59 protein-coding genes and 1 pseudogene (1 of these 60 cut by a window edge) are annotated in these 57671 nt (G+C 65.7%); 30 read left to right on the forward strand and 30 right to left on the reverse strand.

The window, feature by feature from the left end:
• On the reverse strand, positions 1-112 hold the beginning of the coding sequence (locus tag R8G01_16795; protein MDW3215660.1) for a redoxin domain-containing protein. Its footprint begins 605 nt before the window's first position; 112 of the gene's 717 nt are visible here — the first part of the coding sequence; the start codon lies at positions 110-112; its stop codon lies beyond the left edge, outside the window.
• Between the two features lie 14 nt (positions 113-126).
• On the reverse strand, positions 127-1047 hold the full coding sequence (locus R8G01_16800) for a cytochrome c biogenesis protein CcdA (protein MDW3215661.1): 921 nt from the start codon (positions 1045-1047) through the stop codon (positions 127-129).
• A gap of 85 nt (positions 1048-1132) precedes the next feature.
• On the opposite strand from R8G01_16800, the gene R8G01_16805 reads away from it, so the two are divergent.
• The 9 genes from R8G01_16805 (at position 1133) to R8G01_16845 (ending at position 9730) form a co-directional block, all read left to right on the forward strand.
• On the forward strand, positions 1133-1861 hold the full coding sequence (locus R8G01_16805) for a cytochrome c biogenesis protein CcdA (GenBank protein MDW3215662.1): 729 nt from the start codon (positions 1133-1135) through the stop codon (positions 1859-1861).
• A 155-nt stretch (positions 1862-2016) separates the two neighbouring features.
• Positions 2017-2367: a metalloregulator ArsR/SmtB family transcription factor gene (locus tag R8G01_16810; protein ID MDW3215663.1), complete on the forward strand. Its 351-nt coding sequence runs from the start codon at positions 2017-2019 to the stop codon at positions 2365-2367.
• On the forward strand, positions 2364-3152 hold the full coding sequence (locus R8G01_16815) for a cation transporter (GenBank protein MDW3215664.1): 789 nt from the start codon (positions 2364-2366) through the stop codon (positions 3150-3152). Before R8G01_16810 ends, R8G01_16815 begins: the two co-directional genes overlap by 4 nt.
• Positions 3153-3198: 46 nt before the next feature.
• Positions 3199-4056 (forward strand): phosphatase PAP2 family protein, encoded by an 858-nt coding sequence (locus R8G01_16820; protein ID MDW3215665.1) that lies wholly within the window; start codon positions 3199-3201, stop codon positions 4054-4056.
• A gap of 334 nt (positions 4057-4390) precedes the next feature.
• On the forward strand, positions 4391-4951 hold the full coding sequence (locus R8G01_16825; GenBank protein MDW3215666.1) for a M23 family metallopeptidase: 561 nt from the start codon (positions 4391-4393) through the stop codon (positions 4949-4951).
• Positions 4952-4966: 15 nt separating this feature from the next.
• On the forward strand, positions 4967-6058 hold the full coding sequence (locus tag R8G01_16830; protein ID MDW3215667.1) for a hypothetical protein: 1092 nt from the start codon (positions 4967-4969) through the stop codon (positions 6056-6058).
• Positions 6059-6336: 278 nt separating this feature from the next.
• On the forward strand, positions 6337-8403 hold the full coding sequence (locus R8G01_16835) for a heme lyase CcmF/NrfE family subunit (protein MDW3215668.1): 2067 nt from the start codon (positions 6337-6339) through the stop codon (positions 8401-8403).
• Positions 8404-8441: 38 nt separating this feature from the next.
• Positions 8442-8876: a cytochrome c-type biogenesis protein gene (locus R8G01_16840; GenBank protein ID MDW3215669.1), complete on the forward strand. Its 435-nt coding sequence runs from the start codon at positions 8442-8444 to the stop codon at positions 8874-8876.
• Positions 8877-8881: 5 nt separating this feature from the next.
• A complete protein-coding gene (locus R8G01_16845; GenBank protein ID MDW3215670.1) occupies positions 8882-9730 on the forward strand; it encodes a tetratricopeptide repeat protein in 849 nt (282 codons plus the stop codon).
• A 29-nt stretch (positions 9731-9759) separates the two neighbouring features.
• Here R8G01_16845 and R8G01_16850 read toward each other — a convergent pair whose 3' ends face one another.
• Both R8G01_16850 and R8G01_16855 read right to left on the reverse strand, forming a co-directional pair.
• Positions 9760-10398, reverse strand: a complete 639-nt coding sequence (locus R8G01_16850; protein MDW3215671.1) for a TlpA disulfide reductase family protein — start codon at positions 10396-10398, stop codon at positions 9760-9762.
• A 38-nt stretch (positions 10399-10436) separates the two neighbouring features.
• Positions 10437-10637 carry a hypothetical protein gene (locus R8G01_16855; protein ID MDW3215672.1) on the reverse strand — a complete coding sequence of 67 codons (201 nt, stop codon included), beginning with the start codon at positions 10635-10637 and terminating at the stop codon, positions 10437-10439.
• 252 nt (positions 10638-10889) lie between these two features.
• Between R8G01_16855 and R8G01_16860 the strand changes: the two genes are divergently transcribed.
• On the forward strand, positions 10890-12392 hold the full coding sequence (locus R8G01_16860) for a vitamin K epoxide reductase family protein (GenBank protein ID MDW3215673.1): 1503 nt from the start codon (positions 10890-10892) through the stop codon (positions 12390-12392).
• A gap of 136 nt (positions 12393-12528) precedes the next feature.
• Here the strand turns inward: R8G01_16860 and R8G01_16865 are convergent, their stop codons facing one another.
• Both R8G01_16865 and R8G01_16870 read right to left on the reverse strand, forming a co-directional pair.
• Positions 12529-13575 (reverse strand): NAD(P)-dependent oxidoreductase, encoded by a 1047-nt coding sequence (locus R8G01_16865; GenBank protein ID MDW3215674.1) that lies wholly within the window; start codon positions 13573-13575, stop codon positions 12529-12531.
• A gap of 132 nt (positions 13576-13707) precedes the next feature.
• Entirely contained in the window at positions 13708-14025 is a 318-nt protein-coding gene (locus R8G01_16870) for a hypothetical protein (protein MDW3215675.1), read from the reverse strand.
• Between the two features lie 181 nt (positions 14026-14206).
• Between R8G01_16870 and lgt the strand changes: the two genes are divergently transcribed.
• The 5 genes from lgt to R8G01_16895 all read left to right on the forward strand — a co-directional run bounded on the left by lgt (position 14207) and on the right by R8G01_16895 (position 18185).
• Positions 14207-15055, forward strand: a complete 849-nt coding sequence (gene lgt / locus R8G01_16875) for a prolipoprotein diacylglyceryl transferase (protein ID MDW3215676.1) — start codon at positions 14207-14209, stop codon at positions 15053-15055.
• 11 nt (positions 15056-15066) lie between these two features.
• On the forward strand, positions 15067-15699 hold the full coding sequence (locus R8G01_16880; protein ID MDW3215677.1) for a class I SAM-dependent methyltransferase: 633 nt from the start codon (positions 15067-15069) through the stop codon (positions 15697-15699).
• Between the two features lie 85 nt (positions 15700-15784).
• On the forward strand, positions 15785-16255 hold the full coding sequence (locus tag R8G01_16885) for a BlaI/MecI/CopY family transcriptional regulator (GenBank protein ID MDW3215678.1): 471 nt from the start codon (positions 15785-15787) through the stop codon (positions 16253-16255).
• Complete coding sequence (locus R8G01_16890) at positions 16255-17196, forward strand: M56 family metallopeptidase (protein ID MDW3215679.1); 942 nt, start codon at positions 16255-16257, stop codon at positions 17194-17196. Before R8G01_16885 ends, R8G01_16890 begins: the two co-directional genes overlap by 1 nt.
• A 158-nt stretch (positions 17197-17354) precedes the next feature.
• Positions 17355-18185, forward strand: a complete 831-nt coding sequence (locus R8G01_16895) for a hypothetical protein (protein MDW3215680.1) — start codon at positions 17355-17357, stop codon at positions 18183-18185.
• A gap of 22 nt (positions 18186-18207) precedes the next feature.
• Here the strand turns inward: R8G01_16895 and R8G01_16900 are convergent, their stop codons facing one another.
• The 6 genes from R8G01_16900 to R8G01_16925 all read right to left on the reverse strand — a co-directional run bounded on the left by R8G01_16900 (position 18208) and on the right by R8G01_16925 (position 25353).
• Positions 18208-19677 (reverse strand): CopD family protein, encoded by a 1470-nt coding sequence (locus tag R8G01_16900; GenBank protein MDW3215681.1) that lies wholly within the window; start codon positions 19675-19677, stop codon positions 18208-18210.
• An 894-nt stretch (positions 19678-20571) separates the two neighbouring features.
• Positions 20572-21807: a cytochrome P450 gene (locus R8G01_16905; GenBank protein ID MDW3215682.1), complete on the reverse strand. Its 1236-nt coding sequence runs from the start codon at positions 21805-21807 to the stop codon at positions 20572-20574.
• Positions 21808-21904: 97 nt separating this feature from the next.
• A complete protein-coding gene (locus R8G01_16910) occupies positions 21905-22609 on the reverse strand; it encodes a hypothetical protein (protein MDW3215683.1) in 705 nt (234 codons plus the stop codon).
• Positions 22610-22613: 4 nt separating this feature from the next.
• Positions 22614-23084, reverse strand: a complete 471-nt coding sequence (locus R8G01_16915; protein MDW3215684.1) for a signal peptidase II — start codon at positions 23082-23084, stop codon at positions 22614-22616.
• Positions 23081-25015 (reverse strand): heavy metal translocating P-type ATPase, encoded by a 1935-nt coding sequence (locus R8G01_16920; protein ID MDW3215685.1) that lies wholly within the window; start codon positions 25013-25015, stop codon positions 23081-23083. Before R8G01_16920 ends, R8G01_16915 begins: the two co-directional genes overlap by 4 nt.
• Positions 25012-25353, reverse strand: coding sequence for a metalloregulator ArsR/SmtB family transcription factor (locus R8G01_16925; protein MDW3215686.1), 342 nt, complete (start codon positions 25351-25353; stop codon positions 25012-25014). The genes R8G01_16920 and R8G01_16925 overlap by 4 nt, the downstream gene beginning before the upstream one ends.
• Before the next feature lie 811 nt (positions 25354-26164).
• Here R8G01_16925 and R8G01_16930 point away from each other — a divergent pair.
• Entirely contained in the window at positions 26165-26689 is a 525-nt protein-coding gene (locus tag R8G01_16930) for a DUF305 domain-containing protein (GenBank protein MDW3215687.1), read from the forward strand.
• Between the two features lie 81 nt (positions 26690-26770).
• Here R8G01_16930 and R8G01_16935 read toward each other — a convergent pair whose 3' ends face one another.
• The 7 genes from R8G01_16935 to R8G01_16965 form a co-directional block, all read right to left on the reverse strand.
• A complete protein-coding gene (locus R8G01_16935; GenBank protein ID MDW3215688.1) occupies positions 26771-27223 on the reverse strand; it encodes a rhodanese-like domain-containing protein in 453 nt (150 codons plus the stop codon).
• Between the two features lie 60 nt (positions 27224-27283).
• Positions 27284-27838, reverse strand: coding sequence for a M23 family metallopeptidase (locus R8G01_16940; GenBank protein ID MDW3215689.1), 555 nt, complete (start codon positions 27836-27838; stop codon positions 27284-27286).
• A gap of 251 nt (positions 27839-28089) precedes the next feature.
• Entirely contained in the window at positions 28090-28785 is a 696-nt protein-coding gene (locus tag R8G01_16945) for an adenylate/guanylate cyclase domain-containing protein (GenBank protein ID MDW3215690.1), read from the reverse strand.
• A complete protein-coding gene (locus R8G01_16950; GenBank protein MDW3215691.1) occupies positions 28778-30613 on the reverse strand; it encodes a cation-translocating P-type ATPase in 1836 nt (611 codons plus the stop codon). The genes R8G01_16945 and R8G01_16950 overlap by 8 nt, the downstream gene beginning before the upstream one ends.
• A gap of 100 nt (positions 30614-30713) precedes the next feature.
• Complete coding sequence (locus R8G01_16955) at positions 30714-31109, reverse strand: metalloregulator ArsR/SmtB family transcription factor (protein MDW3215692.1); 396 nt, start codon at positions 31107-31109, stop codon at positions 30714-30716.
• A 92-nt stretch (positions 31110-31201) separates the two neighbouring features.
• Positions 31202-32869 (reverse strand): copper resistance protein CopC, encoded by a 1668-nt coding sequence (locus tag R8G01_16960; GenBank protein ID MDW3215693.1) that lies wholly within the window; start codon positions 32867-32869, stop codon positions 31202-31204.
• A 179-nt stretch (positions 32870-33048) separates the two neighbouring features.
• Positions 33049-33858 carry a DUF1775 domain-containing protein gene (locus R8G01_16965; GenBank protein MDW3215694.1) on the reverse strand — a complete coding sequence of 270 codons (810 nt, stop codon included), beginning with the start codon at positions 33856-33858 and terminating at the stop codon, positions 33049-33051.
• Between the two features lie 513 nt (positions 33859-34371).
• On the opposite strand from R8G01_16965, the gene R8G01_16970 reads away from it, so the two are divergent.
• Positions 34372-35016, forward strand: coding sequence for a DUF305 domain-containing protein (locus R8G01_16970; protein ID MDW3215695.1), 645 nt, complete (start codon positions 34372-34374; stop codon positions 35014-35016).
• Positions 35017-35089: 73 nt separating this feature from the next.
• On the opposite strand, the gene R8G01_16975 is transcribed toward R8G01_16970, so the two are convergent.
• The 4 genes from R8G01_16975 to R8G01_16990 form a co-directional block, all read right to left on the reverse strand.
• Positions 35090-35785 (reverse strand): ZIP family metal transporter, encoded by a 696-nt coding sequence (locus R8G01_16975; GenBank protein MDW3215696.1) that lies wholly within the window; start codon positions 35783-35785, stop codon positions 35090-35092.
• Between the two features lie 166 nt (positions 35786-35951).
• Positions 35952-36848, reverse strand: a complete 897-nt coding sequence (locus tag R8G01_16980) for a cytochrome c oxidase assembly protein (protein MDW3215697.1) — start codon at positions 36846-36848, stop codon at positions 35952-35954.
• Between the two features lie 395 nt (positions 36849-37243).
• Positions 37244-37858, reverse strand: a complete 615-nt coding sequence (locus R8G01_16985; protein MDW3215698.1) for a class I SAM-dependent methyltransferase — start codon at positions 37856-37858, stop codon at positions 37244-37246.
• A gap of 235 nt (positions 37859-38093) precedes the next feature.
• The gene (locus R8G01_16990) at positions 38094-38474 is read right to left on the reverse strand and encodes a DUF3703 domain-containing protein (GenBank protein ID MDW3215699.1); all 381 of its coding nucleotides are present in this window, start codon (positions 38472-38474) and stop codon (positions 38094-38096) included.
• A 692-nt stretch (positions 38475-39166) separates the two neighbouring features.
• On the opposite strand from R8G01_16990, the gene R8G01_16995 reads away from it, so the two are divergent.
• The 3 genes from R8G01_16995 to R8G01_17005 all read left to right on the forward strand — a co-directional run bounded on the left by R8G01_16995 (position 39167) and on the right by R8G01_17005 (position 41738).
• Positions 39167-39805, forward strand: a complete 639-nt coding sequence (locus R8G01_16995; protein ID MDW3215700.1) for a thioredoxin domain-containing protein — start codon at positions 39167-39169, stop codon at positions 39803-39805.
• Between the two features lie 49 nt (positions 39806-39854).
• Complete coding sequence (locus R8G01_17000) at positions 39855-40589, forward strand: vitamin K epoxide reductase family protein (protein MDW3215701.1); 735 nt, start codon at positions 39855-39857, stop codon at positions 40587-40589.
• 294 nt (positions 40590-40883) lie between these two features.
• Positions 40884-41738, forward strand: coding sequence for a hypothetical protein (locus R8G01_17005; protein MDW3215702.1), 855 nt, complete (start codon positions 40884-40886; stop codon positions 41736-41738).
• 208 nt (positions 41739-41946) lie between these two features.
• On the opposite strand, the gene R8G01_17010 is transcribed toward R8G01_17005, so the two are convergent.
• The 4 genes and pseudogenes from R8G01_17010 to R8G01_17025 form a co-directional block, all read right to left on the reverse strand.
• Positions 41947-42588, reverse strand: a complete 642-nt coding sequence (locus R8G01_17010) for an SCO family protein (GenBank protein ID MDW3215703.1) — start codon at positions 42586-42588, stop codon at positions 41947-41949.
• 61 nt (positions 42589-42649) lie between these two features.
• A complete protein-coding gene (locus R8G01_17015) occupies positions 42650-43498 on the reverse strand; it encodes a type II CAAX endopeptidase family protein (protein MDW3215704.1) in 849 nt (282 codons plus the stop codon).
• Positions 43495-43749, reverse strand: coding sequence for a hypothetical protein (locus tag R8G01_17020; GenBank protein ID MDW3215705.1), 255 nt, complete (start codon positions 43747-43749; stop codon positions 43495-43497). The genes R8G01_17015 and R8G01_17020 overlap by 4 nt, the downstream gene beginning before the upstream one ends.
• Positions 43750-43779: 30 nt before the next feature.
• A pseudogene (locus tag R8G01_17025) lies at positions 43780-44076 on the reverse strand (M23 family metallopeptidase).
• A 177-nt stretch (positions 44077-44253) separates the two neighbouring features.
• Between R8G01_17025 and R8G01_17030 the strand changes: the two are divergent.
• The 6 genes from R8G01_17030 (at position 44254) to R8G01_17055 (ending at position 49070) form a co-directional block, all read left to right on the forward strand.
• A complete protein-coding gene (locus R8G01_17030; protein ID MDW3215706.1) occupies positions 44254-45231 on the forward strand; it encodes a hypothetical protein in 978 nt (325 codons plus the stop codon).
• Positions 45228-45629: a cytochrome c gene (locus R8G01_17035; protein MDW3215707.1), complete on the forward strand. Its 402-nt coding sequence runs from the start codon at positions 45228-45230 to the stop codon at positions 45627-45629. Before R8G01_17030 ends, R8G01_17035 begins: the two co-directional genes overlap by 4 nt.
• Before the next feature lie 89 nt (positions 45630-45718).
• Positions 45719-46321, forward strand: coding sequence for an SCO family protein (locus tag R8G01_17040; GenBank protein ID MDW3215708.1), 603 nt, complete (start codon positions 45719-45721; stop codon positions 46319-46321).
• Positions 46318-46773: a copper chaperone PCu(A)C gene (locus R8G01_17045; GenBank protein MDW3215709.1), complete on the forward strand. Its 456-nt coding sequence runs from the start codon at positions 46318-46320 to the stop codon at positions 46771-46773. Before R8G01_17040 ends, R8G01_17045 begins: the two co-directional genes overlap by 4 nt.
• Before the next feature lie 55 nt (positions 46774-46828).
• A complete protein-coding gene (locus R8G01_17050; GenBank protein MDW3215710.1) occupies positions 46829-47686 on the forward strand; it encodes a cytochrome c oxidase assembly protein in 858 nt (285 codons plus the stop codon).
• Between the two features lie 208 nt (positions 47687-47894).
• Entirely contained in the window at positions 47895-49070 is a 1176-nt protein-coding gene (locus tag R8G01_17055) for an NlpC/P60 family protein (protein MDW3215711.1), read from the forward strand.
• A 164-nt stretch (positions 49071-49234) separates the two neighbouring features.
• On the opposite strand, the gene R8G01_17060 is transcribed toward R8G01_17055, so the two are convergent.
• Both R8G01_17060 and R8G01_17065 read right to left on the reverse strand, forming a co-directional pair.
• Positions 49235-51304: a heavy metal translocating P-type ATPase gene (locus tag R8G01_17060; GenBank protein ID MDW3215712.1), complete on the reverse strand. Its 2070-nt coding sequence runs from the start codon at positions 51302-51304 to the stop codon at positions 49235-49237.
• 594 nt (positions 51305-51898) lie between these two features.
• Entirely contained in the window at positions 51899-52261 is a 363-nt protein-coding gene (locus tag R8G01_17065) for a hypothetical protein (GenBank protein ID MDW3215713.1), read from the reverse strand.
• A gap of 794 nt (positions 52262-53055) precedes the next feature.
• On the opposite strand from R8G01_17065, the gene R8G01_17070 reads away from it, so the two are divergent.
• Both R8G01_17070 and R8G01_17075 read left to right on the forward strand, forming a co-directional pair.
• Positions 53056-53268 (forward strand): hypothetical protein, encoded by a 213-nt coding sequence (locus R8G01_17070; protein MDW3215714.1) that lies wholly within the window; start codon positions 53056-53058, stop codon positions 53266-53268.
• A 54-nt stretch (positions 53269-53322) separates the two neighbouring features.
• Entirely contained in the window at positions 53323-53604 is a 282-nt protein-coding gene (locus R8G01_17075) for a DUF411 domain-containing protein (protein MDW3215715.1), read from the forward strand.
• 138 nt (positions 53605-53742) lie between these two features.
• On the opposite strand, the gene ctaD is transcribed toward R8G01_17075, so the two are convergent.
• Positions 53743-55647 (reverse strand): cytochrome c oxidase subunit I, encoded by a 1905-nt coding sequence (ctaD, locus tag R8G01_17080; protein MDW3215716.1) that lies wholly within the window; start codon positions 55645-55647, stop codon positions 53743-53745.
• A 267-nt stretch (positions 55648-55914) separates the two neighbouring features.
• Here ctaD and R8G01_17085 point away from each other — a divergent pair, with 267 nt between their 5' ends.
• Both R8G01_17085 and R8G01_17090 read left to right on the forward strand, forming a co-directional pair.
• A complete protein-coding gene (locus R8G01_17085; protein MDW3215717.1) occupies positions 55915-56448 on the forward strand; it encodes a sigma-70 family RNA polymerase sigma factor in 534 nt (177 codons plus the stop codon).
• An 891-nt stretch (positions 56449-57339) separates the two neighbouring features.
• A complete protein-coding gene (locus tag R8G01_17090) occupies positions 57340-57666 on the forward strand; it encodes a hypothetical protein (GenBank protein ID MDW3215718.1) in 327 nt (108 codons plus the stop codon).
• Positions 57667-57671 lie beyond the last annotated feature (5 nt).

The following is a 57671-nucleotide window of genomic DNA, read 5'->3' on the forward strand; positions in this document are numbered from 1 at the left end:
GGGTCCACAGGCGCCGAGCGGCGCGGCGCCGCTCCGCCCCCTGAGTTTGGGCGCGGCCCGACGGTTGCGGGGCCGTCGAGGGTCGGTCGTTGGTCGAGGTGCGGGTACTCATGTATCTCTCCTTGTTCACGATCTCTGGTCGGCAGCCGATGGCTCGTCGGCCGTGTCGCCATCGATGCTCCGAGGTTGGGCGTCGTCGAGGGATTCGCGTACGGCGCGGCGGGCGAGGGAGACGATGGCTGCGAGAAGCACGGCCACCACGAACCAACCGGGGACGTTGTCGATCCACGACAGCGCGACGCTGGCGTAGTGCTGAAGACGGGCTCCCGTGCGCGCCTGCCATCCGCCTGGTGTCATCGTCGTCCCGGTGAACGCTAGCGCGATGACGAGCGCTCCCATGCCGAGCAGCAGGACTCCGCTGATCAGGGTGGTGACCTGCACGGACCGTCCGCGAGCCAACCAGCCGAGCGACACCGATCTCCCTCCCAACAAGGCGCCGTTGCCCCAATCGTAGCGCTCCCACAACAGCGCGATCACGAACAACGGCGCCACCATGCCGAACACATACCCCACCCCGATCGCCAGCGCTGCTGTGAACGTCGCAGTGGCGCCCGACAGTGCGACGACACCGGCCAGCACGGGTGCGCAACAGGCGCTGGCGACGCCCGAGAACGCGCCCAGCGCGAACACCGATCTGGGACCGCGATCGGTGCTGGCGCGCATGCCTGGCATCGGCAATGACGGCTTCCAGCCGACGATCATCGCCGCGCCCATCGCGAGCATCAGCGTCCCGCCCACGAGGAAGATCGGCGTGTGGTAGTCGATGACGAGCCGCGTCACCGCCGAGGCGCCGAATGCGATCGGGAGGATGACCGCCGCGACGCCCGCGGCGAACACGAAGGTCATCGCCACCAGCGCGCGACGTTGCCGGAAGGACGTGGCGAAGTAGGCGGGCAGCATCACCGAAATGCAGCACGGGGCGAACAACGCGACCATGCCGCCCAAGACGGCAGCGGCAATCGATGTTCCCGTCAGGATGTCACCCATGTGACACCCGTCGGGCGGAACGGCGCACGACTGCGAACTCTTGGCTGGGCATGCCCGCACGCTATCACCTACACTCCGTAGGTATATGGAGGTGTTGCTGCTACCGATCGCCGCCGTCGTGGCCGGCTTCATCTCGTTCAGTTCGCCGTGCTGCCTGCCTTTGATCCCCGGCTACTTGTCGTACATGTCGTCGCTGCCGGTTTCGGAGTTGGGTCGGCGTGAGGCGCGAGGCGTGGCGTTGCGCGCATCAGTGTTGTTCGTGGCGGGCTTCACGACGGTCTTCACTGCATTGGGGGTGTCGGCGGCGCTGGTCGGGTCGGTGCTGCTGCGTAACCTGCCGGTGATCGTGCGGGTGTCCGGCGTGATCATCATCGTGATGGGGTTGTCGATGCTCGGGATCTTCCGGATCCCGTTGTTGTATCGAGAGCGGCGACTCGATCTCGCCCGGATCCCGGCCGGCCCGAGATCTGCGTTCCCTTTGGGGATGGCGTTCGCGTTCGGATGGGCGCCGTGCATCGGGCCGGTGCTGGCGACGATCCTGGCGACCGCGGCGGCCAGCCAAACCGTGGCCTGGGGCGGGGCGCTGCTGATGCTCTATTCGCTGGGGCTCGGTCTCCCGTTCATCGCCCTCGCACTCGGCTTTCACCGGGCCCGAGGTTCGCTGAGCTGGTTGCGCCATTACGGGCGCACGATCGAGGCAATCGGAGGCGTGATGCTCGTCGTCGTCGGCATCATGTTCGTGACGGGTGTCTGGCGGGCCATCTTCATCCCGCTGCAACGCATGTTCGCCGAGTTCGGGTGGCCGCCCATCTGAAAAGGCGACATGACACCGTGGTGTCATACGACGGGCCCGTGCCATTGCAATGTTGCCGATCGTCGCGAAATGTGCACGCTCGGCGCAGACGTCGCACGTTTCGCGCGCGATCGCTCAAGAGCGTTACATCGCCCAGCACCGATATGATTCAGGCGGTGGAGTCACCACTAGAGCCTCCGTACACGATCGCCACCGCAACGAAGCTCTTCTGCAGCTTCGCCGATCAGACCCGCCTCGCCATCATCACTGTTCTTGCTGGCGGCGAGCAACGGGTCACCGACATCGTCGAAGCGCTCGGCGCGTCGCAGGCCAACATCTCCGGGCACCTCAAATGCCTCAAGGAGTGCGGCGTCGTCATCGACCGACGCAGCGGCCGTGAAGCCTTCTATCGAATCGCGCACCCCGAGGTAATCGACGTGCTGCGCTCAGCGGAACGGCTCCTCGAGATCACGGGCACCCGGATCGAGCTGTGTCCCAACTACCTGCCCCAATCGAGCGCGTCATGACCGTCAGCCGGTTCCATGTGCCGGCGATGGACTGTGCCGCCGAAGAGCAGCTCGTGCGCATGGCCCTCGCCGACATCGACCTGATCGACCAAATCGAGTTCGACGGTGACCGACGCGATGTGCTCGTCGCTCACCAGTCCAGCGCTGACGCCATCGGCGCCGCACTAGAACCGTTGGGACTCGGTGCTCGTCACGTCGACGACAACAGCGACATCGGAACCGCCGACCGGTCCGGACGAGAACGAAACGCGCTGATCATCGCGCTGGTCATCAACGCCGGGTTCTTCGTCGGCGAACTCACCGTCGGGCTGATCAGCCGCTCGATGGGGCTCATCGCCGATGCACTCGACATGGGCGCGGATGCCAGCGTCTACGCGCTCAGCCTCGCCGCGGTGGGCACCGCAGCCGCTCGCAAGAAGCGACTCGCGCGCATGAGCGGTTACCTCCAGCTCGGACTCGCCTCCGTCGGACTGATCGAGGTGATCCGTCGGTTCATCGTCGACACCGAACTCCCGGACCCCACCTCGATGATCGTGCTGTCCGCACTGGCCCTCGCCGGCAACATCGTCACGCTGGTCGTCCTGCACCGGGTCCGTTCGGGCGAGGTGCACCTGCAGGCGAGCTGGATCTTCACCGCCAACGACATCAAGGTCAACGCGCTCGTGATCGCCGCCGCGATCGGCGTCATCGTGTTCGACTCCGCCATCCCCGACCTCGTCGCCGGCGCGTTCATCTTCGGTGTCGTCGCGAACGGCGCCCGCCGCATCCTCGGCCTCAGCCGATGAACACGACGCCGCCTCCGACATCGATGAGTCGCTCGCGGGACCACGGATGATCCCGGTCGTCGTCCTCGTCGTCGGCGGCGTCGTCGCGTTTCTGCTGGCCGCCGGCCGCCGGATGATTGGAGCGAGCGAGCCGCTCGACACCGAACGACACGAGCGCTGGATCGTCCGTCACGCTCCCAGGTGGCTGCAACGAAGCATCGTCGGGCTCGACAACCGCGTGGTCGGAGGCGCGGTCGTGGGCGTCACGTTCGTGGCGATCTTCATGTGCGCGTTGGTCGTCGGCTGGATCTTCTCGACGATCGAAGACGAACGAGGTTTCGCCCGATGGGACATGTCGGCCGCGGAGTACGGCGCGGAGCAAGCCTCCGCGGCTTCGACCCGCGTCCTCGACGCGTTCACACAACTCGGCGGGACCGGGTACTTGTTGGCCGTGATGGCACTGCTCGGCGTCTACCACGGCGTCCGCCGCCGGGACTGGGGACCAGCGGCATACATGGCCGTCGTCGGAATAGGCGTCTCTGCACTGAACAATGGACTCAAGCTGCTGATCGACCGTGACCGACCCGACATCGCACAACTCAGCGGATATTCGAGTTCATCGTTCCCGTCCGGCCACACCGCCGCCGCGGCCGCATGCTGGGCCGCCATCGCACTCGTCGCGGCCAGAGATCGCTCGCGCACCACGCGCACCCTGTGGTCGTTCGCTGCCATCGCAATCGCCGTCGTCGTCGCCGCCACACGAGTGCTCCTCGGAGTGCACTGGGTGTCCGACGTGATCGCGGGCATCTTCGTCGGCTGGACCTGGTTCTTCGTGACAACCATCGTGTTCGGCGGACGCATCCTGCGCTTCGCCGAACCCGTCGACCGCATCGAACGCGACCAGGCCAAACAACACCGGCCGTGACCAAAGCGCGGGGCCGAGGCGCGGCGTCGTGGAGAGCAAGGTTCCGTCGGATGCCCTGGCGATGAGGACGTGCGACGAGCCATCGACCTGAGGGCGCTTGAGCGGAACGCCATCGCCATCCTCCATCGTCATGGCGGCCGCCTGACCCTGGCTCCGTGCGGCAGCGGCCGGGACTTTGGCGCTCGCCGTTCCAGCAATGCGAGCTTGGGGGCGTCATCGCTTCGCGGGCCGTCTCGAGCTTGCTCGGATGGAGATGTGGCCGAGGTCTCACGCTGCGCGCCACTTTTCGCCACCATTCCGTTGCGTGACCGCAACATAACCGTAACATTGTGGAATGTTGTCGCCCTGGAGACTCTCCGCCGCCACGCTCATCGCACTATGTGTTGCGTGGCTTGGTCCGCCGGTGGCGAGCGCACACGAACAGACAGTTCCTTCGCGACGCGACACCATCGCGTCCCTCAATGCGTGCCCGGTCGCCGGCTCGAGCACGTTCGACGACAGCTGGGGCGACGCTCGGTCTGCGGGACGACGACACGAAGGCGTGGACATGGAGGCCGATCACAACACACCAGTGGTCGCAGTACGCGATGGATCGGCAGAGTTCAAGCGCAGCAACCTCGGCGGCAATGCGATCTGGCTGACCACTGACGCTGGCGAACGGTTCTACTACGCGCATCTCGACGACTGGGAGGGCGACAGCCGTGAGGTTCGAGCCGGCGAGGTGATCGGCTACGTGGGACAGACCGGCAACGCTCGCGGCGACCACCTCCATTTCGAGACGCGGGCCGGACAGGATGCGATCAACCCGTTCCCGTTCGTCGAGCGGCTGTGTGGGCCAACGACCCCTCCTGCGCTGACGCTCCTCCCGATCGGTCCGCTGCTCCGCTGGGTATAGAACCGGAACCGGCGGGTGAAGGCCACCCGCACACGACCTGCCGTGATCTACATCGTCTGGATACCCGTCCTGCTCGCCTCCGTGTGGGCCGCCCATTGGGGCGCCGAGCACCTCGCGTCCCCGCTCGAGAAGCTCCGCTCGAAATGGGGGATCTCCGTCGCTGCCGGCGGCGCTCTGATCGGGCTCGCCGCCGCAAGCCCCGAAGTGGGTATCGCAACGACCTCAGCCCTTCGTGGCGTCTCCGACATCGGCCTCGGCAGCTCGATCGGGGCGAACGTGTTCGCCATCCCGATCATGGTGACGACGGCATTCATCGTCACCCGTCGGCGCAACCTCGGCAATGGCGACGGCGGCGAGGGAGATCAAGGCGAAGCGGGCAACGGCACCGGCCAAGAAGACAGCGAGGGCGGCGAGCACGCCAACCATGAGCGGCATGTGGCCGACCGTGTCCTGGTCATCGATCGTCAGGCCGTCACGGTGCAGGCTCTGCCCTACCTCGGTTTGGTCGCCGGGTTCGCAGCGGTCACGCTGCCGGCGCCGTGGCGCGGCCTGCAACCCATCGATGCCGTCCTGCTGGCGGCGGGCTATCTGGTGTACGCGGCGCAGGCGCTCGTTCGGGACCGCAGCGATGGTGAAGACGTCGAATGGTCGACGCGAGAGATCGGCCTCGCCGTCGGCGGTGTGGGCGCCCTCGTGGTCGGAGCCTTCTTCACGGTCTTGTCGACCGAGAACATCGTGTCCGGCTTGGGGATCGAGCCCGTCGTCGGCGGCCTCTTGATCACGGCACCGATGGCGGCGTTGCCGGAAGTGTTCGCGACGCGCAGTGTCGTGCGAAGCGGCCAGGTAACACCTGGAACGACCAGTGTGATCTCGGACCACGCGGTGACCGTCACGCTGTCGTTCGTGCCACTCGCGCTCACGACGCTGCAGATCGGGAACCTTCGGCTCTTCGTCATCAACCTCATCGGTGTCGCCCTCGTCGGCGTGCTCTATGCCGCGTTCGGTTGGTGGGGTGGAAGCGAGGTTGGGTTCCGGAGGTGGCAGATCGCCGGCCTCGTTGCGGTGATCCCGTGTTGGATTGTCGCCGTCGTGATCTGGGGGATCTGACTGCTCTCGATCAGTCGCCAGGGCTCCCGTGACCCATATGAGTAGTTGCCACCAAACGACGAGCCGGCAGTACGGGCGACTGGCCACGCCAGAGGATGCTCGATTGCCCGAATCGTGCGCCGGCTCGTCCACTCGTGAGGCGAGTCCCGCGCCGGCGAGTGCTTGAACGGGGATGATCGTTCTGGCGCTGGTAGAGAGAACACGTTCGACCGCCTACACTCCTACACCGTGTCGGTGCCCAGTCTGAATCGAGTCGCGTCGCGCTGCGAGGTCGTCCGGTGAATCTGCGGGCGTTCCTCGGGTTGGCCGGCCTCCTGCTGGGTCTCTTGGCGTCGGGGATCGGCATCGTGTTGCTGGCGGCTGGTTTGCGTCGTCGTGACCGGATGTTGCTGCTCGCCGGCCGGCGCATGGTGTTCTGGGTTCTGGCCGGCGCGATCGTTGCGGCTGGGGCGATGGAATGGGCGCTGATCTCGCACGACTTCGAGCTCGCGTACGTTGCGTCGAACGGTTCGCGTTCGACGCCGCTGCTGTACACGGTGGCGTCGATGTGGGGCGCGTTGGAGGGCTCGATCCTGCTGTGGGCGCTCGTGCTGGCCGGGTACCTGACCGCCATGGTGTACCGGTTCCGGCACCGTGCGGACGATCCGCTGGTCGCGTGGGCCACGCTGGTCGGTCTCGGAGTCGCGACGTTCTTCTTCGGACTGACGCTCGGTCCGGCGAATCCCTTTCGCCTCGTCGAGGGTGTGGTGCCAAGCGACGGGCCCGGCCCGAATCCGTTGTTGCAAAACCACCCGTTGATGGCGTTCCATCCGCCGGTCCTGTATCTCGGCTACGTCGGGTTCACCATTCCGTTCGCGTTCGCGTTGGCGGCGCTGATCACCGGACGTGTGGACGAGAGCTGGCTGGTCCAGACGCGGCGAGCGACCCTGGTCGCTTGGGGGGCGCTCACGGCGGGGATCGTGCTCGGGGGCTGGTGGAGCTACGAGGTGTTGGGCTGGGGTGGCTACTGGGCGTGGGATCCGGTCGAGAACGCGTCGTTGCTGCCGTGGCTCACCGCGACCGCGTTTCTCCACTCGGTGGTGGTGCAGGAGCGACGGGGGATGCTGCGCGTGTGGAACCTGTCGCTGGTCGTGGCGACGTTCTGCCTCACGATCTTCGGGACCTTCCTCACCCGTTCCGGTGTCATCAACTCGGTCCACTCCTTCACCCAGTCACCAATCGGCCCTGCACTGCTCGGCTTCCTCGGTGTGGTGACCCTCACCTCGGTGGCGCTCATCGGATGGCGAGCCGAACGATTGCGCTCACCGGGCCAGATCGACTCGCCGTGGTCGCGCGAGGCGGCGTTCCTCGGCAACAACTTGCTGTTCGCGGCGTTCGCAGCGGTCGTGTTGATCGGCACGGCATTCCCGTTGCTGGCCGAGACGTATGACGGCCGACAGATCTCGGTGGGTGAGCCGTACTTCGATGCCATGACGATGCCGATCGGTTTCGCGCTGTTGTTCTTGATGGCGGTCGCGCCGGCGCTTCCGTGGCGTGCCGCGAGCGCTGAGGTGCTGCACCGTCGATTGGCGACACCGGCCTGGGCGGCGGCGGGGACGATGGCGATCGTCGTGGTGCTCGGATTGCGCGGCCTCGCGCCGGTGCTCGCCGTCGGGCTCGGCGCATTCGCCGTCGCTGGGGTGGTCCGCCAGTTCGCGGTCGGCGCCCGTAGCCACCGACGGTCCGGGGCAGCGTGGCCGCGGGCGCTCGCCGCGACAGTCGCGGGTCACCGACGGCTCTACGGAGGGCTGGTCGTCCACGTCGGCGTCGTCGTGTTCGCCCTTGCATTCACCATGTCGTCCACATTCGCGACCGGCACCGACGTCGCACTCGCGCGAGGAGAATCGACGACATTCGAGGGCTACCGGTTCACCTACGTCGGCAGCGAGACGACGACATCGGATCAGAAAGTGTCGCAGGTGGCCTCGATTCGGATCGAGCGGGGCGAGCGAAGTCTTGGTGTGTACGAACCTGCCGTCACCGAGTACCCGAATCGTGTCCAGCTGATCGGAACGCCATCGGTGCGGACGGGTGTGAGAGAGGACGTCTACCTCACGCTGGTGCCGTCGTCGTCGGCCGCCGACGACACGATCCAGCTCGGGATCGGAGTCAATCCGCTCGTGGTGTGGTTGTGGGTGGGCACCGGCGTCATGCTCGCCGGCACTGCCCTCGCCGCCTGGCCGCGACGCCGCCGACCCCGACCCGCCACTGACGACGCTCGCGGTACCGGGCCTGCCGAGCCCGTCGAGACGCCAACGGGCATCGAGCCCGACCACGAGCACCAACCGGTCGAGGCCGGGCGATGAGTCCCCGGGCGCGGCGACGGCTCTCATGGCTCGGGATCATGCTGGTTGCTGTCGGCGCACTCGTCGTGGCCACACGGTCCGCCGGCGGGCCCGCGTCCGACGAGCAGCGACTGGACGGCATCGCCGCAGAGTTGCGGTGTCCCGTCTGCCAGGGGTTGTCGGTGCTCGACAGCGACTCGTCAACGGCACAGTCGATCCGCGACGACATCGAACGCCGCATCACCGACGGCGAGAGCGACGCCGAGATCCGCCGAGCCTACGTCGACCGCTACGGCGAATGGGTTCTCCTCAAACCGTCCCGATCGGGCTTCGGAGCGATCGTCTGGTGGGCGCCGGTACTGGCCGCGGCCGGCGGCTTCGTCGGTGTCGTCGTCGCGCTGGTGCGGGGGCGACGCCGGATCGGTAACCAGCCCACCGCGGACGATCGCGCCGTCGTCGCACGTGCGATGCAACGACCGACGCCCGAGAAATGATCGACGTGGACGCTGCCACCACCAATGCGTCCACCGACACGGTGGACTGCTCCGCGCACGCGAAAGGGGCTGTGTCGCTCAACTCTCGGCAACGGCGTGCGCTCGAAACCGAGCGCGACTTCCTGCTCGGCTCGATCCGAGATCTCGACGAACAACACGAGTCGGGCGAACTCACCGACGACCGATACGAGTCACTGCTCGCCGGCTACACCTACCGGTCGGCCCGCGTCCTACGGATCCTCGAGTCCGCGCCGAACGATTCATCGCACGACCCGCCACAACGTCCCCGTGCGTCCCGCAGGTGGCGGAGCCGTCTCGCCGTCATTTCCCCACTCATCGCGGTCGTCGTTCTGATTGCCGTCCTGCTGCCCTCGGCCGTGAGGGATCGCGGCGACGGCGACACCATCACGGGCAACGCCCAGAGCCGAGATACCGGGACAGGACTTGCGAACGCCGTGGAGGAGCGCCCGGACGATCCGACGGCACGGCGTCTCTACGCCGGCTATCTCCTCGAGCGCGGACAACTCGTCGACGCGCTCACCCAGTACGACACAGCCGCATCGCTCGACCCGTCCGACGCAGAATCACGCGCGTACGGCGGATGGATCATTTTCCTCGCCGGGATCACCGACGACGCACTCACTCGCATCGACGACGCGATCGAAGCCGACCCGACGTACCCCGACGCGCATGCCTTCCGGGGCCTGATCCTCGCTCGCGAAGGTTCGAAACCTGCCGAGGCGATCAAGGAGCTGACACGGTTCCTCGATCTTGCGCCGCCGAACGCGCCGATGCGCTCACAGGTCGAAGCGCTGATCGCCCGACTTCAGACGGAAACCGGCACCGGCGAGTGAGGTCAAGGTACGTGGTGAGTCGGGCGTGATCACGTGTCGTCCGGGCTGGTGCGGTAGTCGTCATTCCGTTCGATGAACGTGTCGCCCGCCACCACCTCGGCCAACACGTCATCGAGCGTCGTCGCCCCGACAGCACCGATCAGCTTCGCCTTCACGACGCCACGTGCATCGATCACGTAGGTCTCCGGGATACCGAACACGCCGAAGTCGATCGCCGCCACACCATCGGCATCCAGCGCTTGGGGGAACGTCAAGCCGAACTCTTCGCGGAACGCGCGCGCGTCGGACTCGTTGTCCTGATACACGATGCCGACCATGCCCACCTGGGGGGACCAACGCTGAAAGAACGCCTCCAGATGCGGCGCTTCGGCGCGACACGGCACACACCATGACGCCCAGAAGTTCACCACATAGATACGTCCGTCGTAGTCGGAACTCGACACCGTGCCTCCGTCCAATCCGGGTAATTCGAACTCCGGCGCAGGCCGCTCGATCAACGGCGAGTCGACCACGCTCGCATCGGTACCGAACCGGCCCCAGGCCACGATCGTGAAACCGATCACGGCAACAATGACCGCGCTCGCGGCCAACCAACGCCACGGTCGCGGACTCGTCGCGGCGAGCTCGGGGACGGCGACGTCGTCGTCGGTCTCGCGCTCTGATCGCATCACGACGTTCCTACGCGACGTCGGTTCGAGTGCGCGAGTCAGTGAGTTGTTTGCGAGGCCGGCGGGGTGCTGTCGCTTCGTTGTCTCAGCGCCGCGATCTCCGCGCGCAACGAGTTGATCTCCTGGTCCCGGCCGGGTGTCTCGGCACTGTCGCTCTTGCTGCCGCGCATCATGAACCACATCATCAGGCCCATCCCGACGGGGCAAGCCAGCAAAGCCAGCGGGTACAGCAACTCCATGGTGTTCGTCCTCTTTCTTGGTCGACGAGACCGTGGTCGGCTGTTTACCTCCCGCCTCGCTCGAACGGATAGGGCGAGTGTAGCACCTACACCATTTAGGAGCTACGTCATCTCCTGATGTTCGCTGATCTTGCCGTTCGACCGATTATGCAACGGCGAAAGAGGGTAGACCACCCGTATGGGCGTGTCGATCGGCAGGCCCGTCTCGACCCGTCGGCGGTTCGCAGCGACCGGCAGCTTGGAGGACCGAACATGGCAACGAGAGGCGTCACCCGACCGATGGCCATTCGCGATGTGTCGGCAAGCGAGTCCGACGAAGAGTCACCGGGAACCGTGGAGCTGCTCGAGACCCACCACCGGGCCACGTTGTGGATCCCGTGGACGTTGATCCTGGTCGGGTTCTGGCTGGTGCTGGCGCCGTTCAGCTTCGGGTACCTTAACGAGACGCTGTGGGTGCAGCCCAGCGGCGGTCGCGGGGTGTGGTTCTTCGACACCGCCACCCACGACGCTCTGCGCGCGAACCTCATGACCGTCTCCGACGTCGCATCGGGCGTGCTGTTGGTCGTGCTGGGTTGGCGAGCACTCAAGCCGGATCGTCCGGTCAGCCTGTGGGCGGCCTGCTTCGTCGGGATCTGGCTGGTGTTCGCCCCGGTGGTGCTGTGGTCGCCGACGGCTTCGGGCTTCCTCAACGACTCGATCGTCGGGTTGCTGGTGATCGCTCTGACCATCTTGATCCCGGGCATGCCGAACATGATCAAGTTCATGCAGATGGGGCCACCGGTGCCTCCCGGCTGGTCGTACAACCCGTCCAGTTGGTCGCAACGCTCGATTTTGATCGCGCTCGGCTTTGCCGGCCTGGTGGTCTCCCGCTACCTGGCGGCTTACCAGTTGGGATACATCGATCACGTCTGGGACCCCTTCTTCGGTTTCGAGTCGGGCTCCCAACCGGTTCTCGATTCGGAGATGTCTCACTTTTGGCCGATTTCCGACGCTGGTCTGGGCACGGTTGCCTACTCGTTCGAGTTCCTCATGGGCTTCATGGGTGGCAGAGGGCGCTGGAGGACCATGCCGTGGATGGTCTCTCTGTTCGGCATCCTCGTCATACCCCTGGGGCTGTCGCACATTGCTCTCGTCATGTCGCAGCCGGTGGTCGTGCATCACTGGTCGACGTTCGCGCTCCTCGCGGCGATGGTCATGTTGCCGATGATCACGCTCACCGTCGACGAGGTCGTCGCAATGGGCCAACACGTCCGCGACGCCGCTCGGAGAGGTGACCGCGACGGCTCGACGTGGAAGGTGTTCTGGATGGGCGGCGATGCGAGCGACTCCACCCCCGACGAACGCACGCCGACGATCGCAGCCACACACGACAAGCCAGGCGATGTCTTTCGAGCATCGCTGTGGGGTGCGAGCGCACCGTGGAATCTCGTCGGCGTCGCCGTGCTCGGCCTGTGGCTGCTCGCTGCACCTGCCGTCTTCGGCATCGACATTCGCAGCGGCGCCGCCGACGTCGCCCACATCGGCGGTGCGTTCGTGGTCGTCGCGGCGGTCATCGCTCTCGCCGAACCGGTCCGGGCGATTCGGCTCATCAACGTGCCCGCGGGTGTCGTCGTCGCCGGGCTCGTGTTCTTCACCAACCCCGGCGCCGCCTATGCAGCTGCCGTCGCCATCACGGGTGTTGGCGTCGCCCTCCTGTCCGTGCGACGGGGCCACATCGGGGAGTCCTACGGGAACTGGACCTCGCTGACGCGGTGATGGGCCCCACCACCGTGGTGGATCACCGGGGCGCCCCCGGGACCTGAGACGCCGGTATCGATTCCGGCGTGCTCCAGGTCGCCTGTTCAGTGTCGGACTCGATTGCAGTTCGTCATCCCGACGACCGTGACCCGCCTCACGGTGGCTCACCGAAGCCGTTGACGTCATACCATCGGGCCGGATCGTCCTGTAGCGCTGCGGCCATTGCCGGGAGCGTTTCCCGAAGAGTGTGCTGCGGTCGCCAGCCGAGCAACGCCCGCGCTCGACTGGTGTCGAGGGCGTAGTGGTCGTCGGACCGTTCGACCATCCACGGCTGCACGAACGGATCCTCGCCGGGGAGACGATCTTGCAGCCAGGCGCCGACCTTGGCCGCCAGCTTGGGTACCGGGTACGTGCGCCCTGGCTCACCGTGCAGCAGCCGACCCAATCCGCGCTGCAGCTCGCCGAAACTCATGGTGTCCTCTTCGCCGATGAGCAGCGGGGTTTCCGATGGCAGCTCGCTGCGATGCTCGACCGTCGCCACGATGGCGGCGACGACGTCGTCGAGATGAACGAAGGCCGAGCCTCGCTCGAGGCTGCCCGGGTAAAAGCGGCCGGTGATGCGCTTTTCGTAGATCCGGCGCATCTGGTCAGCCAGTGGCGGCGAGTGCCCCATCTCGTCGTAGGCGCCGGCGATGCGCAGCAGCACCGCTGGGATCTCGCCGCGCCGCGCCGCGATCACCCGCTCGGTCGCCGCCTTGGAAGCCGGATAGGCCCACGTCGGAGCCAGCGGAGACTCCTCGGAAATGCGTTGCCCCGGTACGACGGGGGCGTGGACCAGCATCGTGCTCGAAAACACGAACTGCTCGACGTCGAACGACCGGAGCCCGTCGAGCAGGCGGGCCGTACCTTCGATCGTCACATCCCGATAACGCGAGCTCGGAGCCCCGGAGAAGTCGTAGTAGGCGGCAAGGTGCACGACCGACGCAAGGCGATCGCCGTACGCGTACGCGACGCGCGCCAAACCTGTCTCGACGCTCGCGTCCGACGTGACATCGACGCACACGCATTCGGCCTCCACCGGTGGGTGAGGATCGCCCGCCCGGTCGAACCCGACGACTTGGAAGCGCTCGGCAAGTGCGCGGACGACGCGCGAGCCGATCAGACCACTGCTCCCCGTCACCACGACGACATCTCCGGGCATGGTCGTCAACCTTCCCCATATGACCGTGTCGCAAACCGTTCCACCGGATCACGTCTCCGATGCTGACTCCCTCCACAGCGCGAGAGCGCCGCGCCGGGTTTGCGTTGCGTCGCCAGGCGATCCTTCACCGCATCAACGACCCGAGACCATCTCGGCGTGCATCTTCCTCATCTCCGGATGTCGGGACATCATGTGCGCGTGCATCCGGCGCATCTCGGCCGAACCCGACATCATCTGGCCGTGCATGCGCCCCATCGGGCCGGCATCCAACATCTCCATGTCGTCCATCATCGACCCGTGGCTGAGTGTGTCGTCGCCTTCCGATTCGGCGATGGCACCGGCGATCGAGCCGACACCGACGACACCGGCCACGACCGCAGCCGCAGCCGCAGCCGCAGTGGCGCCGATACGTCGAAACGGACGGGGAGTGTTTCGGAAAATGAGCTTCATGATTTCAACCTACACGTTGTGGGTTCTCTTTCACCGCGGTCTCGCGTTCGGACGGCAGCCTGCGACGTCCGAGCATCAGGTGAACCGAACCAATGTCCCCAGCCAGCGGGCCCCAAGGCACTCACCGACAAAGACGTCATCGGCGGAGTGGAATTAATCCTACAGAGTGTAGGTTGCAAGTGTGTTGGCTTCGATTCCCAGTCCGTCGTTCAACCAGTTCGACCTGGGGCCGCTCTCGGTGAGCCTCTACGGGCTGATGATCGCGCTCGGAGTGATCGCTGCCGCGCGACTCGCTGAGCGACGGTGGGCCGCACGAGGTGGAGACCCTGACGACATGGGCTCCATCGCGATCTGGGCCGTCGCCGCTGGTGTCGTGGGGGCGCGTCTCTACCATGTGATCACCGACTGGAGACGTTTCGAAGGGCGATGGCTCGAGATCTTCGCGATCTGGGAAGGCGGTCTCGGTATTCCGGGCGGCTTGGTCGCCGGCACGGCGGTCGGAGCCTGGATCGCGCACCGCCGCAACATCCCGGTGCTTCGGCTCCTCGATGCGGCCGCTCCTGCGATCCCGATCGCCCAGGCCATCGGCCGGCTCGGCAACTGGTTCAACCAGGAGTTGTTCGGTGAGCCGACCGACCTTCCGTGGGCGCTTCGCATCGATCCGATGCATCGCCCGGCCGGTCTGGCCGCGGTCGAGACCTATCATCCAACCTTCCTCTACGAAGCGCTCGGCAACCTCATCCTCGCGATGCTTCTCGTGTTCGCAGTCGAACGACGCTTCCGGCTGCGGCCCGGTCAACTCTTCACCATCTACGTGGGCGGCTACGCGCTTCTGCGTTTCGGCGTGGAATCGATCCGCATCGACACCGCGAGCGAGATCCTCGGCTGGCGGGTCAACCTGTGGACGAGTGCGATCACGATCGCCGTCGCGGCAGCTATCGTCGTCGCCCGGCGCCGGCCCGCCGAGCGGGAGCCCAGCCCTGGTCGTGTCGACGACCTCGACGAGTCTGAACCGGCGCCTCGAACCTGATCGGAGTGGCCATGTCGTCGGTCAAGCGTCCAATCTTCGCCCGCATCTACACCCGGTTCTCGCAGGCCGCCGAGAAGGCCGGCACGGCTGCCCATCGAGACGAGCTGCTCGGCGGCGTCGCCGGTCGCGTGATCGAAGTCGGAGCGGGGAACGGACTGAACTTCACCCACTACCCGTCATCGGTCGTCGAAGTCGTCGCCGTCGAACCGGAGCCGTACCTGAGGGATCGAGCATCCGAGGAGGCTGAGCGCGCTTCGGTGCCGATCACGGTGATGCCGGGGACAGCGGAAGACCTTCCGGCTGACGACGAGTCGTTCGACATCGCTGTCACATCCTTGGTCCTCTGCTCCGTCCTCGACCCGTCACGTGCCCTTCAAGAGATCAAGCGGGTGCTGCGGCCGGGCGGCGAGCTTCGCTTCTTCGAACACGTTCGATCACACGATCATCGGCTGGCTCGCGTCCAGACCGTCGCCGACAAGACGATCTGGCCACGCGTCGCGGGCGGGTGTCACGCAGCCCGCGACACTCGCCAGGCGATCGCCGATGCGGGGTTCGAGATCGACGACGAGCGACGCTTCGACTTCAGACCGTGCTCGCTCGCGTTCCTCACTGCCCCACACATCATCGGACGTGCACGCCGATGACGCTCCCCGCGACGACGGATCATGTGACGCTGGTGTCGGCGGGGCGTCATAGCCGCCCACTCAGCCCGCCTGGAGAGCATCCCAGATGTATCGTCCGCCGGCAGGGCAGGTTGCGGAGTGTTGGCCGCGACTCACTACGCTGTGTGGGACCAACGAGTCGAGAGGTGTGTGCGTGCCGGAGAGCAAACGGAGGCGAAGGCAACGTGGCGGTGGCGAGCTCGAGTCGGCCGTCATGGACGTACTCTGGGATCACGGCGGCTGGATGACGCCGGGCGAAGTGCACGAGGCGATCGGTGACGACCTCGCCTACAACACGGTGTTGACGATCATCTCGAGACTCGCGGACAAGTGTCGGTTGGAGCGGCAACGCGACGGCCGCTCGTACGCGTACCGACCGCTGCAGACCCGCGACGAGTACGTCGCGGCGAGGATGAGCACCGTGTTCGGCGAAGCGAAGGACCGATCGGTCGCGATGGTCGGCTTCCTCGAAACGCTCGGTGACGACGACCGCACGCAGCTGCGACGAATGCTCGACGGACGTCGTCGGGACCGCTGATGATGTTCGCCATCATTGCCGTCGCGGCGGTCGTGCTCGCCTCACTTCCGGTACTGTTTCGCCGCGCCGGGCGACGGCTCCCACCGGCAGAGTGGACCATCCTCTGCGTCGTCGCGTTGGCCGGCGCCGTCGTGCTCGTCGAGTTGGCGTTGCTCCTGGTGGCCGCACCGGTCGCGTTGTCGATCGTGGGTCTCCACTCCTTTGCGGCCGTGTGCGACGAAATGCTCGGCTCCCTTGCCGCCATCGGCCACTGGCTCGGCCCGGTCGCCGCAGCAGCAGCGTTGGTCCTCCCCGCCGCCGTCGTCCATCAATGGCGACGCATCTCTGGTCGATCCGCCGAGCTGTGGATCGAGCCCGGACTCGGTCGGCACGAGTACAGCGACGAGCTCGAACTCGTCGTTCTGCCAACAGTCGCCGCAATCGCCTATTGCGTTGCCCGTCCTCGGGCCCAGGTCGTGGTGTCGGAAGGTCTCGTCCGCCAACTCCCACCCGATCAACTCGATGCGGTCCTGGCTCACGAGCGGGCTCACCTCGCGTGCCGGCACCCCGCGATTCTTCGTCTCGTCGCGACCGCCGCGACGGTGCTGGCGTGGTGGCCGCCGGCACGAGCCTCGGACCGGGTGGCGCGCGCCGCTATCGAGCAGTGGGCCGACGACGTCGCCATCAACGGCGACCATCGCCGCCGGGGTGCCCTGCGATCGGCGCTGTTGGGTCTCGCGCTGGTCGAAGCACCCAGCGGTGTGCCTGCATTCTCGCCTGCCGAGGCCACTGCAGGCCGCGTCGAGGCCCTCGCCGGCCACGGGGCGGCAGGGGCCACGAGAAGGCTGGGCATGTACCTGCCGGGTGCGCTGCTCGGCACGACCGTTGCCGCAACGCTGTTCTCGTGCGTTGCGGCCATCCCGCCGGCACTGGCCTTCATCCGAGAGTGCTGCTCATTCTGAGCACGCACACGATCGGTGGATTCCCCCTACGGATCTCATGACTTCGAGGGCAGCCGACTCGCCAGCGCGAGCCAGTTGTACTTACGACCTGTAGGATTTCGCCGATGTGCACGACGACGAGACCTGTCCGGAGACGACTCGCCGCGGCGACAGGAGTCTTGACGCTCTTGGCACTGGCGAGTGGGTGCGGGTCGGACGACCAGCCCAGTTCTGTCGTCGGCGATGTCGAAGTTGCGCATGTTCACGGACTCGGCATCAACCCCGCCGATGGTGCGCTCATCGTCGCCACCCACAACGGCGCGTTCCGCATCGCGACTGATGCCGACGAGGCACGACCGATCGGGCAGGACCGGCAGGACACGATGGGGTTCACGGTCGCCGGGGCCGACCACTTCCTCGGCTCGGGCCATCCCGACGCCGCGGGACGTGCGGCAGGGCAGCCCGCACTCCTCGGTCTCATCGAATCGACCGATGCAGGCGCGACGTGGACGCCGATCTCGCTCAGCGGTGAGGTCGACTTCCATGCGCTCGCCGCCCGACACGACCAGGTCTACGGCTGGGACTCGGGCACCAGCCGGTTCATGGTCTCGACCGATGGCATCGAGTGGGACATTCGCTCGACAGTCGCAATATTCGACTTCGCCGTCGACCCAGGCGACGCCAACCACATCATCGCATCCGGACCCGACGGCCTCCTCGAGTCGTCCGACGGCGGTACGACGTGGGAAACGATCGATGGCCCACTGGTCGTCACGTTGAGCTGGGATGACTCAGCCGGTCTCTGGGGCGTCGCACCCGACGGCGGCACACACCGCCTCGAGACGTCCGGCTGGGTCTCGGGCGGCACACTGCCCGGCCAGCCACAAGCTCTGCTGGCCACCGCTGACTCCCTGTACGCGGCAGCGTTCGACGATGAGGAACGGACCGGGATCTACCGTTCGACCAACGATGGCGAGACGTGGGATCTGTACTACCGCGACGACTCGTGATCGGTGCCACAGCAGCCGGGAATCATCTCGATTGATAGGCGAACGTGCGGGTGATCTCGTGCGATGGGGTGACGAGACGTGCCGCAACGAGGCGGCGTTGATCGTCGATGTCGAGTTCGGCGAAGATCTGCGAGCCAGGCAGATAGAGGACCAGTCGGTCGGGAGCGCCAGGGTAGAACCGCACGTCGTCCACGTTTCCCGCCGCGTATGGCTCCTGTTGGATGAACGCCGCGCCGTCGAGGCTCACGGTACCTGCGGGCGAACTCGCTCCCGGACCACTCGAGACCGTCTCGGTCACCGTCACGGTGTCGATCGAACGCATCTGCGCGATGACGTCGACCAACACCTCCGGCGCCAGTCGTCCAGGCGGCCGATCGAGCTCAGCGACGTAGGTCCCACCGATCCAGTCGCTCGCCGACGCCGACACGCGCAGTGCGGTCGTGCCATCAATCAGCGGAACACCCTGGGTGAAACAGCCTGGGCCGCATGGCCGTGGAGCCAGGTCGACCTCGATTCCGTCCGGCCCCGCCGTGACGATTGACACCGACGTGTCGCGCTCTGGCCCCGACGGCGTGACGACCAGCACGTCGAGTCGGTCACCGTCGGCGCCGACATACACCGTGAGTTGGCCGGCGAGGCCTGCCTCACGAGTGACCGCCCCCTCCAAGGGCGGCGGCCCGAGGAGCTCCTCGGCTGCGCTGACCGGCTGCGGGGGTGGACCGTTGACCAGGATCGCCGCGACGCCCAGCGCCGCAACGACGACGATCGACTCGACCGTCAGCACCCGGCGCAATGAATGCACACGATCGCTGGACAGCAACCCGACGCGTGCGGTGACGGCCAGAGCGACGGCGACGAGCAACAATGCCGCCTTCGTAGACACCAGACGCCCGTAGCCACCCGACGCCAGGTCACTCCATGACGGCACGAGTCCCCAACCGGCTGCAACCCCGGTCACGCCTGTCACTACGACGAGTGCGACCACCCGCGTTGCGTAGTGGCGCACCATCGGCAGGACGGGTTCGTCGCGACGCCGACGGATCCACGCCATGACCACGACGAACGCCAGCGCTCCCGCCCACGCTGCCGCCGACACGAGATGCAACACGTCGATCGACCAGCCCAGCCATCCGTTCGTCGACGAACCATGCCCCCGTGCCGCCCACGAACCGGCAGCAACGACAAGCGCGACCGCCGCCCAGACCGCCCCGCGCCGAAAACCGATCAGCACCAGTGCAACCGCGAGCGCGTTCAGACACCCCAACAACCAACCGCTGCCCGATGACGCCCGCGCAAGTGACAATCCGACAGCAGCCATCGCCACGATGACCCCGACGGCCACCGTCCGCCGGCGGCCCGGCCGCACCGCGCCGGGTGTGCCGATGGTCAACAGCAGCGTGCCCGCTGCCACTGCTAAGCCGACGAAGAACGCCCACGTCGTGACGATGTCGACGACATCCGTGTCCGTCGCAGAGATTGCCGACGGCAACACTCCAGCCACGTCGCCAATCGCGAACGCGAACTCGCCCGAAGAGCCATGGCCGTCGAGGGCCGAGAACGCCGACCACTCGACCACGAATATCCCGTCCAACCACTCATCGACGGCGACCCGCGCGTCAAGCCCATCGTCGCTGACCTCCGGTGCGATCGTTTCGACACGATCACCCTCGCTCGTAAGGACCGCCACCGCAACGGTCGATGGATCCACCCGCTCGCTGAACTCGAGCACAATGCGATCGGGCCCAGCATCCAACCGCTGCCCTTGCGCTGGCGCCGTTGCGACCAAGAACGAGTGCGCAACTGCACTGTCGGTCCGAAGTGCCAGATTCAGCACCGCAACCCCAAGCAGAATCGTGACAAGACCGACAGCCCGACGCCCGAGTCCACAGCTCATACGCTTCAACGGTCACCCGCCGGACCCACGGCACCATTCACCCCTACATTCTGTAGGGAACTGGGTTGCTCGCCCAAACGGTGGGGCACCGCCATTCCGAAGCTTCGAGCCGAATGTCCCGAGCACCAGGTCGGGGACCGGGTGCTGGGACCCGAACTCTCAGGGCCGATGGACGAGCCGGCGGCAGGTCCATGCGGCCGAGGGCGTCGCCGTCCGGTCTGTTCTCGCAGGCAGCGTGGGGACCTGCAAGTGCGTCGAGCGCTCCCGGATCGCATATCGCGCCACCCGTTCGCTCGACGACATGGATGTCCAGGCGCGGATCTGACAGTCCCGGCGGACGTGCTGTTCGTGTCGGCGACTGGCGGACATGGCGATCGTGTCGATGCAGCGCACCGAAGAGGTTGAACTCCATCTCGCGGAGCTGATGAAAGGGCATCGACAAGTTCCGATCGGATCGCAGTCGACGTCGAGCAGCCTTGACGGTGGGTTGGCTCATCGGCGGCGCACGCTGTTGAGGACGAAGCGGCTGTTGGGGAGAGTGGGGAGGTTGCGGTGGCTGATTCGGAGATCTTGGGGTGGCACCGTGTAGTCGATGGTACGGGTCAAGATTTCCACGGCGACCTTCATGGTTTCGATGGTGATCCATTCGCCGGGGCAACGGTGGCCGTGTGCGTGGTCTCCGCCGCCCTGGGGGACCAAGCTGAACGGGTCTTCGTCCCAGTGACGGAACCGCTCGGGTTCGAAGGTGTCTGGTTTGGGCCAGAGTTCGTCGTGGTGATTGGTGCCGTAGAGGTCGTAAAGAACGAGGCGTCCTCGGGGAAAGTGAACGCCGCGCCAGTCGAACGGTTGGCGCACGCGGGCGGCGGTGAACGGGAAGAACGAGAACGTTCGGCGGACTTCTTGTACGAACCATTCGACGGTGTCGTCGTCGGTCCGTAGACGTTCTCGCCACGCGGGGTGCGAGTGGAGAGCAACGGCGGCGAACACGATGAACCGATCGATCGCCACGGTGGGTCGAAGGATGTTGATCAGTTCGACGGCGGCGACGTGTCGGTCGAGCAGCCTGCCGTCGCTGTCGCGGTGGGTGGCGATGGTGTGCAGGGCCCGTTCAGGAGAGCTGTGGAGGGTTCCGTTGCGGACGGCGCCGATGAGTCCTTCGGCCCACCGATCGATCTGGGTTCGGGCGCGCCGTCCGCGCCAGTGCGATGGCCCGATGCGGGCGGCGCTGTCGATCAGGTGGTGGAGCTGGTCTGTGCGATGCGGGACCTCGTCGTCGTCGATCGGTACCCCGGCCCAGTCGAACACAGCGCGGCACAGGAGTTGGCCTGCCTCGTCGTACAGGACGACCGGCGCTTCGCTTCGCTCCCATCGCGTGGTGGCTTCGTTCCAGCCGATCCGGGTTCGTTCGGCCAAGTCGGCGACGGCAGCAGTCGACATGAGGGACAAGAACATGGACTTGCGGTGATGGTGGGCGTGGTCGTCGAGTCCTTGGACGCCGCCTTCGCCGAACAACGTGCGTCGGGCACGGCGTGGGGCGACTCCGGCACGCTCGAAATGGTTCTGGTCGTAAAAGACTCGGCCGGCTTCGGCGCCGCGCATGCATGTCACGGGAACACCGAGCAGACGGGTTCGGAACGCGTCGGCGTCGCGGCGGTTGCACTCGCGGCCGATGTAGTCGTAGCCGTGGAGCAAGAAGCCGAGGGTTCCCTGTGGAGATGGTGAGTGCATGTTAAAGGTGCCTGCTGTTGTCTCGGGTTTCGTGGGCAGAGGGCATGTGCGACGGCAGCACCGTTCACGATGCCCAGTTGGGACGTGGCGCAGTCACTCAGCTCAGGACTGCCGAGGTGAAGACGTATAGGACGAACCCGGCGATCAGCGCGAGGGTCGAGCGGTGACTGTCATCGGTCTTTTCGTGGGCCTCGTGAATGACGTCCTCGAACGCGGCGACGGTATACAGGCCGGCGGCGACGGTGAGTGCACTGTACTGCCACGCTTCAGGGCGGCCCCGAAGGACGAGGAAGCCGACCAATGCAGCAGCAACGGCGGGGATGATGAACGCGGCGGTGAGCCAGAGCCGGGTGGTCCGCGGGGTGTCGTTGGCTCGAAAGGTGGTCAACGATGCGAAACCTTCGGGGATGTTGGCCATGATTTGACCGATCGCGAGGGTGATACCGAGATCGGCGGAGACGGCGGTGCCGGCACCGATGAGCAAGCCGTCACCGAACAGGTCGGTGGCTGCGGCCAGATAGATCATCCATACCCGGCCGGATCCTTCGGTGCGCTTGTCGATCAACAGCTGTGCCGCGACGTAGCCAAGCCCACCGATGGCGAACGCGATGCCGACCATCCAGCGGGACACGCTGTCGAGCGCTTCGGGGAACACTTCGATGGCTGCGATCGCGATGACGATTCCGGCGGCGGCATGAAGCGACCAGTTCAGCCATCTCTCGGAACTCGGTGAGAGTTCGGCGATGAGACCTCCGGCGGCGACACCGACGCCGGGAAGCAGGGCCAACAGCAGGACGGTCAACAGATCAGACACGTTCGTTCTCCTCGGCTGACTCGACTGTGATTGTGGAGTCGTCGCGAAGCGAAGTGAACACGATGAGAGCCACGCCGACGGTCAGGGCGACGTCGGCGAAGTTGAAAACCGGCCACCAGCCCAGATCGAAAAGATCCACCACACTGCCGCCGACCAGGCGGTCGGTGAGGTTGGCGATACCGCCACCGACGAGCAGTCCGGCCCCGACCGGTCCGCCCATATAACCGCGCCAGGCCGCGACAGCGATCGCGACGACGGCCACGCCGGTGAGTGCGGCGACAATGGCGAAAGGTTGGTCGGCACCGATGCCGAACGCCACGCCGGAGTTCTGGGTCGCCCGCACGGTGATGACGCCGAGATCGACCGGATCGGTCAGCCACCGCACCGCCGCCGCCTTGGCCGCCAGATCGGCGATGATCGTCGCGGCAGCGACAATGAGGAGTTGGCGGTGCAGAAAGTTCATCGGGCCATGCGGGTGCCGTTGAGGATGACCGCAAGCTCAGATATTTCGTGAGCGAGCACGGCGACGGGCAAGGCGATGATCCCGAACAACGCCGTGGGGACCAGCACTGCGAGGATCACCAACGACAAAGCCAGGTTCTGGGTGACGACACGGCGCGTGCGGCGCCCGGTGCTGATCGCGGTGGTGAGCTTGGCGAGGTCGTCGGCCATGAGTGCAACGTCTGCAGTCTCGAGAGCGATGTCGCTGCCGGCGGTGCCCATCGCGATGCCGACCGACGCAGCCGCCAGCGGCGGGGCGTCGTTGATGCCGTCGCCGACCATCGCAACATGCTCGTAGCGGTCGACCAGGTCTCTGACGCGAACAGCCTTGTCCTCGGGGCTGAGGCCAGCGCCGATCTCGTCGATGCCTGCCTCGGAACCGATGGCGGCAGCGGTGCGTGGGTTGTCGCCGGTCAGCATGACGATGTGTTCGATGCCGAGATCGCGCAGTTCGGTGATCGTCGCTGTGGCCCGGGGACGAAGTGTGTCGGCGACACCCAAAACACCGAGAACTCCGTCAGGTTCGGCGAGCACCACGGTGGTGTTGCCGGCCGCCTCGAGGCGCTCGATGAGGTCACTGATCGTGTTGAGATCGTGGCCTTGGCCGGTGACATAGGCAGGGCTGCCGATAGTGAGTTCGGTGCCATCGACGCTGGCGTGGACGCCGCCGCCGACGGCCGCGGTAAAGCTGTCGGGTTCGGGCACCATGAGGTCGCGCTGGTCGGCGGCAGACACGATGGCCCGGGCGATCGGGTGCTCGGAGCGCCGTTCAGCAGCGGCCGCCAAGACGAGCAGCTCGTTGTCGGTGAGGGTGCCCGTCGGATGGAGCTCGGTGAGCTCCGGCTTGCCACGGGTGAGGGTGCCGGTCTTGTCGAGGGCTATGGCGCGGAGGCGGCCGAGCTCTTCGAGGTAAACGCCGCCCTTGATGAGCACACCAGAGCGGCTGGAGCGGCCCATCGCGGCGACGTAGGTGACCGGGATCGAGATGACGAGAGCGCAGGGTGCAGCGGCGACCAACACCGTTGCTGCGCGCAGCGCCCACTCACCCCACTCGCCGCTCACGGCGCCCCCGACGATCAGGATCAGGACTCCGGCGGCGAGCACGGCGGGTGAGTACACGCCGGTGAAACGCTCCATGAACCGCTGGCCCTGCCCTTTACTCTCTTGGGCTTCGGTGACCAGCTCGACCACCCGAGCAAGCGTGTTCGTTGCCGACGTGGCCGTTGCTTCGACGACGAGCGCACCGTGGCTGTTGGCGGTACCGGCAAACACCTTGTCGCCGGCCGTCTTGTCGACCGGAATCGATTCACCCGTGACCGCAGCCTCGTCGATCGCCGAGGCACCCTCCGCCACGACGCCGTCGGTGGCGACGTTCTGACCCGGACGGACCAAGAACCGGTCGCCGACTGCCACCTCATCGACATCGACGTCACGCTCGTTGCCACCGGCATCGACAACGGTCACCCGGCGTGGAGCGAGATCCAACAGCTTGGCGATCGCATCGCGAGTGCGATCCTCAGTGAACTCCTCCAGGGACTCCGAGATCGAATACAAGAACGCGAGGGCAGCCGCCTCGGACCACGCGCCGAGAGCACCAGCGACGACCGCAGCAACCGTCATCAGCAACTCGATGCCGATCTCGCGCTCGCTGATCAGCTCCTCGATCGCCTCGGCAGCAAAGAACCGCGCACCCACGAGCGCGGCGACGATGAACAGCACCGTCGACACCGCACCCGGGGCACCGACCGGCCCGGCCAAATAGCCGGCCGCAATCAGCAGACCGCTGCCCGCCGACCATCGCACCTCCCGAGACCGCCACAGCGCCGGCAACAACGCATCAGCGCCAGACGGGACCTCACCGGGAGCGAGATCCGCTGCCACATCGGAACTCATCGATCGTCTCCCGTGCGGTAGTTGCGACACAGCGCCACGTGCTGACCCACCTCAGTGAGCAATACCTCTGCGTGCCGAAGCAAATCGATCACGGCCGGGGTAGCGATCCGATAATGCACCGATCGGCCCTCGGGCCGGTCGAGAACCAACCCGCATTCCTTCAAACAGGCCAGATGCCCCGACACATTCGACTGCGAGCACCCGAGTGTCTCGACAAGGTCCACGACCCGCCGTTCACCGCCCAGGAGCTCGCCCAAGATCGCCAGCCGTGTCGGATCGCCAAGCCCACGAAAGAGCTGCGCCGCTACTCCAATATCGGAACTCGAGTCGATTGCCATTCATGCCTTCCCATCGGTGTGTGCCGATGATACCGCCATCTGGCCATACATTAAACTGTCGCCACGGGAGTGCGCAGACGGCCGTCGACAGTACTGTGGCCGCGGTCTCCTGCGCAGCAGCGAGCAAGCAGTCGCCGTGACATGAAAGTCGGCATGTGCCCGGTAGTGAAGCAAAGACCACGTTGACGAACGCACGCCACACACCACACGTGGCACGTCCCACCGTTGCGGGCCGCGGCCACCAGCGCTCAGAGAGTTTGACCGCACGTTGGGTCAATCAGCGCGAGGTCGTCGGGGCGGTCGCCCGACGCGTTGGCGCGGGTGACCGAGGATGCTGCCGACCCCGGCGGGGTGATCTTCGCGGCCTCGGCGATCGCTCCGATCGCGAAAACCCTCGGCGAACGCCTGGCGGATTGCGTCGTCGCGGGCTACAAGGACGTGATCGAGCGCAGCCCGCCGCTGTTCGATGTCGTTCACCGCGGAGGCGACGTCGTCCAAGCCCACGATCGCGACTTACTGACCACTTCACGGCCGAAATGCAACCAACCTTGTATTGGAATCGTTCGGGCCCTAGGTGGCGGGACCGACGACGCAGCTAGGTGCTGCAGGCGAATCGACCTCGACCGAGGTCCTATGACGTGTCGAGTAGATGATCGGTGTCTCGGGTAGGAGTGCGGTCATGGACGAGACTCGATCAATACGCGACAGCGAAGCACCTGACGAACTGGAAGTGGAGCGGACCCACGTCAGTCCGGACAGAGAAACGGGCGACGAGAACGCCGAGGACCATTCGGCTGCCGGAGGTGTTCACATGAGCTACCTCCGGTTCGGGGCGATGATTGCCACTTCCACGATCGTGATGTTCGGGCTGATGTACCTCAACACGTACGCGTGGGACCACGTCAGGTGGAGTGAGACGCGCGCCTACATGGCAGTAGTGATGGGCGCGACGATGGCCGTCATCATGCTTGGTTTCATGCTCAGCATGTACAAGAGCACCATGGTCAACGTCGGGATCGTGGCCGCTGCCGTCCTGCTGTTCGCAGGATCGCTCTGGTTGGTCCGCAGCCAGACGACGGTTCAGGATCGGTCCTACATGCGGGCGATGATCCCGCACCACTCGATCGCCATCTTGACCAGCGAGCGCTCGGAGCTGGCCGACTACCGAGTGTGTGAACTCGCTGTCGAGATCATCGAGGCCCAGCGCCGCGAGATCGCAGAGATGGACTGGCTGATCGAGGACATCGGGGAGAAGGGGGCCGTCGCGACCGCGGCCGAAGCCGAGGAGCGCCCCGTCCCCGACTTCACCGGTACCAGCATTCGAACGTGCGGTTGACCGGCCATGGCTTGAGACGGCGGGCCGGCCGCGCGGTGCCAAGCGCGGGCCCCGTCCGGCCCGACGACCGCATGTTGGTCGTCAGCGGCTCGTCTGCAGCTGATTGCCGGCCGCCGTCCAGGCGTTCATGCCGCCCTCGAGGTCGACGATGTTCGTATAGCCGAGATCGACGAGGGTGTCGGTTGCTTGCGCCGACATGTTGCCCGATCGGCAGTAGAGCGCGATCGGTGCGTCGAGATCGGCCGGCAAGTCGTCCCACTCGCCGATCTCGTCGAACGGAACGAAGGCGTCCGTGCCGCCGATGTGTCCCTCGTACGGGATGTGCACGTTCACCAGCACAGGGGAGGGCTCGGAGTCGACGGAGTCGACGAAGTCGTCGACGTCGAGGAGTCGGCTTGGCGAGGCGGTCACCACGGTGTCAACAGCCGTGTCCACGCTGCCCTGGTCGGTGTCGTCACCGCCGCATGCGACTGCACCCAGTGAGAGCGAGGCGCCCAGGGCCGCGAGCCGCCAGCGAGAGATCACGTACGACATGGCGTCTCAGGATACTGCGGTCGGTGCTTGCGGGCCGGTCGTAGACATGCCGCTCGGGGTTCAGCGGAGGAGTGGGCGGAACGGGATTGGGGTGAGACCGAGTCGGGCTGACGGCCCGCATGCGATGTCGACTAGTGGGTATGCGTTCACTGCGGTGTCGCCGGGCCGCGCCTCGAAGTGAAGATGGTCACCGCGAGCGTTGCCGGTTTGGCCCACGTAGCCGATCACCTCGCCGGCTTGCACCACACGGCTTTCGCCTGCCCAATCGTCGAGGTGTGCGTAGTAGAACCGCTCACCGGTCGGGGCCGTCAGCCAGATGGCGTTGCCGCCGAGGTTGCTGCGTTTGAACTCGGCAGATCCGTCGCGCACCGCGACCACCGGGGTCGCGTGATCGGCCTCCATGTCGACGCCTTCGTGTCGGCGTCCCGACGAGCGGGCGTCGCCCCAGCTGTCGATGAAGCTGTTCGGGCCGGCGACCGGGCATGCGTCGAGCGGCGCGACCGTGGCTGATTCCGATGACGATGGTCGTTCGTGCGCGTTCGCAACGTGGGGTCCGAGCAACGAGATGACCAGTCCGGTGAGAGCGGCGATGTAGTGCTTCCGTGTCGAAGGCATCCGGGTATGTTACGGTTGGATGTCGGTTGCGCAACGGAATTATGACGACCACTGGGGTGTCGCGTGGAATCTCTGCCGCCAGGGTGTCGAGATGCGATGCCGCCGCCCGCCAGTTCGGGCAGTCGTCGAAGTAAGCAGCATCACGTCCACACCCACCAAGCGCAGCGGTCCCACTCAGAACCAGTCCTACTTCTAGACACCTGCGCGCAGCCCCACCATCTCTCGGGGTCCATCATGTGGTCGACAACTCCTCATGGCGCGGTCTGGTGCCGGTGCTGGGCGGTGGTCAGCTGTTGATGGCACGTCGGCGAGCAGAACCAGAGCTGTCTCGTGTCGATGACTATGGTCGGCGTGGTGGGTCCGGGGGTGATCCGCATGCCGCAGACCGGGTCGACGACGCAGACGTCGGGTTCACAGAGCATGACCTTGTGGACGCTCACCGGTTCGCGAAGGCCGCGGACGGGAGTGGGACCGAGGGGTTCGACAGCCCAGCCGGCCATTGACGCCGCCCGTGCGGGCGGGTCGGTCATCCGCAGCTCGCCGGCCGTGGCGAGGGCGGCGAGTCGGGATGCAAGGTTGACGGTGGCGCCGAGCACGTCGCCGTCTCGTTCGACAACCGGTCCGGTGGTGGCACCGCCGGTCAGCTCCGGTGTGCGGTCGTAGTCGTGGAGCCGAACGCTCACGGCGTGCGCGACCTCAACTGCATCCTCGGGGCTGGACATTCGGAGGAGCACGCCGTCTCCGAGGGTTTTGACGATCCGGCCGCGTCCGGCGACTGCATGTTCGACGGCGTCGACGAACAGGTCGACGATGGCGACGGCGGTGTCATCACCGTGGGTGTCGTTCAGCGCGGTGAACGACGTGAGATCGAGGAACATGATCGTGGGGACGTTCGGCCCGGTGTCGTGTGCGCCATCGCGACCGGTCCGGCTCGGCGGGTCAGGCATGGACGACCTCGAACGTCGAAGTTGCCTCGGTGTCGGCGGTGTCGCTCCGAAGGCGGCGGCGGACTCGGAGACCGTTGGCGATGACGACGATCTCGGCGAGCTCGTGCGTGGCGACCACGGCGCCGAGCCCGAGCCATCCGAGCCCGGCGACCGGGATCAGCACGGCCACGATGAGCCCGGACAGCACCAGGTTCTGGATCATGATCCGACGGGTACGGACGGCGTGGTCGATGACGTCCGGGAGGTGGGTGAGCCGGTCGCCCATGATCGCGATATCGGCGGCTTCGATTGCGATATCGGTGCCTGCTGCGCCCATGGCGATGCCGACGCGGGCGGTGGCGAGGGCGGGAGCGTCGTTAATGCCGTCGCCGACCATCGCGACGGCCCCGTGTTTGCTGAGCTGTTCGATGGCCGTCGTCTTGTCGGCCGGGAGCAAATCGGCGCGCACATCGTCGATGCCGCCCTGGGAGGCGAGCGCGGCGGCGGTGGCAGCGTTGTCGCCGGTCAGCATCACAACTCGCAAACCACGCAGGTGCAGTCCTTCGATCACGTCAGCGGCTTCTGAGCGCAGCTCGTCGCGCACGGCGATCGCCGCAGCCGTGTCACCGTCGATCTCGACCAGGACGACCGTCGCACCGTCGCGTTGCAACCGGGCGACGTCGCCGGCGAGCCCGCCTGGGTCAACGAACCCAGGCTTGCCGACTCGCACGGTCTGACCGGCGACGGTGCCGGTGATGCCGTACCCGGCGACGGTGTGCACTTGCGACGCCGGCAGCAGTCCGGGTGTGGCGTTCACGATCGCAGTGGCGAGGGGATGGTCGCTCGACGACTCCACCGCGGCGGCGACCGCCAACGCACGGTCGCGATCGATACCGGGCTTGGTGACGACGTCGACCACGGTCGGCCGGTTGCGGGTCAATGTGCCGGTCTTGTCCAGTGCGATCACCCGGACCGTGCCGAGCGCTTCGAGCGCGGCGCCGCCCTTGATCACGACGCCCGCCTGCGTGGCGGCGCCGATCGCCGCGAACACCGTGACCGGCACCGAGATCGCGAACGCACACGGCGACGCCGCTACCAGTACGACGAGCGCCCGCTCGATCCACAAGCTCGGCTCGCCGGCGAGCGAGCCGACGATTGCGATCGATGCGGCGACGACCAAGATGCCGGGCACCATCGGTCGGGCGATCCGATCCGCGAGCCGCTGGGCTTTGCCCTTGCGATCTTGGGCTTCTTCGACGGCCCGCACTATCCGCGCCAGGGTGCTCTCGCCGGCCGGTGCGGTCGCTTCGATCTCGAGCACCCCACCGCCGTTGATGCTTCCCGCCAGCACCCGGCTGTCGATCTCGACGTCGACCGGCATCGACTCGCCCGTCACGGCCGACACATCGAGGGACGAACGGCCCTCGATCACGATGCCGTCGGTCACGAGCCGTTCTCCGGCCCACACCACGATCCGATCCCCGACCTCGACCTCCGATGACGGGACCTCCACGGTATCGGTGCCGCGACGCAGCCGGGTGGTTTCGGGTACCAGCGAGAGCACCGCCCGCAAACCCTGCCGCGAGCGGGTTACGGCCCAGTCCTCCAACGCCTCGGAGATCGAGAACAAGAACGCCAACGACGCCGCCTCGCCCCACTGCTCCAGCATGACCGCCCCGACGAGCGCGATAGACATGAGCAGCCCGACACCCAACCTGCCATGCCTCAGATTGCGGACCGCACCGGGCAAGAAGGTGGTACCGCCGGCCGCGATCGCGACCACGAACGCCGCCCACCCTGCCGTCTCGAAGTCGGAGAGCTCGAGACCGACCCCGAGCAGCCACGCCACCGCAGCGATCGTCGCCGCCCACACTCGCCAGCGGCCCTCATCTGCGCACAATTCCGTGTTCGTCGGACCTTTCGGGGACGGAGCGGTACCGCAGCACGCATCAGCCATCGGAACGGTCCCCATGGCGCCCGTCCATCAGCGGGTTCGTGCACAAGCGGACGTCATGGCCGGTCTCGGCCAGCAGACGCTCCGATGCCAGCAGTACCTCGCGGAGCTCGGGCCGGGCGATCGAGTAGAACACCTGGCGGCGCTCGGCCGGCCGGTCGATCACCAGGCCACAGTCACGTAGACATGCGAGGTGGTTCGACACATTCGGCTGCGACGTCCCCACCGCCGCCACCAGATCTGTGACCCGTCGTTCACCCCCGAGCAACTCCAGCAAGATCGACAAACGGACCGGGTCGCTCAGTCCATGGAACAGGCGGGCGGCTACTGCGATCTCCAGACGGTCCGACGCGATCTCCATATCCTCAGTATTGCCCGCGACTGATGACATCTGCAACCGGTGATGTCCCTCAGGTTTGAGTCTGGAAGATCACACGCTCCGCCGGGTCCGGCGATACCCGCAAGCACGGCATTGTCGCCGGTTCATGGCGCCGTGACATCGACCTCGGCAACGAACACCACTTGGTCGAACTCGCCGAAGCGGGCCGTAACGATCAACGTCCATTTGCCAGGGAGCGGGAAGTTCGCTTCGTTCGTCGTGACATGGTTCGGTCCGGCGGGCACGGTCGGGATCTCGATCGGGCCGACCTGTTGATCGGCCAACTCTGCGGTCACGGTGATCTCGTCGGCCGGCTCACCGACGCCATCTGCAGAGAAAATGGTGACGTGCATCGTCGTGCCACCGGTGACCGACGGCAGCAGGTCGATCTGGACGCTGAGGTCGTCGCGCACGGCGGTGACCGTGACGTCGACAGCATCGACGGCCGTCGCTTGCCTCGGTGGGGTGGCTCCTGTGAGGCCTGCCGTCGCGATCAGGACCAGGACCATGCCAGCAACTTCGACCGAGACCGTGCGTCGTACCACCGACCCGATCGGTACCGGCGCGGCGGCGCCGACGCTTTCGAGTGTGGCTGGCGCAGGCTCCGATAGGGCAGCGGGGTGGCGGACGAGACGTCGGGCGACCACCGCGGCGGTCACGACGATCGTGACCACGACGAGCTTGACGATGAGCCAGCGTCCGTAGCTCGACTCGGTGATCGCGCCGATGTCGCCGACTTGGCGCCAACCGTTGAAGGCGCCGGTGATGGCGAGTGCAACGACGGCGCCCAGCGCGAACGGAGAGAAGCGCACGGCGGTCGACACGGTCTGGTTGCGTTCGACGCCAAAAACAACCAGGCAGAGACCGCCGATCCACAGCGCCATCGCGCCGAGGTGGCCGACCGTCGCCGCCAACGCGACGGCGACGTAGCGACTCGACATCGAATGGCCGCCGGCGGCGACAACCCCGAACAGTCCGGTGACCGCCACGACGGCGACCGCCCGTGTCGCACGCCGCACCAGGGTGTGCCGCCACGGAACCAAGATCGTCAGCGCCGCAACCAGCATGAGACGCAACACCCACCAGCGGCCCGACCTGGTGTCGGCCACCGCTGCCCAGTCAGCGAACGACGAACCGATGACGTGAGCTTGTGCGCCGATCATCACGACCGTGCCTGCCATCGCGATGTAGGCGCCGATGAACGCGACGTTGCCGACTCGGCGCGACGGCAAGCAGCCCGGAGCCAGCAACGCCGACGCGCCAAGCACCCCGACAAGCACCGCCATGCCGGCGTAGCTCGCGAATCGGCCTGCGCCAAGCCATGTTCCGCTGCTCACTGCGCCGGTGGCATCGGCGTCGCTGAGATCGACGATCAGTTCGTCGACCTCTCCGCTCGTCGCCCCGACGCTGAACACGAATGCGCCATTGATCGGGTGCGAGTCGGCAGAGACGGCCGACCAGACGACCACATAGCTGCCGTCCGCGAGCGACTCGGTGATCGGCGCACTGATCGTGTCCGCACCAAGATCCTGCGTGATCGGCCCGAGCGGGACGGCCGTCCCTTCGGCATCGACAACCCGGAGCGCGTCTTCGGTGGGATCGACAGCCTCGGTGAAGGTGAGCACGATCTCGGTCGGTGCGACATCGAACACGCTCTCGGCGGGTGGGTCCGACGTTGCCAAGTCGGCGTGAGCGCTCACCGCGCCAGGTGCCGCCAGCACCACGAACCCGGCAACGAGCCCAGCGAAAGCCAGACGGCCCCAACGCCTCATCGATCGACTCTGCCGCTCGAGGCGCGTACGAGGCTCCGAACTCCGCCCGGGACACTCCGGGAATCCTTCACGTGGGCGACGTCCATGCCACAGGGCGTAGCGTTGCACGACCAGCGGGTTGCCGTGGTTCGCTCAAGCGGATTGTCGCCCGTAGGAGGCGCCGACCATCGCATCCGATGTCATTGTTTGGCGCGTCTGATCTGCCATGTGGCAATGCCGCCGATCACGAGCAAACCGGCGACGACCAACGCAAACACCACGGAACCGGCGGCGGAGTCCGAGGACTCTTCGGAAGCCAGAGTGAGATCGGTGGTGGGCGATTCGATCGGGGCCGCGTCGGATCGGTCGGGCGTGCTCACCTGTGCCGCCGTGGTCGCGGGTCCGGCGGCGACCCCAACGGTGGTAGTCGGAGGCGATGTGGTCGTGATTGTCGTCGTCGGTGCGGTGTGAGGCTGGTCGGTGATCGACGGTGGGTTCGTCCCGGGCGGGCTCGTGGTCGGGGACGTTGTTGCGACCGGTCCGACCAGCCGCATTGCGGGTGCCGGCTCGTCGAGATCGTCGCCCGAGCCGTCGGTCGGAATGTCGATCCAGCGGATCTCGCCGGTCTCGCATCGTTGCACGAACGGGAAGTAGACCGTCGTATCGGGGGTGTGTGGGAGGGTCATCCGGACACGGAACGTGAGTGGTCGATCGTCGGGAAGTGGGCCGCCTTCGAACGTGACGACGCGCTCGCTGACGTCAGCGGTCCAGCCGTCGGGCGGCTCGGGGACGATCGCCCTTGCGCCGTCGGGAACGCGCATGTCGAGGCTCACCGTTGCGGAGCCGTCGCAGCCATGCTCGACGGTGAAGCCCACCGAGACGGTGCTGCCCGCTTGGGCCTCGGTCGGGTCGGGATCGATGTGGGCAGCTGCGACGCTCGAGACGGAGGTGACCGCTGCGATGACGCCGAGCGAAGTGAGGAGGAGTCGACGGATGTAAGAAGGGTTCACGTCTAGGTGCTCGCTGTCGAAGTTGTCGGGGGCGATACGAGGGATAGGGGAAGAAGCGATGAGCCGGACAAGCGGCTCGTCGGCTGGCCGGCGTCCGCGTCAGGATCGGGCCCGCATGTCGACGCCACCATGTTCGCTTGATTGCAGTTCATGAACGTACTGGTGTCGCGCTGCCCGGTCGGAGTTCCCTGCGCCACCAGAACGCCACCGAACCGCAGGGGGGTGCAACCCTCATGATCCGCTGGGTCGTGGACCGAGGTGACAAGGCGAGGCACCCGAGTAGTCGGCGTCATCCCGGCGCGGCACACTGGTCAATGTGATCGAGGTCGCCAGCGTTGCATCAGTCACCCACGTCCTGGGTCCCCGGAACACGGACGCCGCCGGCGTTGTCGGTCCGATTGGCGCCATCCGTCGGTGGCTCGCCCGAGCGCTGACTGCCTGCGCTGCACAAGCGCACAGCGGCGTCAGGCAGGTAGCAGGATGAACCGTACGGCGACGCGTCCGTCGGATTCGGTGGACCACGATGTGGAACTCGACGAGCAGACCCTCTCCGATGAGGCCCTTCGTCGGATTCTGACCGGCATGGCCGTCGCTGTGGTCGCGATCATGGCCGCCGTCGTGTTTATCGCCGGGGCACGATGGGCTGCCGCCGACACGAGCGAGGAGCCGTACGGCAACGCCGACATTGGGTTCCTCCAGGACATGGTCGACCATCACGAGCAGGCACTGCAGATCTCCGAGATCTACCTCGACAACAACCCCGACGGTGACGCCGCGCCGTACGCCCGAGAGGTGATCCTGTTCCAAGAACGCGACATCGAACGAATGGATGCATGGCTCGACGAGGCCGGTGTCGAACGCGGCGCCCCCGGCCGCACCGCGATGGCATGGATGGGCATGCCCGTCGCCCTGGAACAGATGCCCGGCATGCAAACGTCGGCTCGGCTCGCCGCACTCGAGGCGAGCACCGGACCGCAGGCGGACCGGCTCTTCTTCGACATCATGTCGGACCACCACCTCGGTGGAGTCCACATGGCCGACAGTGCCGCATCTCGCGCCAGACGATCCGAAATCAGGGAGTTCGCATCGAAGATGGCCGACAACCAACGCATCGAGGTCGTCGAATACGACCAGGCGATCCGGCGCCTGGGACTGTGACGGACGCAGTACGCCGACATTCTCCGCTGTTCGACCGTCCGGTCAGACACGGAACCTGATCGTGATCGCGATGTCATAGCGCGCCGGAGAGCACGGCGAATGCGACGAAGCCCGCCAGCACGGCCCAGACCGAGGCCCGCGACTCGTCGTCGCCCTCGTGGGCCTCTTCGACCAGGTCCTCGACCACCGCGACGACGAACAACCCGGCGGTGATCACAAGCGCAGCGAACTGCCAACTATCCGGACCTCCCCGAAGTGCCAGGTATGCCACCGTCGCGCCGGCCAGTGCCGGCAAGGCGAACGACATGCTGATCAGCATCCGCCGCGAACGGCTCACGCCATTGGATCGGAACGTCAGCACCGACGCAGCGCCTTCGGGCACATCGGCGAGCACTTGCCCCAAAGCGAGTGTCAAGCCGACAGAGGTGCCGACCGACGCTCCCGCGCCGATCATCAGTCCGTCGCCGAACAGATCGGCGCCGACCGCTACGTAGATCATCCACATCCGACTCTTCCCGGCCGGCACCAATCGGGCCACGCCGGCACGGATCAGCACGTACAGCGCACCGCCGACGGTGAAGGCAGCTGCGATCTGCCAGCGATCGAGGACGCCGACTGCTTCGGGCATGATCTCCAGCGCCACCACGGCGATGACGACGCCGATCGCCATGTGCAACATCAGGTTGCGCCACCGAGCGGCCTGCGGCACGACCTCGACGAGGAGGCCGCCCGCGACATTGCCGGCCGCCGGGAGCAATGCCAGCAGCATGACCGTGATCATTCGAGCGTCCGCCCGCATCCGGTGCTCGAAGCTGGTTCTCGGCAGGTGCGCCGTCGAGGCCTCGCTGGCACGACTCGCATCGGACTCCGACAAGTATGTCGGTCACAGTGGAGTCGTGTTGCACCGTCCAGATTGCGACACGACAAGCTCCGGATCACAACGCCGGCTCCGGTCGCGACGGGTAGCGGCTGCCCGTCAGGAGGCCGTCGGCACGCTCACTGCGGCGAGCGGCTCGCAGGAACAACCAGATGGCAGTCGCGAGATAGACGGGACCGGCGGTCAGCATCACCGCCCCACCGAAGTTCAGGTCGCCGACCGGTGTCAGCCCCCACGGCTCGGTGGTGTCGAGATATGCGTCGTACAGCGGGACGCGGCTGAAGATGAACAGTGCACCGCCCCATGCGCCGGTCAAGAACGCCGGGGCGACGAGACCCGCTCCGATGAAGCCGTTGCGTCGGACCCGTCGACCGAAGATCGTCGCCCAGAACAGCAGCGCTCCACCCAGGAATGTCGCATGCTGCAGGCTGTGGATCAGATCGGAACGGACCGCTGCGTCGTAGAGCCGCGGTGCATGCCACACCCAGAACGACGCGAGGAACACGAGGAGCACCACCGTCGTCAGCGTGACGTCACTCGACGGCTGCGATCGAACCACGGCCCGCCGCATCGTCCGACTGACCGGAGACCACCATCGGCGTGGCAGACCGCGCACGATCACGACCGATGGGCGGCCCAGAACGAGCAACGGCGCCGCGACCACGGCGAGCAACTCGTGCTGGACCATGTGACCCGAGAACAGGGCGGAACCCAATGCATCGACGGGGGATTCGAGCGCCAACCAACAGACCAGCAAACCAGCGTAGAACGCTCCTGCGCGCCCCACAGTGGCGACCCGAACGCCCCGCGGAACCGATCTCCAGCGGCGGAACCCACGCCCGTACAGCCAGCCGGACAGAATCAAGGCGTTGTACACGACGGGATCGAGTCCCCACGACGACCACAGGTCGTGGGGCACGATCGGCTGACCGGTGTGCGCCAACAGGGGTCCCATGCCGGTGGGCATACCCGGCGGGGCATCTTCTCAATACCCCTGAGCGTCGCGGCGCCACGCGGGCTGAGACGTCATGACGTACGCGTCGCCGATGATGTATCGAACAACTGTGGCGATCGCTGTCACCCGCGATGTACTTCGGCACGCGCCGCGGCGTGTCGCGGCGCCCGGTGTCGCTCGTCATGACCCGGGAGCCCGCCAACCGCCTCGAGATCACTGAGGCTGCGTTCCAAAGAGTCGTTGCAGTGCGACGAATGCCTGCGGCGCGTTCGGTCGGGGGTCGCCGGACAGGGAGCGATGTGATCTCCGTACCGCTGGGCTTGACCGACGTATCGGCCGCTCGACGAGGTGGCGGTGCTCGGATGGCGCGACGACACTCTGATCAGCCGCTGAGGTCATGGCCGGATCTGACCGGTGGTCGACGTCGGTTCGGGTCGGGTTCCAACGACGAGGTAGGTCGCCCCAGCGAGGCGTTCGACGTAGATGGCCTCGTCGGTGTTGGCTTGGACCGCCTCCCACGGACGGTGGTTCCGGTAGTCGTCGGACACGCCGAAGACCCGGTTCATTGCTGACCCGACCCGGATGAGCCACTCGGGCCAACGGTCCGGGTTGCGAAGGCCGGTCGTGGCGATCCGCCCTGCCGGGGCGAGCGTCTTGATGTATCGGCCGATGACCTGGTGGTAGTCGGGGAGCATCTCGATGGCGAACGTCGAGATCACAGCGTCGGGTTCGCGCAGTGGTTGATAGGTGGCGATGTCGTGTTCGATGAGTTCGACGTTGCTGATTCGATGCCGCTCGAGGTGGCGTCGGGCTCGAGCGAGCATGCCTGGGGAGATGTCGACTCCGATCACGTGGCCGGTCGGACCGACAGCGGCGGAGAGGTGGGGGAGATTCCAGCCGGTGCCGGTCCCGAGGTCGATGACGGTGTCGCCGGCGTCCAGGTGGAGCTCCTCGACGGCGCGGCGGGCGAGGCGGCGACCGCCGATCAGAACGTATGGTGCGGCGGCGATGTCCTAGAAGGGGGCGACGCGGTCGTATAACCTGCGCACGCCGACAGGGTCGAGCACGCCGGTCTCGGACTGATCGTCGTTGGCGCGCTTGACGGTCGCGACGATGGCAGCTGTTCCCGCTGCGACGGTGGCTGCGACTGCGATCGGTTTCGCCAATCGCCAGATGGAGATCACCACATGGTCTCGTGGCAGCGCTTGTAGATATCGGAGCGTGCCTGGAATGCCCTCGGAGCGATCACCTCGGGCCGCCTTTCAGCGTGGAGGCGATGTGGGGGGCAAGGGTTGTGGCGATGTCGTCGGGGAGTGTGGCGGTTTCGGTGAGGCCCATGGTGGTTCGGCCGGTGTTGCCGGCGGGGTATTTCCCGGCAAGTGATCCAGGGCCGGCGACCGCGAGGCGCAAGACTTGCCCGATGAACTCTCGGCGGTCGCGTTGGGTGATCGCAATACGGAGCATGGCGAGATGCACGCGGACGTGTGGCCACGCCCACGGCTGGGAGAGCAGGTGGGCTCGTTCGAGCGGTGGCCACGGGTCGTCGCTCGTTCGTGCGTTGGCCAGCTCGTTGTCGAGGAGGACGCCGATCTCGGCGGGGATCCGCCAGCGGGAGTGGTCAGCCATCGTTGGTGCTCCGAATTCAGAGTGAGAGGGTGCTCGCATGAGGTGTTCGTCGGGATGGGGTCATCGGCTGATGGTGAGGATGCGGCGGGACAGTCTGCCGGGCCGGACAACGGAATGGAACTCGGCGGGCCGATCGGGTCACTCCTACAACATGGTCTGCCGCGTTGCAAGCGAATTGCTGTCGGCGACCCTCGACCAGGAGGCGAGCCTGGAGGAGGGTCGACGGGCGAACACCCATCTCGGCTCGTGTGCCGCGTGTCGTTCGTGGTGGGCCGAGATCGGCATCGTGAACCGCCACCTGAGAGCGCGGCCTGCGGAGACGGCGCCGGTCCTCTCGACCAAGGTGTTGGCACGCGTCTCGCCGCCCCGACCCGGTCGGGATGACTGGATTCGATACGCATTGGGAGCGGTAGCCGCGACCGAGTTGGCACTGGCACTGCCCGGCGTGCTGCTCTGGCAAGGTTGGGCCTCGATTCATGGCGGTCGACACATCCGACCCGATCCGCCACGGCCCCGGTTGACGTTGCCCAGGAGGCGAGTTTCGCCGTGAGTCCGACCATTTCCGATGAAGACCGACAGCAGAATGATTGTGAGAACCAGATGACCACCTCCACCCAACTGACGTGTCGCGTCGTTCTGCGCGACCGCGAGCCGGCCGGCGACGCCACCCCGCACGTTCGGGGGTTCTCATCGTGAGCAAGAACCTTCGAGTGACGTTGGGCCTGGTCGTCTTGGCCGGCATTACGCTCCTGGTCGCGGCGTCGGTGGGCGGTGACGCCGACACCGCACCGATCGACGACACAAACGATGCGCTCGTCAGGCCCGACAGTCAACGTCTGTCGGTCGCGGACGACGACCGGGTCACGTTCGTTGAGTTCTTGGACTTTGAGTGCGAGGCATGTCGCGCGGCGTACCCAGCCGTCGAGGAACTCCGAAGTATGTACGACGGTCGCGTGACGTTCGTCGTTCGCTACTTCCCGCTGCACAGGAACTCGGAGGCTGCTTCACGCGCTGCCGAAGCGGCCGCGGCGCAGGACCGCTTCGAGGACATGTACCGCAAGCTCTTCGAAACCCAAGCCACGTGGGGCGAGCAGAGCACCTCGCAGGAGGACGTGTTCTTCGGCTTCGCCGAAGAGTTGGGGCTCGACATGGACGAGTTCCGCGCTGTGTACGACGACGAGGCCACGATCGACAAGATCCAGCGTGACCAGGCCGACGGCGAGGCACTCGGCGTGACCGGTACCCCAACGTTTTTCTTGAACGGCGACAAGGTCGAGGCCGGCAGCTTCCAGGACTTGATCGACCTCATCGACACAGCACTCGACCAGTGACGCATGTCGGTCGCTTCTCGCCCACTCACGTAGTCACCGGCAACGGCGCGTGGCGTTGGCCGAGCGCTCGGCGCTCGGCGCGAATGGTGCCCGGATCTCAGCGATGATTCAGATGCGATCGCCCAGGATTGGTCGAAACACCAACGGTCCAGGCGACCCTGTCGCGACGGCCCAGCCTTCGCATGAGGAGCGCTCCTCGACTGCGATACAGAGGCGTCTGGTCGCGGTGTATCTGGTCGCAGGCGGCGTCGGCTTCGTTGCTGCCTTCGTGCTCTTGCTTGAGCGGATCGCACTCCTCAAGGATCCGAGCTACGTCCCGTCCTGCAGTATCAATCCGATTCTCAGCTGCGGGTCGGTGATGAAGACCAGCCAGGCCGAGGTGTTCGGCTTCCCGAACCCGATCATCGGGATCGTCGGATTCGCGATCGTCGTGACGGTCGGAGCGGTCATCGCGGCTGGCGCGCAACTGGCGAGGTGGTTCTGGTGGTCGCTGTGGGTCGGTGCCGCTGGCGCAGTCGTGTTCGTGCATTGGTTGATCTTCCAAAGCCTGTACCGAATCGGGGCCCTCTGTCCCTACTGCATGATCGTGTGGGTCGTCACGATCCCGGTCTTCTGGTACACGACGTTGTATCTCACACGAATCTGCACTCTCCGAGAACAGGCTGATCGGATCGCACGCCACGCGAGCGACTATCACACTGTGGTCGTCACCGTGTGGTATCTGACCCTCACAGCGCTCATCGCCGAGCGATTCTGGGACTACTGGATTACCGTTCTGCCATGACGGCGCAAATGACGCATCCGGATCGAAATCGCGAGTCGCCTGTTGGTCGAATCGGTTCGAACCGGCACGCGTGCCCGGTTCGAGCAGTCACACCGCCAGCCCGCCGGCTCGGCCGAGCGGACGGCGAGGCTCGGATCCCACGAGTGTGCAGACGCCCGCTGCCGACGGCAATGGCACATCCTCGGATCGGGCCGCGACTTGGAGGCCGGTGAACGCTCCGACATGGAACTCCGCTCACCTGTACGATCCAGCGACACGGCCGACGCTGTCGGCGAAACTCGGACAAGGCGACGAGTGCGCAACGTCGCCTTCGTCGCGCTCGCCGGACTGCTGCTCGCAGTCCTCTGGAGCGTGACCGCCGGTCTGCGCTCGCCGTCGCCGATCGATGATCTCCGGGTACGACTGCAGCGCAGCGACGTCGCATCATCCACACAGTTCTCCTACATCAGCGGCGGAACCCGAGTGGTGGATTGCACCATGCGCAATCTCCGATATGGCGGCATCACCGACCCCAGCGCCGGGCGAGTAGTCGCCTGGCTCGACGAGCAGCCCGATCTTGCTGGCGTCGTTGCGACGGCCGACAGCCGAGCGGTCCTGCTTCACCGCACACTCTTCGAGAATCCGGCGTTCGTCAGCGACTGGGTTTCGTTCCCCCGACCGCTCAGCGACGCCGACAGAGCCACGATCACCGAGATCGCCGGTCAGCCGCTAGGAGCTGATTTGATCGCACCGACGCCGCCCCCGGTTGCCCCGGACCTCGTCATCGCAGCTCTCGACGTTGCTGCAAGCGTGCAGTATCTCGGCTCCAGCGAGTTCGATGGACGACCCCTCGATGGCTACCGCATCGAGATCGACGCGGACCAACTCGATGAGATCGACGGGACCAGCGCGGCCTCGGAGCAACCTGGACCTCGACTCGTACCGCAGCTCGGGGTCTGGCTGACCGACGGCGACGTGGTCGCTCGGATCGAAGTGCGATCACAGAACCTCGACGGCACACTCGGCGCTGCCGAGAACGGATGGATTGTCGAGTATGAGTCGACCGATGCCAAACTTCGATCGCCCAACCCCGCCGATGTTCGCAACGTCGCAGCAGTCGACCGTTCGCAGCTTCGACCCTCCGCGTTGGAATGCGCGGTCCAGATGTGACAGAGCGGCTGCTGGACATGCAGCCGACCCGGCCCGTGTGCGCATCTCAGTGTTCTGTCGACATCACGAGCCGGCGGTTGCGAGGGTCATGGCCCCACCGGTGTCGACCCGTCACGCTGCACCGGATGCACGCGCGGTAGCGACCTTGATTCCTGTCGGCCACCGGAAGTCGATGCCGGACGTTCATCGTTCCTCGAGTGCCGGTCGGTCAGTCCTGACGATCCTCGAGCAGCAGCCGGAGATCGTGTTCCAGATCGTCGCTGGTCATGTCGGCGGTCCACGTGACGATGACGTCGCCGTTGTCATCGACGAGGTAGGTCTGGTCGGTGTGGCCGACGTCGGTGGTGGCGCCGGTGTGGTCGTGCTGGGTGTCGTAGGTGGCGCCGAACGCGTTGGTGAGTCGGCGAAGCTCTGATGAGTCTTCGGTTCGTAGCCCGATGCCGCGATCGACGAAGCCTCGGACGAAGGCGGTGAGCGTGTCGGGTGTGTCGCGGGTCGGGTCGACGGTGACCATCGCGACATCGACTGGTGCCGCTTGCTCGCCGAGTCGTTCGATGGCGTAGCGGACCTCAGCGAGGGCGGTTGGGCAGGCATCGGGGCAGTTCGTGAATCCGATGAACACGATCAGGAGGCCGCCGGGGCCGGCGCGCATCACAAATGGTTCACCGGAGGACGCGTTGTCGACGGTGAAGGTCCCGACGTGGGGGACCGGTTCGACCTGATAGCCGACCAGGGTCTCATCGTCATCACCACCACACGCAGCGAGTCCGGCCACGACGAGTACCACGGCGGTCAGGGTGCGGCTGATTCCGCTCCTGGAGTTGTTGGTTCGATTGATTGCTGTCGGCATGGCGGAACTCTGGGTCTGGTAGCGGTTGTCACTTCGTCTTGGGTTAGCTGTTGGGACGGAGCTACCAAAGAGCGAGCGTCAGGCCTGCGGCGTTGAAGCCGACGTGGATCGCAATTGGGAGGCCGAGCCGCCGGGTTCTCATTGCCGCGGCGCCGACGATGAGCGCGAAGACGGCGAGCCCAGGATACTCGACGGGTCGGAAGTGTACGATCGTGAACACGGCGGCGACGGTGATCCATCCCGCTACACGCGTTGTACTGGTCGTGACGGAGCGTTGGAGCAGCCCGCGATAGACGATCTCTTCGACGAGCGGAGCTCCGACGACGACGAGTAGCACCAGGACGACGATCGAGAATCCGCCGGCCCGGTCGACCAGGTCGGTCGCGTTGCGTTGCAGGCTGGCATCGTCGAACGCCGTCGGCCACAATGCCCGCAGCGGCACGTAGATCAGCGGGATGGCGATGAGTTGGATCGCGACACCCGTCGGGACGCCGATCAGGTCGATCGTGCGGAACGTGAGGCCAACGTCGTTGCGGATGTCGCCGGTGCCGAGCCGCCACGACGCTGCCCAGACAGCGATGCCGTACACACTCCAAGAGCCGACCATCGCGATCGCAAGGACCGGGATCGGGAGAGGATCATCGTGCCCGCTGGCGGCAATCACGACGGCGGCGACGACCTGAGCTGCCACCCACGCGGTCAGCCACGTGAGAACGCCGAGACCCCCCTTGGTCGGAAAGCGACCGGGTATTGTCGCCAGCGTCGCCCGGAGAATCGGGGCACGTCGATCTGTGCCGGCGAGACGTCCGTTGATGGTGTTGGCCGTTGCTCGTGCGATCCCCACGACGGCTGGTGTCACGATCGCGGCGAGCAAGGCGACGGCCAACACGTCTCCGGCATGCACACTCATCGGAGCGATGTGGTCATCGGCGTGACCGGCGTGCCTGTCCGGGTCTCGGGCTCCTGGTTGGCGAGGGAGACGCCAAACACGATGGCCGCGAGGACGATCAGGACGATCACGGCCCACGTCAGGAACTGCTGCGCCGGGTCGGCACTCTGAGTCCCTCGGCGTGTGTCGCCATCCGGCGCTATCTCGACCGGTTCATCGACGCTGCGGTCGTTGGAGTCGTCGTTGTCGGCAGGGGAGGATTCTTCTGACATGTGAGACGTGCCTAACCCATGTGGTGAGCGTCAGCAAGCGCCCCGAGCGTACGGGTACGGATTGACCGCGATCCCGCCAGCGGGGTGGACTTGGAGATGAAGGTGGTTCACCGTCGTGTTGCCAGTCATACCGACGTAGCCGATCACTTCGCCGCGCGACACCGAACGACTCGAGCCTTCCCATGAGCTGAGGTGGGCGTAGTAGTAGCGCGTGCCACTTGCTCCTTGCAACGACACCACATTTCCACCGAGTCGGTTCGTGCGAAAGGTCGCCGTTCCGGCTTCGACCGCGACGAGTGGTGTGCCACCGGCAGCGATCATGTCGACACCTTCATGGCTGCGTCCACCGGACCGTGCGGCACCCCACGTGTCGGAGAATCCGACCGCCCCGTCAACCGGACAGGCAAGCCCAGTTGACGTCGCCGCCTGGGGTGGCGACGTCGATCCGGACGAGTCGGCCGCAGGGGCGGTGCCTCCACCGTTGCTCGTCTCGCGTTCAGCCTGTTGCTGTGCGTCGCGTTCGGCTTGTTCTCGGGCTTCGCGTTCAGCCTGTTGCTGTGCGTCGCGTTCGGCTTGTTCTCGGGCTTCGCGTTCGGCTCGCTCCCGTGCGAGCGCGTGTTGGACCTCGGCGTCGCGGACGCGGTCTGCCTCGACCTCTTGGAGCCGCACGATCTCGGCTTCTGCGTCGGATCGAAGCCGTTCGAAGTCGTCCTGAGCGGCGACTTCTTCGGCGCGACGCTGTTCGAGTTCGGCGCGGGCGGCATCGAGATCGTCGATGCGCTGTTCGAAGTCGTCGACGTCGACGATCATCCCGCCAGTGGCGACGCTCGCCAGGACGGTCGCCGCCGCGTCGGTCGTCGCATCGCTGACCGATCCGAGCAACGGGTTCGCCGACACTCCGCCAGCGGTGTAGCGACGGACCGCCATCTCGCTCAGACTACTTCGCATGGCTACGACTTCGGCTTCGAGTGCGGTTACCCGCTTTGTCGCATCGGTGATCTCGGTGTGGAGTATGTCCAGGCGCAACTCAGCATCGAACAGGGCCTGCGCTGCAGCATCTGCACGATCGCGGGCCTCCTGAATCTCGCGGGCGGCTTCCTGAGCGGCCGGTCCGTCGTGATCAGCGTGGGCTACCCCGGCGGTCGCCGACACACCGGCGATCGCGACGAGCGCGGCAATCCGCCAGAAGTGTCGGGGTCGGGGCACGAGCAGGTACGTTACAGAATGATGACGGAAATCGGGCAGCAGCTCGTCGGGCGCAGCTTGCGAGGTCCGTCTTCGGCCATCGCAGTTGCCGGGTCGACCGGACTCGTGGCGTCGCGGCGCCCATGTCGAGCCGCTGGCGGGAACTTCGGCCCGTGGTCCGGCCACCTGTATTGGACGGGCCGACCGGCGGCCCCGATCGAGGAGCAGCAATTCGTGACAAACCGACCAGTGAGATCGATCGCCGCGGCGGCGCCCGTGCCGTGCTCGACCCGATGACAGTCTCTGGCTGGGTCGGCCCCACGCTGGTCGTGTTGTGGGCGCTGGGCGCAACTGTGGTCCTGGCCGGCTGTGGCGGGTCTGCAGCGTCCGACCTGCAGGGTGATGCCGCACGGGGAGCGACGCTGGCACGCGTTTTGGGCTGCGCCGCGTGTCATGGCGACGCCAACCACGACGCAGCGATCGGACCGTCGTGGGTCGGGTCGTGGGCCGACGATGTCGAACTGTCCGACGGCGACACGGTGAGGTTCGACGCCGAATATGTCGTGACGTCGGTGCGCGAGCCGGATCTGCAACGCCGAATCGGTGACTGGCGTCGTATGCCGGCATTTGGCGCCGATCAACTGACCGACGACGAGTTGAACGACATCGTCGCCTATTTGGAGACTCTCGGATGACCGAATCCGAGACGCACACAGATGTTGTTTCGCAGACGCCCGTCGTGGAAACGGTGGGTCCTGCCGACGTGAGGTCGCCTCGGCGGCAGGTGATCGCGATTGCGGTCGTTGCATTCCTCGTGCTCGGCGTCGGGCTGCTCGTCGGTTTCACCCGCGCGTCGTCGCAATCATCATCGGCATGGGTAAAACTCGCGACGCCGATCGAGATGCCGGAGGTCGTGCTGACCGACACCGACGGTCGGCCATATGACCTGCGCGATCAGACTGCGGGCCAGGTGACACTGCTGTACTTCGGGTATCTCAACTGTCCGGATGCGTGCCCGATCCACATGGCAGTGCTCGGTGCGACGTTCGACCAGCTCGAGCCCGACGTGCGCGCACAACTCAACGTCGTGTTCGTCACCACCGACCCCGAGCGCGACGGACCCGACGACCTCCGCGAGTTCCTCGACCGGTTCGACCCTGACTTCGTCGGACTCACCGGCTCGCAGGCCGAGCTACGCGAAGCACAGGTCGCGGCCGGAGTGCCCGTCGCCGTGGCCGAGCCCGCCGATCCGGACGGTGACTACCTCGTCGGCCACGCCACACAGGTGCTCGTGTTCGACACCGACGGCATCGCTCGCAGCGTGTACCCGTTCGGCGTCCGCCAGTCGGACTGGGTTGCGGATCTTTCGAAACTGGTCGACACATGAAGCCGGCTCGCACGTTCGCGTTCGTCGCTGCCAGCATGGTGTTGGCAGGCTGCGCGCAGACCGCCAACGCTCCCAGTGCTTTGACGGTCGAACGTGCCCGCATTGGCGCAACCCCGGCCGGTGCCGACGCGGCAGCGTATTTCGACATCCGGGCGGGTGGCGACGAGCGGCTGACCGGCGCCGCCACCGTCCTTTCGGCGCGCACCTCACTCCACGAGATGCGTGAGGTCGACGGCGGCGGCATCATGACCCCGGTCGAGGCGGTGGACCTGCCCGCCGGTGTCGTCGTGCGATTCGAGCCCTTCGGTGATCATGTGATGCTCGAGGACCTCGAACGTGATCTGCTGTCCGGCGACAAGGTGACGATCACCTTGTCATTCGCCGACCATGAGTCCGTCGAGGTCGAGGCCACGGTCGTCGACCTCATCGATCTTGCCGAGGAGAACCGTTGATCGACACCCACGAAGGACCCAGCAGCACCGTGCGACGACTCGGAGGTCGGTGCCCATGAGGTGGTGGTGTTCCCAGCTCTACGAGCCCTGGTCATGGAGCCCGCGGCCGTACCTCGGTGTGTGGATAATTCTCGCAATACTCGTCGTTGTTCGCGCCCGCACGCTGCGGCGTCGCCGGCGCCATACCGATTCGGTTGGGGTGACCTCGCGTCAACGGGTCGCGTTCTGGTTCGGACTCTTCGGGTTCTGGCTCGCCTCGGATTGGCCGGTCGGCACACTTGGTGCTGGCTACCTCGCGTCACTCCACATGACCCAGTACATGCTGTATACGTTCATGGCCGCACCCCTGCTGCTGCTAGCCGCGCCAGAATGGTGGGTTCGGCGACTCCTCGCCCGTACCAAGACTTACCAACTCGTCGCGTGGGCCTCGAAGCCGCTCCGCGCCGCGGTCATCGCCAATGCGATCCTGATTGCTACTCATGCGCCGTGGACGGTCGACAATCTTCGAGTCAGCCAAATTGGATCGTTCGTCCTCGACGTCATCTGGATTCTCGGCGGTCTTATCGTCTGGTACCCCGTCGTCGGTCCGCTCCCCGAACATCGAGTCGCGTCCCCGCCACTCCGTTGCGCCTTCCTGTTCGCCGCCGCCGGCGTCTCGTCGCTGATCCCAGCCGGCTTCCTGACGTTTGCCAACAATCCGCTCTACCGAAGCTATGAGATCGCCCCACGCGTCGGCCTCGACCCTCTCGACGACCAGCAACTCGCCGGCGCGATCATGAAGGTCGGCGCCCTTCCCGTCATCTGGGTCACGATGGCGGTCATCTGGGTCCGTTGGGCGACCGCCGAACGCACCGCCGACCAAGACGTCGCCCGCGCCGACCAGCAACCCACCAAGCCAGAGCGGAAACCTTGAGTTCTCTGGGCGTTTCGTTGCCGACCTCTCTCGACATGTTTTCGTTACGCGATAGCAACATGATCGCAATGTTCGTTAGGGTGGCGAACATATGAGATTGCTTCGTCGAGGCCTGCTCGCCGTCATGGTGACAGCGGGATCGTTGTCGCCGCCGGCTTCAGTGGGTGCCACCTCTGTCGACGATCAACGCGCTGAGGTCGAGCGGATCGTGGACGAACTCGACCGGCTGCAGCGTGAGGCGGACGTCCTCGCGGAGGACTACGCCGTAGCGGTCGACGACATGCGCCGCCTCGACGGCGAGATCATCGAGGCAGAAGCTGAGGTCGCTGCGCAGCAACGAAACCTCGACGAACTACGTGACGACCTTGCCGACGTCGCGATTCGTTCCTTCACGGGTTCCGGTGTCGACGTGCTCGGACCACTCTTCTCGGGAACCACGGCCCAGAGCGACGCCCTCCGACGTGATCAATACGCTCGGGTAGCCCTCAGCACGGGCACGGCAACCACCGACGATTTGGAACAGTCCGTCGCCGATCTCTCCGACGCCAAGGACGTACTCGACGCGAAGCAGGCCGAGGCCGAGACCCTGGCCTTGGCCATCTCGCGGGCGCAAGGCGACGCGGTGGCGCGGACAGCCGAGTACGAGGCCGCCCGATCTGACGCGGAGGCGAAGCTTGGAGACTTGATCGAGGCCGAGGAGGAGCGTCGCGCAGCAGCTGCGTTCGCGCAGCTGCAAGCATCGACAACTACGTCGACAACCGCAGTGACGCCGCCGACCAGCTCCAGCGATGACGGACGCACCGGAAGTGGGTCCAACGCAACCAGCGCCGAACCGGCCCCCGCGGCAACGACCTCCGAGAACAATGGATCGGCCGGCGAACAGCAGGACCTTGGTGAAGGCGGTAATGGTGACGGCGAAACTAGCACCACCGGACCCGCGGAGAACTCTGATGCTGAGCCCTCCGGCGGCGCCGACGATGCGAGCGACAATGACAACCAAGCAGACGCGCGGCCAGCGGACCCACCGGTCTCCGGCCTGGCCGGCGTAGCGATACAAGCGGCCTTGGATCAACTCGGGGTGCCCTACAAGTATGCGACGTCACTCCCCGGTGTCTCGTTCGATTGCTCCGGCCTGACCCACTATGCGTGGGGACAAGCCGGTGTCTATCTCCCCAGAAACTCGCGTGCACAGCAAGCGTCGGTGCCCAACGTTCCAATTGCCTCGGCGCAACCCGGCGACCTGCTGTTCTATTATTCGCCGATCAGCCATGTTGGCATTTACCTCGGGGGCGGTCAGCTCGTGCACGCTCCGAACTCGGGAACAACCGTCAAGGTCGCGAACGTCAGTTGGGACAAAGTCACCGCGGTCGCGCGCCCTGGCTGAAGGGCCGCAGTGCGAGGGTCTCGAATCATCTCAGGTTCGTGTGACCCGAGGCAGCAGAGCCCGGCCCGCTGGTCGGTCACCTGCCGGCCCGGGATGCCACGGTGCACGAGACCGTTCCGATTCGGTCGACGCGGCGGGGAGCGCCCGATTGATGACTGGGCGTGTCAGGCGTGGTCGTCGACCCGGACTGCGGGTCGACTCGTGTCGCCGTTCTGGTCGGCACCGTCGAAGCGATAGGCGAGCAGTCGCAGGGCGTTTCCGACGACGAGGAGGGTCGACCCTTCGTGGAACACCACAGCAGGTCCGATTCCCACGAACCCGGCGAGTGTGGCTGGAATCAAGAATGCGACCATTCCGAGGCTCGCATAGAGGTTCTGTTTGATGATGCGACTTGCTGCGCGGCTCAATCCGATCACGACGGGGAGCTTGGCCAGGTCGTCACCCATCAGCGCAACATCCGCTGTTTCGAGTGCAACATCGGATCCTGCAGCACCCATTGCGATTCCGACGGTCGCGTTGGCCATGGCCGGGGCATCGTTGACGCCGTCGCCGACCATGGCGACCTTGCCCTCTTCGGATCGCAGGCGCACGATCGCGTCGACCTTGTCGTCCGGCATCAGGTCACCCCATGCGTCGGTGAGGCCGACCTGCTTTGCGATCGAGTCGGCAACGAGCTGGTTGTCGCCCGAGATCATGATCGCACGCTCGATCCCGAGCTCGCGAAGGTCGCTGATCATTGCTTGAGCCGAGGCGCGTGGTGTGTCCATCAACCCGAGAGTTCCGAGGAAGCGGTCGGAACGCTTCACGATCATGATCGTGCGCCCATTCTCGAGCAACTGTTCGGCGTCGGCGCGCACCGAGTCGTCGAGCCCGCCGTTCTCGTCGAACAGGGCGATATTGCCGATCAACACGTGGTCGCCGTCAACGGTCGCCTTGACCCCACGACCCGTGATCGATTCAACCCCACTCACCGACGTTGTCCTCCTCCGTTCGTATCGAGCGGTGCCGTCACGCACGACTGCGGCGGCGAGGGGGTGGTCGCTTCGATCTTCGACGCCGACGGCAACGTCGAGGAGTTCACTCTCGTCGACGGCTGTTGCCGCGATGACGTCGGTCAACCGCGGTTTGCCCTCGGTCAGAGTGCCCGTCTTGTCGAACGCAACGGCCCGTAGCGTCCCGAGGTTCTCCAACGGGCCACCACCTTTCACGAGAACTCCGACTTGTCCGGCCCGCGCGACCGCGGCGAGCACAGCGCTGGGCGTCGCGATCGCCAACGCACACGGACTGGCGGCCACCAGTACCGCCATGGCGCGATAGAACGAGCTCGCCCACGAGGAACCGAACGCCGGACCGATGACCATCACGACGATGACAAGAATCAACACGGTTGGAACGAAGAGGCGTTCGAACCGGTTCGTGAACTGCTGTGTCGGCGATGCCTGCGTCTCGGCTTCGCGGACCATCGTCGCCAACTTCGACAATGTCGTGTCCTTGGCGAGGCGGGTCACGTATATATCGATCTGTCCGCTGCCGTTGAGCGTCCCTGCGAACACCCTCGATTCCTCGGACACGCCCGCAGCATCTTGCGCCGCGGCCTCGGGATCGTCTACCGCAGACTTGTCGACCGGGATGCTCTCGCCCGTCAGCGGAGCCTGATCGACGCTGCTCGTTCCGGCGACCACGAAGCCATCTGCGGCGATCCGTTCGTTCGGTTTCACCAGGACAAGATCGCCCACCTCGAGTTGCTCAACCGGGACTTCCGAGTCGGAACCGTCCCGTCGGACGATGGCGGTCGCAGGTGCGAGTTCACCGAGCGCTTCGATGGCGCGTCTGGCACGACCCATTGCGTACCCTTCGAGAGCGTGACCGAGGCTGAATAATGCCAGGAGAAGCGCACCCTCCTCCCACTTGCCGAGAATGAACGCGCCTGCTGCGGCGACCAGCATCAGGAAGTCGATCTCGAACCGCTTGTTGCGAATCCCGTCGATGGCCTCACGCAACGTGAAGTACCCGCCGAACAAGCCCGACGCGATGAACGTGCCGGTCAGGGCCTGTTCACCCAACGCACCGGTGACCTCGGTGAGGAAACCAACCGTCCACAAGACCGCCGACGCAATCGCGAAGTACAACTCGCTCCGTTCGCCGAATGGTCCGCCGTGGTGATGAGCCTCGTGATCGCGATCTTGGTCACGACCGTCGTCGGCGGTTTCGGCGGCCGCATCGGCGCTGTCCACGAGCGGTGCGTCACCCGCGCCACCGCCCGACGAAGGGGATGTCATTGGCGTGGCACTCACGCCGTGGCGCAACAACGTGTCGCGCACGTCGGCTTCGGTGACCACTCGTCGGTCAAATTCGACGCGGACGATACCCGGCGTCACCTCTGCCTCGGCGATGCCGTCAACACGTCTCAGGGACTCTGCGACCGATCGAGCCTTGCGAATATGGGTCACGCCTGAGACAGACCAGAGCACGTGCCCAAACTGATCGGTGATCTCTGCCCCAGACGCCCGTGCGAGGCTGCGGATTCTGGCCACGCTCGTCGTGTCGGGATCGAAGTGCAAACAGACGCGACTCGGATCGTCTGTGCCCGCTGCGATGACATGAACGTCGTCGACCCCGGCGCTGTTCGACAGCGTCGAGATCAGCCGATCGACACACGGATCGTGCTCGCTTGGGGCATGTGGCAGCAGGACTGGCAGATCGAGTTGAACAGTGCGGGTCATCTCACATGTACCTTCCGTTGAGATCGCTAGGTGACAGCGACAAATCGCCGCCGGCCGTTCCGGACCCGCCCGCGCAGTAGCAGCTCAACCGATCGCACCGCTCGTTCACTGCTTTCTGGCTCGTCGAGATGTCCACACGACGATTCCACCGATCACCATGACCGCCGCCATGCTGACGAAGAACGCCACCGATCCCGAGCCCGAACTGACGCCATTGTTGTCAGCGGATCGGTAGGCGGTCTGTCGGGGTCCAGCCGCTGCAAGCGGCGCGTCGATCGTGAGAGCCACCACGACAACGAGCACCACGATGAGGCGAGCGGCGAGGTCGTCAATCCGGTATTTCATCGATGCGTCCGCAGGCGAGCGATGCCGACGCCCGCGGAGAAGTGGATCGTAGGTCGACGCGTTCTCTTGCCAGGTCCAGCCAGTCGGCGACCGGAGAGAAACCAGACCATTGAGAGCCCGCACATCTGTACGAGATGATGAACTCCGCCTCCAATGGTCAAGTTCGAATTGATCACGTCGACGGTTGCGAACGTCGGGATCGCGAACCCGAGCGCGAACACGAGCGGCATCAAACCGCCAGCGCGACCCGGCCTCCATGCCACGAAGAGCAATGCGCCCGCAACGGCAGCCCCGAACGCGCCAATGTGCTGTGTGTCATGAATCGGCGACGCTGAACGACCCGCAACGACTCCAGAGATCGCAAAGACCAACTCGACTGACGCGAGCAGCGCCAGACCAAGCCGGATCAATCGGAACGAGGTCCGAGGGCGATGCCTGCTTCGGGCGAGGGCCTGTGTCGCGATGTCGGGAATCTGTTCCGCCGGTCGAACCCGGAGCGCGCGTGTCACAGATCCGATCGACGTCCACCATCTGGAGCAGTCAGCGCATCGCCCGAGGTGAGCGTTTGCCACGCGTGCCTCGTCGGGCTCGGCCTCCTGATCGAGCTGAGCCGACAGAATCGTTCGCGCGGCGATGCACTCCACGAACACCAATGACCTGACCGTCCCGGTCGGTTCCCGCAGTCGTCGAGAAAGGATGAACTGATTGAGCTCGCTACGGACCTGTTGATCGACACCAGACTTGCAGGGTTCGAGCGGCCTGCCACGGCGATGTCGTTCGGGGATCCCACGAAGGGTACGTCGCACCGTCCGTCCTCGTTCATGTCCGAACATCATGCCTTCGACCTAGCGGGGCGCGTTGTGCTCGGAGCCGACCTGAGACAAGCTGTTGTCAAGATTCGTTGGAAGAGAGCATGAATGCCGGTCGATGAGATGAGCCCCGACGCCAGATTGAGCCGTCGCGCGATCCTGCGAGCGCTGGTCGCGGCGCCGATCGCCGCTGCACTCACTGCGTGCGGCACCGAGGGATTGGGAGGCGAATCGACCAGGAAGAACAACGGCACTGAGGAGAATGCGGGCCAGTCAGCGTCAGCCGGCGTGCGCGTCGAAGTGTGGCGAGATCCCGGTTGAGGATGTTGCGCCAGCTGGGTCGGGTACCTGGCAGACCATGGATTCGATGCTGACATGAGGGACGATCCTGACCGTGCGACACGTCGCGCAACGCTCGGCATCCCGAACGAAGCGGCCGGGTGCCACACCGCACTCATCGAGGGCTATGCGCTCGAGGGTCACGTTCCAGTCGGCGCGATCGATCGGCTCCTGACCGACCGGCCAGACCTGATCGGACTCGCTGTCACGGGTATGCCCAGTGACTCGCCCGGCATGGGTGGGAACGAAGCGACCTGGGAATCCCAAGCGGTTCAATCGATCGCGACGAACGGGACACTCGCACTCTACGAATACTGAGAACCCCCACCGTCGGACATCGACGTAACCCACGAATGACGGTGGCGACTACCGGGGCCGCGACGGGTCAAGTCACGCGCACTCACAGATTTGCGATTTGATGCTCCGGAGCGCAGCCGTTCCTCCCGGCCTCACCACTCACACAGTGACGTCGAGTCCAACTCCGTCGGTGTCGAACCCGGAGTCGGAGTCGTCGTCGGGTTCGGTGTGTGGTTCGAGACTCCAACCGAAAACGGCGATCAGCAGGATCAGGGCACCGGCTGCGGCGAGGATCAGGTTGAAGATCACCCCGTAGGCGATGATTGGCAGCGCGAACGCCGTCACGATTGGCCAATACGACGGCGACGGAAGATGGATGTGCGCGTCGGCATCGGCTTCCTGCTGGGCGATGATCTCCTCCGCCGTGGCGATCTGTTGGAAGTCGTGGTGCCCGTCCACGCCGCGATCTTCGTACTTGCGGTGGAAGAACTCGTCGAGATTGCTCACGGTCGGGATCACGTCGAAGTTGTGTTCCTTCGGAGGGTTGGTCGTGAGCCACTCCAGCGAGCGCGCATCCCACGGATCCAGCGGAGCAGGCCCGTGTTTGCGATGCGACACGACGATGTTCACAACGAAGAGGAACACACCGATGGCCAGCACCAGCGAACCCAATGACGCAACAAGATTCCAGAAGCCGAGATTGAAGATTCCCTCGCCGGCACGCGCTTCGGTCCACACGTACATTCGACGTGGCTGACCTTGGAGTCCGATCACGTGCATGGGTCCGAACGTGAGGTTGAGCCCGATCACCATCACACCGAAGTTCCAACGACCGATCCGTTCCGACAGCATCTTGCCGAAGACTTTTGGCCACCAGTAGTAGAACCCGGCGAAGAGCCCCAACACAGCACCACCGAAGAGCACGTAGTGGAAGTGTGCGACGACGTAGTAGGTGTCGGTCTGCTGAGAATCAGACGGCGCAACGGCGTGTGTGACGCCTGAGAGCCCGCCAATCGTGAACTGCACGATCAGCCCGATCGCGAACAACATTGCTGTCGTGAATCGAAGTTTGCCGCCCCAGAGGGTCATCGTCCAGTTGACAATCTTGACACCGGTGGGGATCGCGATGGCCATGGTCGAGACGGAGAAGACGGCAACCGAGATCGGCCCGAGGCCGGAGGCGAACATGTGGTGAGCCCACACGCCCCATCCCATGAACCCGATTGCAGCGCCGGAGAAGACGACGAGCGGGTAGCCAAACAGCGGCTTCTTCGAGAACACCGGAAGCACCTCGGAGACGATGCCGAACGACGGCAGGATCAAGATGTACACCTCTGGGTGGCCAAAGATCCAGAACAGGTGCTGCCACAGCAGCGGGTCGGCACCAGCCTCGACAGAAAAGAATGTTGCGTCGAACTGGCGTTGAAACATCAACAGAAACAGCGCCACGGTGATCACCGGGATGGCGAACAACAGTAGAAACTGGGTGACGAGCACCATCCATGTGAAGATCGGCATCTTCATCAAGGTCATGCCCGGGGCCCGCATGTTGATGACGGTGACGATCAGGTTGATGGCGCTGGTGAGCGACGCAATGCCAGTGATCTGCAATCCGAGCGTCCAGAAATCGATGCCATTCGTTGGCGAGAACGGCACCGACGAGTTGGGCGCATACATGAACCAACCGCCGTCCGCCGCACCGCCGAGGAACCAGGACGTGTTGATGAAGATCGCGCCGGCGAGGAAGCACCAGAACCCGAACGCGTTGATTCGGGGGAAGGCCACATCGCGTGCGCCGATCTGAAGCGGCACGAGGACGTTCGCGAACGCCGCCGCCATCGGCATCACGAACAGAAACACCATCGTTGTCGCGTGCATCGTGAACATCTGGTTGTACATGTCAGCCGAGAGCACCGTGCCATCTGGCCCTGCGAGTTGTGCGCGAATCAGCAGCGCCTCGAGTCCGCCAATCAGAAAGAATGCGAAGGCTGCGACCCCGTACATGATGCCGAGCTTCTTGTGATCGACCGTGAACAGCCAGGACTTCCAGCCGGTCGTGTGCACGGGTCGACGGAAAACGCCGTACGTCGTGGCGGGTGTCGCGACCGTTGGAGGACGAGACGTCGGTACCGGGCGTTCGATGACCGCCACGGTCAGGCCGCGACCGCGTAGATGTCGGCAACCAGACGGAGCGTCGGCCGGCCGCCAGTGACACTCCTCACGCAGCGTCGTTGGTCGTTGACCAGTCTCATCTCGTACGAGCATCTTGCATCGTGTTGTGTCACACCTCACTGATGACCGCACGCTGGGAGCGAGTTCCATCGGTATGGCATGATCGTGCTTGTGCTCGACCTCGACGCTCTCGCTCGCGACGCACAAGACGGTGATGCGGACGCCCTCGAGCGGTTCGTCCGAGCCATCCAGCCAGACGTGTGGCGATTCTGCGTGCATCTCACCCGGTTCGACGTCGCTGACGACCTCGCCCAAGAATCATTGGTCCGCGTCATCGAGTTCCTGCCACGCTGGAATCGTGGCCCGGCGCTCACGTGGGCGCTCGGAGTCGCCCGAAATGTATGCCGCGAACACATTCGCCGGGTCACCCGTAGGCGCACCGATCCGGTAGCGGAACCAACGACCGCAGCCACCGCCGATCACGGCGATGTCGTGCCCGTCATGCTCGTTCTGGCATCGCTCCCGATCGACCAACGCGAGGCGATCGTGTTGACACAACTCATCGGACTGCCGTACGCGTCGGCAGCCACCGTCATCGGCTGTCCGATCGGCACCGTCAGATCGCGCGTCGCGCGGGGTCGCGAAACACTTGCCATAGCGCTCAATCGTCGATCCGACTCCCAGTCCGGATAGTTAGTCTCCTTTGAAGAAGCAATTCCGCCGCCGGGCTCGGATCGCAGGATTGGGTTCGGAGGGATCACATGTTCTGAGTCTCGATGCGCGGGTCGGTCAGTTGGTGTCGATGAGGGTGGCAGTCTTGGACGAGGTTGTGGCTGAAGATGCCATGCCGCCGACAGGTTCGTGGACCGCCGATATCGGTGCAGAGCGTTCGGGCGAACACGCAGACGATCGGAGGCCACCCGCGCCGGTGACCGACTCGGTCTGCCTCGACAATCCCGTCGTGAGGGCGACCCCCGCCAGCGCACCGAGCGCCTGACGGCTCGCCCGATCAGCCCGGGCATGGCGTGCTGGACGGTCGTCCGACCCGTTGGCGGGGGTGACCGAGGATGCTGCCGACTCGGGCGGGTGTGAACTTCGCGGCCTCGGCGATCGCTCCGGCCGGGGAACCTCAGTGGACGCCTGGCGGATCGCGTCGTTGCGGGCCGCACGGGCGTGGTCGAGCGCCACTAATCGATGTCGTTCGCCGCGGAGGCGACGTCGTTCAAGCCCACGATCGCGACGTTACTGACCACTGCACCGCCGAAATGCAAGCGGGCTTGTATTGGAATCGATGTGGCCGTAGTTTGAGAGGTAGATCGAACGACGACGGTGACAAGCCGGTCCGACTTGCGTCCTGTAGGCGTGAGTGGTCGTTCCAGCCGAGCCCGTGCTGCTCCTGCGAGCCGTGGCGGGGGCGGGCGATGAGCACCCCGCCAGGTGACCAGGGAGGTCATGATGAGTCGAGGGACGATCAGGGCTTGTCGGCGCCTGAAGCGTCGGCCGGTCCCTCACGTCACGAGGTACCCCATGAGCAGCTTTCCCTATTCGACGCCATCGTTGCCGAGCCGCAAGGTTCTGAGGGACATGTTGGTGTTCTACGCGTCGCCGGCTCTGAGGGATCGTCTCGTGACGGCGTGGCCGGAGGACGCGGAACTGCTGGACGACCTGGTGGAGCAGGTGGTCGACCTCGCCGCGACGTGGCAGCCGACGGCGGAGTGGCATCAGATGTCGGTGGTGAAGCAGCACCGGACCGTGGAGTGGATGGTCTGGCAGGTGGCGACGGCCGCCGACGACGAACTGGGGCCGATGTACCGGGAGGACACCGTGATCCCGTTCGCGATCGACCTCGACACCTTGCCCCGGTACCCGATGCTGCCGACGCTTCTGGTGCACCCCGACGACATCGACTGACAAGC

This window comes from Ilumatobacteraceae bacterium (assembly GCA_033344875.1).
GTDB lineage: Bacteria > Actinomycetota > Acidimicrobiia > Acidimicrobiales > Ilumatobacteraceae > Ilumatobacter.

Excerpts from the sequence above, each read along its gene's own strand:
- R8G01_16800 (MDW3215661.1), bottom strand. The coding sequence starts at position 1,047 with ATGGGTGACATCCTGACGGGAACATCGATTGCCGCTGCCGTCTTGGGC.
- R8G01_16805 (MDW3215662.1), top strand. The coding sequence starts at position 1,133 with ATGGAGGTGTTGCTGCTACCGATCGCCGCCGTCGTGGCCGGCTTCATC.
- R8G01_16815 (MDW3215664.1), top strand. The coding sequence starts at position 2,364 with ATGACCGTCAGCCGGTTCCATGTGCCGGCGATGGACTGTGCCGCCGAA.
- R8G01_16820 (MDW3215665.1), top strand. The coding sequence starts at position 3,199 with ATGATCCCGGTCGTCGTCCTCGTCGTCGGCGGCGTCGTCGCGTTTCTG.
- R8G01_16825 (MDW3215666.1), top strand. The coding sequence starts at position 4,391 with ATGTTGTCGCCCTGGAGACTCTCCGCCGCCACGCTCATCGCACTATGT.
- R8G01_16840 (MDW3215669.1), top strand. The coding sequence starts at position 8,442 with ATGCTGGTTGCTGTCGGCGCACTCGTCGTGGCCACACGGTCCGCCGGC.
- R8G01_16850 (MDW3215671.1), bottom strand. The coding sequence starts at position 10,398 with ATGCGATCAGAGCGCGAGACCGACGACGACGTCGCCGTCCCCGAGCTC.
- R8G01_16855 (MDW3215672.1), bottom strand. The coding sequence starts at position 10,637 with ATGGAGTTGCTGTACCCGCTGGCTTTGCTGGCTTGCCCCGTCGGGATG.
- R8G01_16860 (MDW3215673.1), top strand. The coding sequence starts at position 10,890 with ATGGCAACGAGAGGCGTCACCCGACCGATGGCCATTCGCGATGTGTCG.
- R8G01_16865 (MDW3215674.1), bottom strand. The coding sequence starts at position 13,575 with ATGCCCGGAGATGTCGTCGTGGTGACGGGGAGCAGTGGTCTGATCGGC.
- R8G01_16870 (MDW3215675.1), bottom strand. The coding sequence starts at position 14,025 with ATGAAGCTCATTTTCCGAAACACTCCCCGTCCGTTTCGACGTATCGGC.
- R8G01_16880 (MDW3215677.1), top strand. The coding sequence starts at position 15,067 with ATGTCGTCGGTCAAGCGTCCAATCTTCGCCCGCATCTACACCCGGTTC.
- R8G01_16885 (MDW3215678.1), top strand. The coding sequence starts at position 15,785 with ATGTATCGTCCGCCGGCAGGGCAGGTTGCGGAGTGTTGGCCGCGACTC.
- R8G01_16890 (MDW3215679.1), top strand. The coding sequence starts at position 16,255 with ATGATGTTCGCCATCATTGCCGTCGCGGCGGTCGTGCTCGCCTCACTT.
- R8G01_16905 (MDW3215682.1), bottom strand. The coding sequence starts at position 21,807 with ATGCACTCACCATCTCCACAGGGAACCCTCGGCTTCTTGCTCCACGGC.
- R8G01_16915 (MDW3215684.1), bottom strand. The coding sequence starts at position 23,084 with ATGAACTTTCTGCACCGCCAACTCCTCATTGTCGCTGCCGCGACGATC.
- R8G01_16920 (MDW3215685.1), bottom strand. The coding sequence starts at position 25,015 with ATGAGTTCCGATGTGGCAGCGGATCTCGCTCCCGGTGAGGTCCCGTCT.
- R8G01_16925 (MDW3215686.1), bottom strand. The coding sequence starts at position 25,353 with ATGGCAATCGACTCGAGTTCCGATATTGGAGTAGCGGCGCAGCTCTTT.
- R8G01_16930 (MDW3215687.1), top strand. The coding sequence starts at position 26,165 with ATGAGCTACCTCCGGTTCGGGGCGATGATTGCCACTTCCACGATCGTG.
- R8G01_16935 (MDW3215688.1), bottom strand. The coding sequence starts at position 27,223 with ATGTCGTACGTGATCTCTCGCTGGCGGCTCGCGGCCCTGGGCGCCTCG.
- R8G01_16940 (MDW3215689.1), bottom strand. The coding sequence starts at position 27,838 with ATGCCTTCGACACGGAAGCACTACATCGCCGCTCTCACCGGACTGGTC.
- R8G01_16945 (MDW3215690.1), bottom strand. The coding sequence starts at position 28,785 with ATGCCTGACCCGCCGAGCCGGACCGGTCGCGATGGCGCACACGACACC.
- R8G01_16955 (MDW3215692.1), bottom strand. The coding sequence starts at position 31,109 with ATGTCATCAGTCGCGGGCAATACTGAGGATATGGAGATCGCGTCGGAC.
- R8G01_16960 (MDW3215693.1), bottom strand. The coding sequence starts at position 32,869 with ATGAGGCGTTGGGGCCGTCTGGCTTTCGCTGGGCTCGTTGCCGGGTTC.
- R8G01_16975 (MDW3215696.1), bottom strand. The coding sequence starts at position 35,785 with ATGCTGCTGGCATTGCTCCCGGCGGCCGGCAATGTCGCGGGCGGCCTC.
- R8G01_16980 (MDW3215697.1), bottom strand. The coding sequence starts at position 36,848 with ATGGGACCCCTGTTGGCGCACACCGGTCAGCCGATCGTGCCCCACGAC.
- R8G01_16990 (MDW3215699.1), bottom strand. The coding sequence starts at position 38,474 with ATGGCTGACCACTCCCGCTGGCGGATCCCCGCCGAGATCGGCGTCCTC.
- R8G01_17010 (MDW3215703.1), bottom strand. The coding sequence starts at position 42,588 with ATGCCGACAGCAATCAATCGAACCAACAACTCCAGGAGCGGAATCAGC.
- R8G01_17015 (MDW3215704.1), bottom strand. The coding sequence starts at position 43,498 with ATGAGTGTGCATGCCGGAGACGTGTTGGCCGTCGCCTTGCTCGCCGCG.
- R8G01_17020 (MDW3215705.1), bottom strand. The coding sequence starts at position 43,749 with ATGTCAGAAGAATCCTCCCCTGCCGACAACGACGACTCCAACGACCGC.
- R8G01_17035 (MDW3215707.1), top strand. The coding sequence starts at position 45,228 with ATGACAGTCTCTGGCTGGGTCGGCCCCACGCTGGTCGTGTTGTGGGCG.
- R8G01_17045 (MDW3215709.1), top strand. The coding sequence starts at position 46,318 with ATGAAGCCGGCTCGCACGTTCGCGTTCGTCGCTGCCAGCATGGTGTTG.
- R8G01_17050 (MDW3215710.1), top strand. The coding sequence starts at position 46,829 with ATGAGGTGGTGGTGTTCCCAGCTCTACGAGCCCTGGTCATGGAGCCCG.
- R8G01_17070 (MDW3215714.1), top strand. The coding sequence starts at position 53,056 with ATGCCGGTCGATGAGATGAGCCCCGACGCCAGATTGAGCCGTCGCGCG.
- R8G01_17075 (MDW3215715.1), top strand. The coding sequence starts at position 53,323 with ATGAGGGACGATCCTGACCGTGCGACACGTCGCGCAACGCTCGGCATC.
- R8G01_17085 (MDW3215717.1), top strand. The coding sequence starts at position 55,915 with ATGATCGTGCTTGTGCTCGACCTCGACGCTCTCGCTCGCGACGCACAA.
- R8G01_17090 (MDW3215718.1), top strand. The coding sequence starts at position 57,340 with ATGTTGGTGTTCTACGCGTCGCCGGCTCTGAGGGATCGTCTCGTGACG.